The organism is Ornithinibacillus halotolerans, from assembly GCF_014637405.1.
GTDB lineage: Bacteria > Bacillota > Bacilli > Bacillales > Amphibacillaceae > Ornithinibacillus > Ornithinibacillus halotolerans.
The window spans coordinates 1-42,640 of the sequence record NZ_BMEY01000027.1 but is presented as its reverse complement, the minus strand read 5'-3'; the positions used below and the strand labels follow the sequence as shown (position 1 = coordinate 42,640).

45 protein-coding genes and 2 pseudogenes are annotated in these 42,640 nt (G+C 35.7%); 33 read left to right on the top strand and 14 right to left on the bottom strand.

Features of this window, described 5'->3' with window-relative positions; translation table 11 throughout:
* Window positions 1-202: 202 nt before the first annotated feature.
* The 3 genes from IEV35_RS18435 (at window position 203) to IEV35_RS18425 (ending at window position 3,814) form a co-directional block, all read left to right on the top strand.
* Entirely contained in the window at window positions 203-967 is a 765-nt protein-coding gene (locus IEV35_RS18435) for an ABC transporter ATP-binding protein (RefSeq protein ID WP_188386126.1), read from the top strand.
* Entirely contained in the window at window positions 957-2,894 is a 1,938-nt protein-coding gene (locus IEV35_RS18430; protein WP_188386125.1) for an FtsX-like permease family protein, read from the top strand. Before IEV35_RS18435 ends, IEV35_RS18430 begins: the two co-directional genes overlap by 11 nt.
* 86 nt (window positions 2,895-2,980) lie before the next feature.
* Window positions 2,981-3,814, top strand: a complete 834-nt coding sequence (locus IEV35_RS18425) for an aminoglycoside 6-adenylyltransferase (protein WP_188386124.1) — start codon at window positions 2,981-2,983, stop codon at window positions 3,812-3,814.
* 85 nt (window positions 3,815-3,899) lie between these two features.
* Here the strand turns inward: IEV35_RS18425 and IEV35_RS18420 are convergent, their stop codons facing one another.
* A complete protein-coding gene (locus tag IEV35_RS18420; RefSeq protein ID WP_188386123.1) occupies window positions 3,900-6,488 on the bottom strand; it encodes an FtsX-like permease family protein in 2,589 nt (862 codons plus the stop codon).
* A complete protein-coding gene (locus IEV35_RS18415; RefSeq protein WP_188386122.1) occupies window positions 6,485-7,168 on the bottom strand; it encodes an ABC transporter ATP-binding protein in 684 nt (227 codons plus the stop codon). The genes IEV35_RS18420 and IEV35_RS18415 overlap by 4 nt, the downstream gene beginning before the upstream one ends.
* 221 nt (window positions 7,169-7,389) lie before the next feature.
* Here IEV35_RS18415 and IEV35_RS18410 point away from each other — a divergent pair, with 221 nt between their 5' ends.
* From IEV35_RS18410 to IEV35_RS18345, 14 genes are all read left to right on the top strand, one after another.
* Window positions 7,390-7,869 (top strand): sigma-70 family RNA polymerase sigma factor, encoded by a 480-nt coding sequence (locus tag IEV35_RS18410; protein WP_188386121.1) that lies wholly within the window; start codon window positions 7,390-7,392, stop codon window positions 7,867-7,869.
* The gene (locus IEV35_RS18405; protein WP_188386120.1) at window positions 7,869-8,849 is read left to right on the top strand and encodes an anti-sigma factor; all 981 of its coding nucleotides are present in this window, start codon (window positions 7,869-7,871) and stop codon (window positions 8,847-8,849) included. The genes IEV35_RS18410 and IEV35_RS18405 overlap by 1 nt, the downstream gene beginning before the upstream one ends.
* Window positions 8,831-9,124 (top strand): hypothetical protein, encoded by a 294-nt coding sequence (locus IEV35_RS18400; protein WP_188386119.1) that lies wholly within the window; start codon window positions 8,831-8,833, stop codon window positions 9,122-9,124. Before IEV35_RS18405 ends, IEV35_RS18400 begins: the two co-directional genes overlap by 19 nt.
* 492 nt (window positions 9,125-9,616) lie before the next feature.
* The gene (locus IEV35_RS18395; RefSeq protein ID WP_188386118.1) at window positions 9,617-11,470 is read left to right on the top strand and encodes a heavy metal translocating P-type ATPase; all 1,854 of its coding nucleotides are present in this window, start codon (window positions 9,617-9,619) and stop codon (window positions 11,468-11,470) included.
* A 181-nt stretch (window positions 11,471-11,651) separates the two neighbouring features.
* Window positions 11,652-11,885: a heavy-metal-associated domain-containing protein gene (locus IEV35_RS18390; protein ID WP_188386117.1), complete on the top strand. Its 234-nt coding sequence runs from the start codon at window positions 11,652-11,654 to the stop codon at window positions 11,883-11,885.
* Window positions 11,886-12,162: 277 nt separating this feature from the next.
* A complete protein-coding gene (locus IEV35_RS18385; RefSeq protein ID WP_229740804.1) occupies window positions 12,163-12,870 on the top strand; it encodes a Crp/Fnr family transcriptional regulator in 708 nt (235 codons plus the stop codon).
* 242 nt (window positions 12,871-13,112) lie between these two features.
* Complete coding sequence (locus IEV35_RS18380; protein ID WP_188386115.1) at window positions 13,113-13,289, top strand: hypothetical protein; 177 nt, start codon at window positions 13,113-13,115, stop codon at window positions 13,287-13,289.
* A gap of 152 nt (window positions 13,290-13,441) precedes the next feature.
* Window positions 13,442-14,395 carry an acetyl-CoA carboxylase carboxyltransferase subunit alpha gene (locus IEV35_RS18375; protein WP_188386130.1) on the top strand — a complete coding sequence of 318 codons (954 nt, stop codon included), beginning with the start codon at window positions 13,442-13,444 and terminating at the stop codon, window positions 14,393-14,395.
* 39 nt (window positions 14,396-14,434) lie between these two features.
* A complete protein-coding gene (locus tag IEV35_RS18370; protein ID WP_188386114.1) occupies window positions 14,435-14,665 on the top strand; it encodes a hypothetical protein in 231 nt (76 codons plus the stop codon).
* Window positions 14,666-14,698: 33 nt separating this feature from the next.
* A complete protein-coding gene (locus tag IEV35_RS18365) occupies window positions 14,699-15,559 on the top strand; it encodes a DUF5700 domain-containing putative Zn-dependent protease (protein WP_188386113.1) in 861 nt (286 codons plus the stop codon).
* 76 nt (window positions 15,560-15,635) lie between these two features.
* A complete protein-coding gene (locus IEV35_RS18360) occupies window positions 15,636-15,848 on the top strand; it encodes a PF20097 family protein (RefSeq protein WP_188386112.1) in 213 nt (70 codons plus the stop codon).
* A gap of 66 nt (window positions 15,849-15,914) precedes the next feature.
* On the top strand, window positions 15,915-16,163 hold the full coding sequence (locus IEV35_RS18355) for a DUF4190 domain-containing protein (protein WP_188386111.1): 249 nt from the start codon (window positions 15,915-15,917) through the stop codon (window positions 16,161-16,163).
* A gap of 83 nt (window positions 16,164-16,246) precedes the next feature.
* Complete coding sequence (locus IEV35_RS18350) at window positions 16,247-16,969, top strand: hypothetical protein (protein WP_188386110.1); 723 nt, start codon at window positions 16,247-16,249, stop codon at window positions 16,967-16,969.
* Window positions 16,970-17,039: 70 nt separating this feature from the next.
* Entirely contained in the window at window positions 17,040-17,360 is a 321-nt protein-coding gene (locus IEV35_RS18345) for a hypothetical protein (protein WP_188386109.1), read from the top strand.
* Window positions 17,361-17,509: 149 nt separating this feature from the next.
* Here IEV35_RS18345 and IEV35_RS18340 read toward each other — a convergent pair whose 3' ends face one another.
* Window positions 17,510-18,166 carry a kinase gene (locus IEV35_RS18340; protein WP_188386108.1) on the bottom strand — a complete coding sequence of 219 codons (657 nt, stop codon included), beginning with the start codon at window positions 18,164-18,166 and terminating at the stop codon, window positions 17,510-17,512.
* Window positions 18,167-18,409: 243 nt separating this feature from the next.
* On the opposite strand from IEV35_RS18340, the gene IEV35_RS18335 reads away from it, so the two are divergent.
* From IEV35_RS18335 to IEV35_RS18320, 4 genes are all read left to right on the top strand, one after another.
* A complete protein-coding gene (locus IEV35_RS18335) occupies window positions 18,410-18,745 on the top strand; it encodes a cupin domain-containing protein (protein WP_188386107.1) in 336 nt (111 codons plus the stop codon).
* Between the two features lie 28 nt (window positions 18,746-18,773).
* Entirely contained in the window at window positions 18,774-19,238 is a 465-nt protein-coding gene (locus IEV35_RS18330) for a hypothetical protein (protein ID WP_188386106.1), read from the top strand.
* Entirely contained in the window at window positions 19,205-19,663 is a 459-nt protein-coding gene (locus IEV35_RS18325) for a S16 family serine protease (RefSeq protein ID WP_188386105.1), read from the top strand. Before IEV35_RS18330 ends, IEV35_RS18325 begins: the two co-directional genes overlap by 34 nt.
* 113 nt (window positions 19,664-19,776) lie before the next feature.
* A complete protein-coding gene (locus IEV35_RS18320) occupies window positions 19,777-20,577 on the top strand; it encodes an alpha/beta fold hydrolase (RefSeq protein ID WP_188386104.1) in 801 nt (266 codons plus the stop codon).
* 83 nt (window positions 20,578-20,660) lie between these two features.
* Here IEV35_RS18320 and IEV35_RS18315 read toward each other — a convergent pair whose 3' ends face one another.
* The 5 genes from IEV35_RS18315 to IEV35_RS18295 form a co-directional block, all read right to left on the bottom strand.
* Window positions 20,661-21,806: a Ger(x)C family spore germination protein gene (locus tag IEV35_RS18315; protein WP_188386103.1), complete on the bottom strand. Its 1,146-nt coding sequence runs from the start codon at window positions 21,804-21,806 to the stop codon at window positions 20,661-20,663.
* Between the two features lie 14 nt (window positions 21,807-21,820).
* Window positions 21,821-23,368, bottom strand: a complete 1,548-nt coding sequence (locus tag IEV35_RS18310) for a spore germination protein (RefSeq protein WP_229740803.1) — start codon at window positions 23,366-23,368, stop codon at window positions 21,821-21,823.
* 9 nt (window positions 23,369-23,377) lie between these two features.
* Window positions 23,378-24,421 carry a GerAB/ArcD/ProY family transporter gene (locus IEV35_RS18305; RefSeq protein ID WP_046128789.1) on the bottom strand — a complete coding sequence of 348 codons (1,044 nt, stop codon included), beginning with the start codon at window positions 24,419-24,421 and terminating at the stop codon, window positions 23,378-23,380.
* A 278-nt stretch (window positions 24,422-24,699) separates the two neighbouring features.
* Window positions 24,700-25,398 carry an N-acetylmuramoyl-L-alanine amidase family protein gene (locus IEV35_RS18300; protein WP_188386101.1) on the bottom strand — a complete coding sequence of 233 codons (699 nt, stop codon included), beginning with the start codon at window positions 25,396-25,398 and terminating at the stop codon, window positions 24,700-24,702.
* Between the two features lie 159 nt (window positions 25,399-25,557).
* Entirely contained in the window at window positions 25,558-25,932 is a 375-nt protein-coding gene (locus tag IEV35_RS18295; protein ID WP_229740802.1) for a site-specific integrase, read from the bottom strand.
* 130 nt (window positions 25,933-26,062) lie between these two features.
* On the opposite strand from IEV35_RS18295, the pseudogene IEV35_RS18290 reads away from it, so the two are divergent.
* The 5 genes and pseudogenes from IEV35_RS18290 to IEV35_RS20250 all read left to right on the top strand — a co-directional run.
* Window positions 26,063-26,765, top strand: a pseudogene (locus tag IEV35_RS18290) (Tn3 family transposase); the annotation flags it as partial.
* 706 nt (window positions 26,766-27,471) lie between these two features.
* Entirely contained in the window at window positions 27,472-28,281 is an 810-nt protein-coding gene (locus tag IEV35_RS18285) for a transporter substrate-binding domain-containing protein (protein ID WP_188386100.1), read from the top strand.
* Between the two features lie 57 nt (window positions 28,282-28,338).
* Window positions 28,339-28,992, top strand: a complete 654-nt coding sequence (locus IEV35_RS18280) for an amino acid ABC transporter permease (protein WP_188386099.1) — start codon at window positions 28,339-28,341, stop codon at window positions 28,990-28,992.
* 15 nt (window positions 28,993-29,007) lie between these two features.
* Window positions 29,008-29,748, top strand: a complete 741-nt coding sequence (locus tag IEV35_RS18275) for an amino acid ABC transporter ATP-binding protein (protein ID WP_308419806.1) — start codon at window positions 29,008-29,010, stop codon at window positions 29,746-29,748.
* 66 nt (window positions 29,749-29,814) lie between these two features.
* A pseudogene (locus IEV35_RS20250) lies at window positions 29,815-29,977 on the top strand (aminoglycoside phosphotransferase); the annotation flags it as partial.
* Window positions 29,978-30,061: 84 nt separating this feature from the next.
* Here the strand turns inward: IEV35_RS20250 and IEV35_RS18270 are convergent.
* Together IEV35_RS18270 and IEV35_RS18265 are read right to left on the bottom strand one after the other, a co-directional pair.
* Window positions 30,062-31,066, bottom strand: coding sequence for a sensor histidine kinase (locus tag IEV35_RS18270; protein ID WP_188386128.1), 1,005 nt, complete (start codon window positions 31,064-31,066; stop codon window positions 30,062-30,064).
* 1 nt (window position 31,067) lies between these two features.
* Entirely contained in the window at window positions 31,068-31,751 is a 684-nt protein-coding gene (locus tag IEV35_RS18265; protein ID WP_188386127.1) for a response regulator transcription factor, read from the bottom strand.
* A 178-nt stretch (window positions 31,752-31,929) separates the two neighbouring features.
* Here IEV35_RS18265 and queC point away from each other — a divergent pair, with 178 nt between their 5' ends.
* The 3 genes from queC to queF are packed head-to-tail and all read left to right on the top strand — an operon-like array spanning window position 31,930 to window position 33,629.
* Window positions 31,930-32,580, top strand: coding sequence for a 7-cyano-7-deazaguanine synthase QueC (gene queC / locus IEV35_RS18260; RefSeq protein ID WP_188386098.1), 651 nt, complete (start codon window positions 31,930-31,932; stop codon window positions 32,578-32,580).
* Entirely contained in the window at window positions 32,573-33,160 is a 588-nt protein-coding gene (locus IEV35_RS18255) for a VUT family protein (RefSeq protein WP_188386097.1), read from the top strand. The genes queC and IEV35_RS18255 overlap by 8 nt, the downstream gene beginning before the upstream one ends.
* 19 nt (window positions 33,161-33,179) lie before the next feature.
* Window positions 33,180-33,629, top strand: a complete 450-nt coding sequence (queF, locus tag IEV35_RS18250; RefSeq protein ID WP_188386096.1) for a preQ(1) synthase — start codon at window positions 33,180-33,182, stop codon at window positions 33,627-33,629.
* A gap of 97 nt (window positions 33,630-33,726) precedes the next feature.
* On the opposite strand, the gene IEV35_RS18245 is transcribed toward queF, so the two are convergent.
* A complete protein-coding gene (locus IEV35_RS18245; RefSeq protein ID WP_188386095.1) occupies window positions 33,727-34,932 on the bottom strand; it encodes an Nramp family divalent metal transporter in 1,206 nt (401 codons plus the stop codon).
* Between the two features lie 526 nt (window positions 34,933-35,458).
* On the opposite strand from IEV35_RS18245, the gene IEV35_RS18240 reads away from it, so the two are divergent.
* The 4 genes from IEV35_RS18240 to IEV35_RS18225 all read left to right on the top strand — a co-directional run bounded on the left by IEV35_RS18240 (window position 35,459) and on the right by IEV35_RS18225 (window position 40,244).
* Complete coding sequence (locus IEV35_RS18240) at window positions 35,459-36,742, top strand: DEAD/DEAH box helicase (protein ID WP_188386094.1); 1,284 nt, start codon at window positions 35,459-35,461, stop codon at window positions 36,740-36,742.
* 39 nt (window positions 36,743-36,781) lie between these two features.
* On the top strand, window positions 36,782-37,387 hold the full coding sequence (locus IEV35_RS18235; protein ID WP_188386093.1) for a branched-chain amino acid aminotransferase: 606 nt from the start codon (window positions 36,782-36,784) through the stop codon (window positions 37,385-37,387).
* Window positions 37,388-37,696: 309 nt separating this feature from the next.
* Complete coding sequence (locus IEV35_RS18230; RefSeq protein ID WP_188386092.1) at window positions 37,697-38,779, top strand: GGDEF domain-containing protein; 1,083 nt, start codon at window positions 37,697-37,699, stop codon at window positions 38,777-38,779.
* Between the two features lie 826 nt (window positions 38,780-39,605).
* The gene (locus IEV35_RS18225; RefSeq protein WP_188386091.1) at window positions 39,606-40,244 is read left to right on the top strand and encodes a hypothetical protein; all 639 of its coding nucleotides are present in this window, start codon (window positions 39,606-39,608) and stop codon (window positions 40,242-40,244) included.
* 194 nt (window positions 40,245-40,438) lie between these two features.
* Here IEV35_RS18225 and IEV35_RS18220 read toward each other — a convergent pair whose 3' ends face one another.
* The 3 genes from IEV35_RS18220 to IEV35_RS18210 form a co-directional block, all read right to left on the bottom strand.
* Window positions 40,439-40,888, bottom strand: coding sequence for a S1 domain-containing RNA-binding protein (locus tag IEV35_RS18220; RefSeq protein WP_188386090.1), 450 nt, complete (start codon window positions 40,886-40,888; stop codon window positions 40,439-40,441).
* A 434-nt stretch (window positions 40,889-41,322) separates the two neighbouring features.
* Window positions 41,323-41,742, bottom strand: a complete 420-nt coding sequence (locus tag IEV35_RS18215; RefSeq protein ID WP_188386089.1) for a hypothetical protein — start codon at window positions 41,740-41,742, stop codon at window positions 41,323-41,325.
* A gap of 196 nt (window positions 41,743-41,938) precedes the next feature.
* The gene (locus IEV35_RS18210; RefSeq protein ID WP_188386088.1) at window positions 41,939-42,436 is read right to left on the bottom strand and encodes a hypothetical protein; all 498 of its coding nucleotides are present in this window, start codon (window positions 42,434-42,436) and stop codon (window positions 41,939-41,941) included.
* Between the last annotated feature and the right edge of the window lie 204 nt (window positions 42,437-42,640).

Genomic DNA, 42,640 nt, shown 5'->3' with positions numbered 1-42,640 from the left:
AGAGTTCCATCATAAAGGTTCTGTGATAGAAGAACTTTTTAAAAATTACTTTTAAGAGTTTTACTTAAGGTCGGCCTTTTTTAGGCAAAAACGATGGTTGACTTATTTACCATTATACGCTGACACCTCCCGAATTTTGTCGACGAACGTTCGACATTTTTCGGGAGGTGTCAGGCACCTGTATTAAAAGGAGGGGGAATTCATGAATATTTTAGAAGTTAGGAACGTCGTGAAAGTTTATGGTGAACCTCATGTTGATGGGGCTACTACTGCATTAAATAACATTGAACTTTCAGTTGATGAAGGGGAGTTCATTGCTATTATGGGACCTTCTGGTAGTGGTAAAACAACATTATTAAATATATTAAGTGGAATTGATAAGCCCACCTCTGGTGAGATAGTAATAAGGGGCCAGAATCTAAATGATATGAAGGGCGATGCTTTAGGACAATTTCGTCGTACATCGTTAGGGTATATATTTCAAGACTTTAATTTGTTAGAAAGTCTAACTGTAAAGGAAAACATCATGCTTCCAATGATACTGGAAAAGAAAAAATCAGCTGAAATGGAAGAGAAGGTACAATACCTTGCAAAGTTATTTCAGATTGAATCCATTTTAAATAAATATCCATACAATGTTTCAGGTGGACAACAGCAAAGAGCAGCAGTAAGTAGAGCTTTAGTAAATGAACCACAGATAATATTTGCTGATGAACCGACAGGAAATTTAGACTCTAAATCCTCAACAGCAATCATGGAGTGTTTGGAAAGAGTAGTACAGGAACTATCAACAACCGTACTCCTGGTGACCCATGATGTTTTTGCTGCAAGCTATTGTCATCGAGTAGTCTTTATTAGAGACGGAACGGTCCATTCAAGTATTGAAAAGAAATCGGATCGAAAACAATTTTTCAATGAGATCATGGTTCACCATGCCCTTTTGGGAGGGAGTCACCATGACATTTAATCAAGTTGTTTGGAAAATGGTGAAATATCACTATAAGAAATATTTTTTTTATCTGACATACAATAGTTTGGCTGTCATGTTTTTCTTTATATTTCTAACCGTATACTTGAATGAACAACTCGTTGCCATCAAATATACAGAAGGACTTCAATCCATACTAGGAATCCCCGGTGCTGCCCTTATTATATTTACTGTATTTTTTATCACCTACGCCCATCATCTTTTTATGAAAAAAAGGCGCAGTGAGTTTGGTTTATTTATGACGCTTGGGATGACGAACCGTGATATCGTTAAATTGCTTTTGTTGGAAAATAGTGCAATTGCTGTAGTAGCAGTTTTTAAAGGACTTGGTATGGGAGCAGTATTTTCAAAGTTCTTTTTTTGGTTCCTATTAAAAAGTGTTGGTATTCAAGAAATTTCTTTTCAGTTAAATGTAAAAATGTTTATTTACACAATTGGTGCTTTTTTTCTTGTGTTTATTGTAGCTACAGGACAATCATTATATTTAACGATGAGAAAGAATATAATCCAAAACTTAAAGACGGAGAAAGAAACAGAAAATACAGCTTACAAACATCCAGCCATTGGTGGGATTGGTGTAGCTATTATTATTGGTTCGATTATTGGACTTTTCGTGACGATAACTGATGGGGGCGATTATCTATTACTTTGGGCGATAGGAACGTTTCTTGGCTTGTACATTGCATTAAATCAATTGACTTCGTTCCTAATCGCTCTTATAAAAAAGAATAAGGATTTTTATTATCGAAATATACTCTATCTAACAAACATGGATTATAAATATAGGCAGTTTACAACGATGGTGACACTAGTTACGGTAATGATTATGGTTACACTCCTTTATAGCACGATTATTTATAGTAACTATACGGAGGCGGGGAAAGAAGCAATTCAAAATAATCCATTTGATGTTAGCTATATTTCAACGGAAACGAAGAATAATTTAACGAGGGAAGAAGTATATTCTGTTTTTGAGAGACATGATAATAATGTCCAGGAACACTTCTCACTACCAATCTATTTTATCTTTCAAAGAGATTCATATGGTATTCATCAAATTACTTTTATGCCCTTAAGCAAATACAATGAATTTGCCGGAGAATCACGTGAATTGGAGACTAACGAACTGATTTATCATTTAAACGGGACGGCAAGTGATCTTGAAAATGTATTTTACGGTTATGATTTACACTTCTCAATTAATGGTAACGATGTAGTTTATAATTACGAACAAAAGATTGGAGATTTGCAGTTTAATTATTTAGGTGAATTTTTCATTATAAATGATGAGGAATTCGTTACGTTAAAGGAAAACATCGATGGTCTCGAAGCGGATTTCCACTTGCTTAACGTGGAAAATTGGGAGTTATCGGAAGAGGCAGTCGTTGAATTAGAACAAGCTTTTATAAATTATAATGCCCAAACACCTGCTTTAAATAGTTTAGGTGAGTTTCAAGAAGAACTCTTTTCAATTACTTCACGAGTAGACAGTTATGTCAATCGATTGGAAAGAGATGGTATTCATTTTTTTATAGCTATATTTTTAAATATTTTATTTTCTATTGGATCATTTCTTTTACTGTACATTCAATTATTCTCGGAAGTAGATAAAGATAGGCAAAGAATTCTCAAACTTTATCGTATTGGGATTACTAGTAAAGAAGTAAAGAAATTACTGTCTCAAGAGATTACTACTATATTTATTCTGCCAACTTTACTCGGTATTGTGATTGCTTTACTATACATCATTGCATTGGCAAAGGATATGGGAGGGGTGATTGCAAATCCAGTAATCTTGTTCCAGTTTTTCATGATTGCAGGTATATATGTAATCATTCAATTTGTTTTTCTTATCTATGCGAAGCGAAAGATGTTGGTAGAAGTTAGGAATTTTAAACAAAAATAGTTGTTGTATGTTAGGAAAGAAGGATAAAATTGGGTTTTACCGAATTATAAATATAAAGCCTTAAATAGGGAGAGTGTTTTTTATGTGTGGGATTAGTAAATAATCATAAGGAAAGAGATTTAGTATTGCCTCAAAGTCGCCAAAAACTACTAGATGCCATTCAACGTGACTTATTAGGTGATGATAAAGTTCTGGCATTTTTTTATGGTGGATCAATTGGGAATGAAAATACAGATGTTTTCTCGGATATTGACTTGAGGATTGTTGTCAAACAGGAATACATAAAGGACTTTATTACAAATAAAAATAAGCGGGCAAAGAGCTGGGGAGACGTACTTTATTTTGAAGACTTATATCCGTCATCCATTTATACGGTTGCTCACTATAGTTGTTTTGTAAAGGTTGATATCTTTTATTATACTCTAGAAAATATCAAGCCATCTACATGGTTACAGAACATAAAGATTGTCAAGGATACGAATGGAAGGTTAGCTGATACATTAGCACAGTCTATGGCTCTTACTTATAAACCGACAGTAGAAGAATTTGAGATTTGGAGAACAAAATTCTTTGCGTATTTACATGAAGCATATAGAAGAGCAATGCGAGGAGAGTATTATTATGCTTTAAATTGTATTGATAAATTGCGGCTCTCTATGTGTACTGCTTGGTATATGATTTCCGGAAAACAGCCAAATACGTTCGGTGATTGGGCCAAATATGAAGGAAGTAGAAGTGAGTTAGAGAATTGGCAGTTATCACTGCTAGATAGTTGGGAATGTAATAGAGATCCAGTTGAAATGCTAAAAGTGATGAAAAGCATCGTTCCCGAATTTAAGAAGGCCCACCATATACTTTGTGAAAAACTAGAAGTTCATGAAGATTCTGAATGGATAAACACCATCGTTAACATGGTGTAAAATGTTGGTGCCTGACACCTCCCGAATTTTGTCGACGAACGTTCGACATTTTTCGGGAGGTGTCAGGCACCTGTTTTCCTTTGTTTTAGATGTTTTCTTGTTTTAATCCATCTATTATGTTTTCTTTTTTTATTTTGGCTGTTGCGTATAGCATGGCGGAGCCGACGATTAGGAAAATCGTAAAGATAACGAAAAGAATGCTTATCCATGGTAACTGAAAACCATATTCAAACGTGTGGTTTACCGAGTAGTGGATGGCCAGCATGACGAGCACACTAATTGGTAGACCGTAAGCTAATGCTTTCACACCGTAGAAAATACTTTCATAATGAATCATTTTATTAAATCCTTTTGGCGTCATTCCAACAGAACGCAGCATAGCAAATTCTCTTTTACGCAACCCAATACTAGTCGAAATCGTGTTGAAAATATTTGCAACTGAAATTAACGAAATAAGTGTAATGAACCCATAGATGAAAATGGACATGAATAGTAGCATTTGTTCCTCTTGTTGTCTACGTTCATGGATGTTATATACATAAAGATTCAGATCATTTAATTCTTCAATAGCTGCTTGTGTTGCAATTGGGTCTGAGCTAGTTAAATAAAGATATGGTACTGTATCTACATCCAGTTCAGCCATTGTGGACTGTGGGATAATGATGTTAATTCCCCCTAGACCAACTGTATTTACACCCATTGGGACAATATTCGTCAGTGCACCAATCTGAATAGATCCGACGAATTCTGATACTGGCTCTTCCATCTCCATATCACTGTAAGAATATTCCTTGATATCTAATGTGTAGCCAAGTTCTGCTTCAATTGCTTTCGTTTCTATTAACTTACCAGTCATACCATCTTCATAAGAAATTTCTTCAATGACGATGCCAACAGGAGTGTCTTGTCCGACAAAATCATTCGGATCGACACCAATTTCTTCCGCATAAGCCTCGAAGCTAGCATCATCTAAACTTTCTAAAGTAACATAGTAGCTATACTTTCCGTCCTCTATAGCAAGTATTTCTTCTTCTAACAGTTTCTTCATTTGTGGGGAAATGTTTGCCTCATCAACTAGAGTTTCTATATGCCCTGAAGCTTCTTCAGATATCGTATAGTTGGTAACATGTTCTAATGTTGTAAACTTTGCAAGATCTTCCTTCTCTATATCACCGTTACCGTAGATCAGAATATCATACTGATAATCGTTTTGTGTCATTTCCAGTGACTTTTTAATGTTATTCGTAAAAAATATGACGGATAAAAATAACACAATGCTAATAACTAACGAGAATAACGTTGCTACATACCTTTTCTTATTTCGTTTCATATTTTTTAAACCAATTTCTGCTTCAATACCAAAAACTTTACGAACAAGCATGGATGTTTTAACTGCTTTACCAGATAACTTAATATCTTGCGTTTGGCGAATGGCATCAATCGCTGAGATTTTCGATGCCTTTCTTGCAGGCCAATATGTTGAAATGAAAATTGTCACAATCGAAATAACACAAGCTATTAAGATAGAAGCAGGTGTCACAACTAACTCTAGATCTACTGAACTACCAAGAGCCCCATCTAAATACGTATTAATATAAAGGAAGGTAACGCCAATTCCTGCTATACCAGAGAGAATCCCAATAGGAATACTAATTGCACCAATAACAGCCCCTTCAAAAAAGACAGAATTTCGTTTTTGTTTTTTCGTTGCGCCAACACTGGATAGCATTCCTAAATGTCTAGCCCGTTCAGACACACTAATGGCGAATGCATTATAAATCAACGCGACAGAACCGATAATAATAACAGCCATAATAATACCGGCTAATGAAAATAGGGTAAGGCGTAAGTTGTCATTCTTTGTGATGCCGTAATAGCGTAATAAATCACTATTAAAATTAACCGATTCTATACCATGTGTATCAGCCAGTGATGTCGCATGATCATACAGTGAACCGTTCAACTTATCTAATACTACGAATGCATCAACTGGATTTTTCTCTGTGATAGTTGTTTCGTCAACATAACCAATCACCGTGTATCCAGGTGCCCAACTCGGTTCCCATGTTGGCTGTTTAATCATTCCTACAATGGTTACCGTTTTATTGTCGTTAATGACAATCTCTTCCGCAAGACCATTCTCATCACGTCTTAACGGGTAACCTTGAGTTAAGAGATCGTTTTCAGATAGATCCACACGTTCTCCAACTTCAACGGTTAGCTCATCACCAATTTTATAATCTACTTTTGCATTCGTAATAATTTCCTTAGAAATAGCAATTTCATGTTCATTCTCTGGTAGTCTTCCATCAACTACTGTAATCGGAAATTGTTCCATTCCAGCTTCATTGTAGTATTGAAAGAATAAATAAGGTTTACTCGAATTTGCCGAGTCTTCTAAATAAGCGTAGCTATCACTAGAGAGCGCTAAGCTTTTTGTGTCGGAATCTTCTTGGATTGCTTTGATTTGTTCTTTTTGAACATCTTTATATTGGACATGCCATTCTCCATCCGTAGAAATATGTTGGCGAATCATCAGATCTAAAAAGGATGCTCCAAGCGTTGAAACCGCAGTAATCATGGCAACCGATATAATAACTCCAATAATCGTGACAAGTGTGCGACGTTTATTCTCTTTCAAATGGCGGATCGTGACTTTATTGACAATATTCATGGGCGAATGACCTCATCTTTAGCAACTTTACCATCTTCAATTGAAATAATGCGGTCAGCTTGGAGTGCGATTCGCTCATCATGTGTAATAACAATCAACGTCTGATTGTACGTTTTATTAAACATTTTCAGTAGTTCCATAATTTCTTCACTGTTTTTACTATCCAGGTTCCCAGTTGGTTCATCGGCTAGCATTATAGCAGGGTTACTAATTAATGCACGTCCAATAGATACCCGTTGTTGCTGTCCACCGGAAAGCTGGTTTGGTAAGTGGGTTAGACGTTTGTTCAATCCTAATGTTTCTGTAATATTAGTAAACTGCTTTTCATCTACTTTCTGCTCATCTAATAGCATTGGTAATTTAATATTTTCTTCCACGGATAAAATAGGGATAAGATTATAAAACTGATAGATTAAGCCAATTTGTCTTCTTCTAAAAATGGCTAGTTGTGTTTCATTTAAGTTATAAATATCCGTATCATCAATGAGCACTTTTCCACTTGATGGTCGATCAACTCCACCTAATAAATGAAGTAAAGTTGACTTTCCGGATCCAGATGGACCTATAATACAAACAAAGTCGCCTTTTTTTACGGAAAACGATACATCATCAAGTGCTTTTACCGCTGTTTCACCTTTTCCATATACTTTGGTTAGATTTTTCACTTCTAATATATTCATTAAAATACCTCCATCAATTTTGACTGTGCATTCAGTATATCCAACCAGTATGACTTTAAGGTGACTCGAAAGTGACAATTTATTCACTTAAGGGAAAGGATTAGGTTACAAGTATGCTGCTATTAGAAAACCTAACGGAATAGATTGTTAATACAAAAATTTTGATATTCCTGCAACTTTTTATTAATCTGAAACGAGGATTGGATGAAAGGTGGAGGGGGATGGATCTTGAACAAATATATGTGATGTACTTTAATGACTTATATCGCTACTTGTTTTCATTAACGCGTAACCATGCAGAAACAGAAGATCTGCTGCAAGAAACATTTATAAAGGCTCACATCGCTCTTTTAGCAAATGATATTGATGAAATTAAGCCATGGCTTTTTAAAGTAGGATATTACACGTTTATTGACCGAACTAGGAAAGAAAAACGTTACGTCATAACGGATAAGTTTACTCAAAAAGATTTTAATACACCAGAAAACATTGTTACAGAGAACAATTCCTATGAAGAGTTGCTAGGGTATTTAGATAAAATAAACCCAATGGAAAAACAGGCAATTCTACTATGTGATGTCCATGATTGTACATATGAACAAGCAGCTAATATTTTAAATATTAAATTGAATACATTAAAAAGTCATGTATCACGAGGTAGAAAAAAGCTACGAAAGATGTTAACGAAGGAGGAAGGATAATGGATGCCTATGAAAAATTGTTGAAAAAAGCAAAATCGAGTGGACAGCAAGTGAACAATGGTACAAAAAACGTCAAACGAGCAATTAACTTTTCTAAGTGGAAATTGATTCTGACAACTTTATCCATTGTATTAATGATAATCCCAACCTGTTATATATTTACTTTTATGTATTATGCGTTCGGAACAAAGTCGACAACCTTGATGGACGTTGCAAGTAAGACCCTCTATATTACGGAGCCGAACACTACTTTAGAGGAAATGGAGTTTGATATGGATTTTTCCATATTCTCTATGGGGTTGTCATTCGAGCAATATAAACAAATTGGTGTCGATTTTTACCCAGCGAAAAGCTATGATCTAACATTTGTTTTAAATGATTTAGTTAAAAGTGACACCATTTCGCATGTAGAGAAGATATACCCTAAGAATCCAACAGAAACAAATCAATGGATTGTTCATCCAAATCATACAGTTGAGTTTCCAACCGAGGTAGAATGGCGTGTGCTTAGCGGATTACCTGATGAAACGGTTGTTGAAGCTTATCTCTCTTTCGATGATCTATATAATGTTAAAGATATTGTCAAAGAAATGAATTCGGTCGATGTGACTTGGGCTGCTATTTATACAGGTACAGAAGACGACATGGTAAGTGCTGATGGGGACATTGTTTCTCCGATTGGCTACCCGGTACAACGTGATCAAACATACTGGTCGCCATTCCGAGACTCAACCTCTCATGAGGAAACATTTTTAATGATGTTAAAGGAAATCGAGCCTTATGAAGATATCGCAGTGAAAGTGTCATCACATAAAAATCTTGAATTAGAGGAACGAATCCAGTATATCGAAGCAAATGGTTTTAAAACTTATGGTGTAGTAGTTACAGGGCCTAAAGCCGAAATTGTATCATTAAGAGATTTAACTATGGTTCGTCATATGAAATTGGGAGAGGTGAAATTATGGAATTGGGAAAGGTGAAAATGACGTTTTTCCAAGGATTAGGATGGTTGAGTATTGTATTAGGACTCCTTACATTATTGTTTATTAATATTTCGCTTATATCTGGATACCAAGTACCATTAATGGATAACTTTTCCTTACTTTTATATCCTGCGATTATCAGTGGAGCGTTTTCTTCCTTTAATAAAAGAAGCAGGTCACTTGGATTATGGGGACTAGGATTATGTGCATATATAGGATTGTTTATAGTGTGCATGTTCTTTCTCGGCTGGATGGTTATACCTTTTCCATAAATAACAAATGAATCACAATACCAACTTTTCGTATATTTTTTAGAATATTATGTTAATACGGAATTGTGATTAAAAACAGGGCGGTTTTTGAAGAAAGAGAGGTTCTTTTGCGTAAAAAACTGATCATTGTGATTCTATTTAGTATGTTTTTAATTATGGTAGGTTGTAAGGAAAAAGAAGCGGAGAAAGCAGAAAAGTGGGAGGATAATAGCCCGGCGTACAATTTCTATTCCTTAGCTCGATTCAAATACTACTTGGTTTGTATGGTTTAGTGATAAAGAGAATTTGAATATGACTTTATAAATTCATAACTAAATTTAAAACGCTCAGAATTTTTTTCTGAGCGTTTTAGTTTGCTGTTCTTTTTCTTTTGGTAGTCTGCTGAAAATTAAATGAGAACTTGACTTCCATCAATTTTTATTTCTTTTAAACATCCTATACTAGAGTCAGCAACAAGGAGTTTATAAGAACATAAAGATGGAGGTGTTCGATATGCAGAGAATTATATTAAGTAAAAAGAATTTCATTACACTTGTTAGTGCCATTTTAATTGTCTTCGGATTCTTTAGTCGATTTGGATTAGATAATATCACTTTATTCCATTGGTCACTCTTCACTGCATCTATTGTTGGTGTAGCTCCGATTGCAATTCAAGCCTATCAAGCATTGAAAGTAAAAGTTATAAGTATTGATGTCTTAGTCACGATTGCTGTGATTGGGGCAATTTTAATTAAAAACTATGAGGAGTCAGCTATTGTTACCTTTTTATTCTTATTCGGTTCCTATTTAGAACAACGAACATTAAACAAAACACGTTCTGCCATTAAAGAATTAACAGAGATGGCCCCTGAAAGTGCTCTAAAGCAAATGGAAAATGGAAAATTTGTAGAAGTAGACGTTGATGTTGTGGACAAAGATGACATTCTATTAGTCAAAACCGGTGCAAAAATTCCAGTCGATGGAACAGTGTTATTTGGTGAAGGGCATATTAATGAAGCAAGTATCACCGGTGAATCAGTACCTGTTACGAAAAAGATTGATTCGGAAGTATTTGCTGGAACGATTTTGGAAAATGGAACACTTCATATTCGAGCAGATCGTATTGGAGAAGATACAACATTTGGAAGAATTATTGAATTAGTAGAAGAGGCACAGGATTCCAAATCGGAAGCAGAACGATTCATAGATAGATTTGCAAAATACTATACTCCAGCTGTTCTATTCCTTGGTTTTATTGTTTTCTTATTTACAAAAGATATGGAACTTGCTATTACAATTCTTGTATTAGGTTGTCCTGGTGCATTGGTTATTGGGGTTCCAGTATCGAATGTCGCTGGTATAGGGAACGGTGCACGTCATGGAATACTATTAAAAGGCAGTGAAGTGATCAATGATTTAAGCAGAGTGGATACGTTCGTTTTTGATAAAACTGGAACATTGACTATAGGTAACCCTGCAGTTGCCGAAAGAGAATTTTTCGGAAATAATACCGACGAAGTTCTTGCATACTTGGCAAGTGTAGAACGAGAATCGGATCACCCATTAGCAAAAGCTGTCTTACAAGATATTGGCGAGAAGCCTTCTTTTCCCGTAGAAGAAACTGAAGTCGTTAAAGGCTGCGGGATTGTAACAAAAGTAAATGGTCACCTTGTGGCTGTTGGTAATGTAGCTTTAATGGAAAGAGAAATGGTAAAGTTAAGCGAGAAGGCAATAGATGACATAGAACGATTGGAGAAAAATGGGAATTCACTAGTTTTAACCGCGGTAGACGGTGAATTAAAAGTTATAATGGGTATTCGCGATCAAATCCGTCCAGGTGTTAAAGAACAGCTTCAAAACTTAAAAATGCTAGGGGTTAAAAACCTAGTCGTTCTTTCCGGGGACAATCAAGGAACGGTAGATTTAGTAGCACGTGAACTTGGGTTAACAGAAGCATATGGTCATATGCTTCCAGAAGAAAAATCTGCATTTATCGAAAAATTACAAGCAAATGGGCAAAAAGTTGCCTTTGTTGGTGATGGAGTAAATGATAGTCCTTCATTAGCCTTGGCAGACATCGGAATTGCCATGGGAAGTGGAACAGACGTTGCGATTGAAACTTCGGATGTTGTCTTAATAAATTCAGACTTTAGTCGTTTACCACATGCTTTAGGCTTAACAAAATATACTTCTAGAAATATGAAACAGAACATCACCATTGCAGTTGGTGTCGTATTAATCCTACTTGCGAGTCTCTTATTTAGTGAATGGATGAATATGTCTATTGGGATGTTAGTTCATGAAGCAAGTATTTTAGTAGTCATCTTGAATGGTATGCGATTGCTTCGATATCGTTTGCGAGGATAATTAGAATGAGAAGAAAATTTGACAAACGATAAGTGGAAATTACTTAGGTAAGAAGCGGTAAATTCCTAACAATTTTCCTAAAACTTGATTGGCGTCAATTCCAATTCATTGAAATTGATCTATACTTAAATTGTAAAGAAGAAGTGAAAAAACAAAGCTAACATGAAAGGATGAATCAATTATGCAAAAAGCAGTAATTCAATTAGAAACATTATCTTGTCCATCTTGTATGCAAAAGATTGAAAATGCGGTAAAACGTATAAATGGTGTTGAGAAAGGTAGCTTAAAAGTATTATTCAATGCTAGTAAAGTAAAAGTGGATTTTGAATCAGAAATAGTTGCTATTCATGAGATCGAAAAGGCAATTGAAGACTTAGGATATGCTGTTGTTAAATCAAAGGTGAAACCTGCGTAGTTGAGTTATTATAATAAAGGGGCTGGGACAAAACTAAATTTCTAATTTCAAAGCCGAACAATACGATACATTAGCTCGGGAAATATACGTAGACTCCTGCGGGAGGAAAGGCATCGGTGAGACCCCACAGTGCGATAGCACGAGGAGGCTCACCAGCCGCCCGCGGAAAGCGAAGTATATTTCCCGAGCGGGTTAGTTGCTCCGAAATCGTATAATTCGGTTTTTACTATGTAGAAAAAGCTTTTGTCCCAACCTCTTTCTAAAAGGAGAGTTTATGTTGGAACAAAACCAATGTTGTCATCACCAACATGGGCATGGAGAATGTATTCGTATCGTTCCCATTTTCAACCATCTGGAAGAGGAACAAATGAATTTAATTGCAGAATCTATTAAGTCAGTTCATCTACAAAAAGGGGAAATGTTATTCCGTGCAGGGGAGAAAGATGATACTTTATACATTATTAATTCAGGTAAGGCGCGAATTTACCATTTATCGGAATCTGGAAAAGAACAACTTGTGCGCATATTAAATCCCGGTGACTTTACCGGTGAAGTGGCCATATTCCAACCAGGAAGTATTCATGAAAATTATGCAGAAGCAATTCAAAATACATCTATATGTTTAATTAAACGAGAGGATTTACAGAAGTATTTGTTGGAATATCCCCAGATTTCTATAAAAATCCTGTCAGAAGTAACGATGCGTTTGAAGAATTCAGAAAAACAAACGACACAAGTAGCGACTGAGAATGTAGAATCTCGGATTATTTCCTTTTTAGCTGAGAATGTAGAAAAGGGAAGTGGCAATAGTCCGACCGTTACTTTACCAATGTCCAAAAAGGATTTAGCCTCGTATCTTGGTACCACACCAGAAACAATCAGTCGGAAATTTACTGCTCTAGAAGAACTTGGATTGATCACACAGTTACCAAAAAGGAAAATAAAAATAATCAATTTAGATCAATTGTTACTTCATGTGGAATGATATGAAGCTAAATAGCTTCCAATCCTCTAACGGGATGAGTTAATAGTTTACAAAAGCGGCCTTAAAACTAGGTCGCTTTTTTAGTTATAATAATTTTTAGAAAATTATGTTAGTACAGGATTGTTGAGTTGTTGAAGTAGTGAGACAGGTTATTTTAACAATGAAAATCGAGATTCAAATGGTTTTTAGTCGTAAAAATAAAATTAATTTATGGGATTTCATTACATAGGAAGGAGGACGGTATGAGTAATATAATAAGATTTTTACTAATAAGTATAATGGCACTTTCCATTCTTGCGTTATTAATCGTATATTTTCAAAGCTATATCCCAGAATTCCATATGGCAAAGGCTTTACCATTAGCGATAGTAGCAGGTCTTTCTACTATAGCAGTAGCAATTTACGAGAAGAAGAAGTAAGTTATGTACAAGGTGATTCCAATGTGATCGTCTTTTTTATTTCTATATTTTAGTCCATAAGATGATCGAACTAGAAATCAAACTATTATTAGAATGTTTTTATAAAAAAATATCGAATATATAAATAAACATTTATACTGGAGGTGTATCAAATAAATATTTATTTAGAGTTTGAAAAACCATTGGTTGAACTGAGAGAAAAACTTCACGAACTGGAAAATTTATCGGAATCAAATCAAGTTGAATTATCAGTTGAAATTAACATGTTTAAACAAAGAATTGAAAAGTTAGAAGAAGAAATCTACAGTAATTTAACCCCTTGGCAGAGAGTACAAATTGCCAGACACCCTAAAAGACCAACTACCCTAGATTATATCCCATTATTATTTGATAATTTTATCGAATTACACGGAGACCGCTATTTTGGCGATGACCAAGCCATTGTTGGTGGCGTTGCCTTTTTTGAAGACATACCTGTCACGATAATTGGACAACAAAGAGGAAGAGATACAAAAGAGAATATACGAAGAAATTTCGGGATGCCCAATCCTGAAGGCTACAGAAAAGCACTAAGATTGATGAAACAGGCTGAGAAATTTAATCGCCCAGTAATTACTTTTATTGATACAAAAGGTGCTTTTCCCGGAAAAGAGGCTGAAGAAAGAGGACAATCACGTGCAATTGCAGAAAACCTTCTAGAAATGGCTGGGCTACAAGTACCTATCATTTGTATTGTTATTGGAGAAGGTGCGAGTGGAGGAGCTTTAGCTATAGGCGTTGGAAATCACATACATATGTTGGAGAATACTTGGTTCTCTGTCATTGCTCCTGAATCTGCAGCAACTATTTTATGGAAAGATAGTACAAAAGGGCAGGAAGCCGCCAATACGATGAAAATTACGGCAGATGATCTGAAAGAGTTGGAAGTAATTGATGAAATAGTACTTGAGCCTAAGGGTGGCGCACATAATGATCTCAAAAAACAAGTAGTGGAAGTACGAAATGTTATTAAAAACTCATTGCTTGAATTTTCCTCTTATACAGCTGAGGAAATAATAGAACATAGGTACAATAAATATAGAGTTATAGGGGAATATCAATCTTAGAAATATAACGGAAAAGGTTTTAACTTAGGAGGCTTAAATGTGTCTACAAATGTTACTACCATTGTAGCGATCATTTCTATTATCTTATGGATTGCCGTGTCAATTGAGCTTTCAAGAACGCCAAAAAACAAACGAAAGTTAATAACTTTAATGTCTGTAGGTTTTTTATCAACACTTATATTGACTGTATCGATTTTCAGAACTATCTTACTTTTAAATAATGTTGGGTTAATAATGGTGAAGATGGTGCAAGGATTAAAGGCAGACTAAGTGAAGGGAATAGAATTATTAGGGGGACCAAAAATGAAAATTCACAATACCGTTCCATATTTTTTGAGTAATTTCACTCCGACAGAGCATTTTATAAATCAATATCATGAGAAATACGCAACACACTTTAAGGAATACTTCTTATATCATTGTAAAAATGTAGATGAGAAGAAAAAGATAGCTATTGAAAAATATCCAGAGCAATTAAATGACATTAAATTATCCAATAGTAAAATCGAGAAAATAATCAAACAAGTACTTTTATGTTATAAACAAAAGTACGATTTTGACTTTCAGAAAGAAGTACATATTATAGTTGGCTTATATGGATCAAATGCTTATACACACCGTCAATTTATACCTGATGTTACATTTTGTTTAGAAAGGCTTTCTTCTAAGGATGAACATTTGAACGTGATTATTGCACATGAATTTGGTCATGCTTTACACAATTTTTTATCCGATCAAGCGGAGATAAATTGGTCAAAAATAAATTGGAATGATCCACTTGTTTGGCTATTACAAGAAGGGTGCGCAACCTATTTTTCGAAACAAGTAACCATTGCAGAGGAGTCTGTTTATTTTAGTTATGGCTATTTTGATCGTGAGAAAGATTGGTTGAAATTTGCCCAAGACAATCTAACAAATATTTTAACTACCTTCATCAAGGACTATAAAGGACAGTCGCCAACTGAGATTTTCCGTGAGTGGTTTTCAATTAATGGTGGTAAACATTTTGGTTACATGCGTTTAGGTTATTATATTGGTTATATTGTTGTAAATAGATTAATTGAAAAGTATGGGGTACGTAATGCTGTAACCCTTTGGAAAGAAGCAAATTTTTCTAATGTAATAGAAGAAATTCTTTTGGAATTAGTTAGTGTTGAAGTGTAGGTATTATGTATTCGGTGCGGATTATAAGATTGACAAATCGAAAATATGGAGATGTGAAAGGTTGGTGTAATTCATTATGGATGATGCTCAAAAATGTCCTGAATGCAGGAATGAGCTAAAACAGGGCTATATTTTTTCAACTCGCCGAATAAGTTGGTCAGAATCGCCTGATTCGGTATTTACTGACATTGGAGGTGAAGTATTAGTAAATAAAGCATATATTAAATTAGGTAAAATACCAGCATTAAGATGTGAGGATTGTCATGTAGTTATATTTAAATATAAATAGATTAGTCATATGTCAAATCTGTCTATATAATACGGTCAAATACATATAAAGGAAGGGGGAAGAGAAATGAGTGGAAGAGTGGATACAAACAGTAAATCTACCATTTCATTAACACTTGGTATATTTTCTATTGTTCTACCATTGATTGGATTAGTCCCTGGTATTATTGGTCTTGTATTCTCAAGAAAAACAGCAAATGAAAATGGTAGGGGTTTAGCTACAGCTGGTTTTATATTTAGTATTGTTGGGATTACGATTCAATCCTTTGGTATTCTTGCTTTTATCACTTTTAATTCGATCACCTCGTTTGGTTAAATCAATAAATAATGAAAGTCTTATTCCTATTATAAATTAGGAGATCTGTATAGGAATCTATTATCCAATTACGAGGTGATATCATGTTAAGGCTAAAAGATGTTAACGAATTCAATTGGATTAAAGAGGAGACAGTTAGAATTCATTTTGATAGTGAGGATAGTCCTAAAGTTTTAAACCTAATGCCTAATAGATATGAATACTATTGCAAAATTCTACATCCGGTCTATCTTGATAAAAACATAAAGGATGAATCGATATTTTACAGCCAAAGCGAACCCCCTTCGGAAGATAAACCGATGGATTTTAATTATGGAAAAAGAACTACGTTTAAGACATTGGCTGAAAAGTATAACTTACCATACACAAAAGAGATAAGTAGCTCTACACTTGCTTCTGCTTTAGGGGGATATCCTCGATATTTAATCTTAGGCGGCGAAGGTAGTACGGATGAAAATACGCTACGTGAATTAGTTTCTATTTTCAAGCCTTTTACAAAACATGAACAATGTTATTTTAAATATGATTATTTAAAAGTGATTAATGAATTTCATGATTTCCAAGATTTCGAAACGGGGCTATTCTATTTTGGGAAACTGGATGATGTTTTATCCATGTATCATAAGGGTGATCATATTGGTCTTGGTTCGCCAACATATTGGTGGGCAGAAGATAAAAGTTGGTGCCTGCATACGAATTATGATGCCGATTTTACCTTAGTAGGTGGAAATAAAGAGTTAATGGAGGCACTCTTTGCTAGTGAGGAATTAGAATGTGTAGAAGTTGATTTGGATACGGGAATGTAACAATAGAATTGTTCAATTCCTAAATTTCTTTTCTTGTTTTGTAGAAACGAAAGGAGGGTTACCAATTAGAATGACATCAAAATTGTTAGGTATACTCGGCGGTCTATTTACCATAATTCTTTGGATAATCCTAAACTTCTTTAATCCCTATTCAAATCAATTTGAAGCTGAGCCGATGTTAACAACATTATTTATGCTCTTACTTCCTGCCTGTTTAGCTATATTTGCTGCTCTTACAACTAGACCAATATTGTTGTTCATTGCTTTTGTTTGGGCGTTACCTGCTAGTCTGTATTTAGTTCTAACACCTGGGGTTTTTGCATTATTTGGTGTATCTTGTGTTATTTATTTAATTAGTTTTTTATTAATGAAATTTGCTAGAAGTGAATGACTAATAGAGCTGTAATTAATACTAGATAAAAGGCGTCGTATTGGATCATCAATTTGGTGGTCTTTATTTTTTTGGTATTGGCTATGTTGTTAAAGTTGAAAAAACTGAAAATCCATTTATATGGAAGTTCGATTCAATGTATTATTGCATTAAGTTAGTTTAAAGTACAATACGAAAATATTGCTAGTTTTGTTAAAAAACCATTCATATATGACATCTGCTTTTTCTAAAGGATTTTCCGTTTTCATATAGTGTTCTTCGGCTATCCAATATCTCCTTTGATATTTGTTTAATCTACTTTGATAGTCTCCAATATAAAGGTCTCGATTTAAAACCCTTTCCGTTCTTACTTTATAAGGGCAGTCAATAAAGATAACAAAGTCAAAATACGTTCTCCATTCCTGTCTTTGAATAAAAATACCTTCAATAATGATGATTGAGGTGGGGGTTATGTTTATTTGTTTAATGGATACAGTGTCTGTTGATTTATTATAATAGGGTAAATTTATTAGTTTCTTGCCATCGTATAATGCTTGGAAAAGTTCGAGTTGTAACAAATTAATATCCCATTGAAGATAGTAATATTCATACCACTCTTCATTTCCTGTATTATATCGTTTGCTAGATTCAACAATATGATCATCGATATGTATTGTTATTACATGATAACCTTTATCTTCAAGTTCTTCGCTTAGTTTCTTTATAATGGTAGTCTTCCCAGCTCCACCTAGCCCATCAATACCTACGATGAAAGGATGGTGCTTTTTGATTTGATTTTTGTAACGAGTTAATAAAGTATCTGTCATTCTGACTATGGACACAAAGCATGAACCTCACTTTCATTATGATTGCATTACTTATAGTTCGACACAAAAGGTGTGATATCCTTCTTAATTGTACTACCACTTTAAGATACTACTTATAGTTTATAAACAATTAGTCAGCCAATTTTGGGTCACCTTTTTATAAAATTTCCCATTGTTATTAGAAAAATATGGTAGTATTAAACTGATATAAAGTTAGTTTACGTGAAAGGTGATCAAGAGTACATGCAAATAGTAAATTTCGGGAAAGCGGCAGGAAACGAAATAAATAACTATGATTCAATTTTATCTACATATTCAAAAATAATGAAGACGGAAGAACCAACAAATATCGGACTAATTCATATTGAAAAAGGTGGTGTCGTTGGATACCATCAAGCACCAGTACCCCAGTTGTTTGTCGTTGTAAATGGCGAGGGATGGGTGGAAGGTGAAGATAAGAAAAAGGTTTATCTTAAAAGTGGTGAAGGGGTATTTTGGAACAAAGGGGAAGGCCACTTAAGTGGAAGTGACGAAGGATTAACCGCCTTAGTAATCCAATCGGAAGAATTAAAAGTATAGTACTAGGATGTGAGGGGGGAGAGATTATATGATAAGTCAATGGTTCAAGGATGCACTATTTGGTTTAACATTGATGGGATTATATGTCATGATGTGGATCCTTTACTATTTGGATCTCATTAATAGTTTTGTATTTATCACATTTCTCTTACTGCTATTTTTATTTTTTGTAGGATTATATTTTATATATCGTAAAGAAAAAAAGGTTGTTAGAAAGTATGTCTTTTCAATCGTTCTAGTTACCTTAATTCTCATCTATGAATATCGATTAATTTACTTTGAACCGTTTACATTTATTGTCAATAGTGTCGCTGAACCGATTGAAGCAGTGGAAGGATCTGGCATTCACATTCTGACAGTAAGAAGTTTTGAAGTTCCATATATAGAAGATGAGAATTTAATTATCGAAACGTATGAAAGACAATTTCAGCCTGTCATCAGTTTAGAAAAATCACCAATATGGATCGCTACCGTAGTAAAAATACGGAACTAATGAGTATGCTTGGTTTAAAAAAGGATGATTTTGCAATAACAGGGGAAAATGTATCGGAATATTTGGGTGGTGACACAGCAGTCATTGATGATTTTTTACAAAGAGAGGATATAGATGGAAATAGTGCAGGGTTGGGGTTGGCTCTATCTGCATTAGTTAATAAATTAGAAATAACCAATAATCTAGATTTTGGAGTCACAGGAGCAATTAATCCATCTGGTGAAGTATTAGAGGTAGGGGGTATAAAGGGAAAATTAATTAGTTCTGAAGAGAGTGAGTTTCCATATGTCATTTTACCGAGCACTAATATGGAGGAAGCGGTAGAAGTTAAAGAAGAACAGGGATTGAATATAGAGCTAATCCCAGTTATTCATATTGATGAAGCGATAAGGGTAATCAAGGACTTGAATAATAAGAAGAAATAGTCGTTATCGCTTTTTATGTTAACTATTATTAGAAACTTGGATATATTTAAAGAAGATTGTTCCATATTTTGATATAGTAAATAAAACAACTTAAGACAAATGGGGGAAATCTAATGTTATGTTATACGGTATATGGAGAAAAAGATAGTGATAAAACAATTATCGCTCTACCAGCGCTTGGTGAAAGAAAAGAGACTTATGAAATTCTATCTAAATATATGAAGGAATATAGAATGATTGCTATCGATTTACCAGGGCATAATCAAACTGAGCAAGAAGATTATTCGATAACTACATATATAAAAGACATTAGAAATTTAATGGAAGAATGGAAGATTTCAACCGCACATTTTATCGGCAATTCCATTGGAGGTTGGATCATACAGGCATTTTATTCTGCATATCCAGATTATGTCTCGTCTTTAACTTTATTAGATGGAGGTTACTATTTCCTAGGAGAACGAGAAGATTTTGATGAAGAAATTCAACTACCAATAATTGAACGATTAGAGGACCTCGAAGAAGCCGTACGTGAAACTACTAATTCGATGGAAGGGTTAACAGAAGAAGTACGGGAAAATTTTAACACGTATCTGTTGAATAATTTTGTCTTGCAGGATCATGTGTACAAACACCATAGTAATGAAGTAGCGTTAAATAGTTTATCAAAAGAAGTAACGAAGACAGACTTTTGCTTAAAACAAAAAGTGGACAAGCCTTTCTTGTTGCTAGTAGCAGAACATAGTTTAGATGATTTCAGTAATGGGAAAGTGGAAGAATTTAAAAAAGTACATTCGGATCAAGCTGTTAAAATCATTTCTAATGGACACCATTTTCTTCCGATTACTAACCCGGTTGAAGTGGCTAATATATTAAAGGGGTTCCGTCAGGAAAATGCGGATTTACAACGTTAAACTATTTTTTGGGAAACAAAAACCTTGCTTCCCCAACGCTAAGCAGAAGAAGCAAGGTGAGTTAATAATTTCACTTGCCAGAATCACGAGGTGGATTCACCATGTTCATGTAATTTATATCTTCCAGGGTAAACAATATTCACCTCAACCTTTACATGGCGCAGGGAATCTGGGTTTAAAACGAGTTGCTGTTTTCCTGTGGCAATGCTCTTCCATTGATGTGGATGTTTGCGATACAAAGATTCGCCCAAATTGTAAATATCTATACCCTCTTTAAAAGCAGTTTGATACGTTTTGCGGATTTGCTCCTCTATTTTTTCCTGAGCCATTTGTGTGAGTTCCTTTTCGGTAAGGTCCGTATGCAATTCATTGATCCCCGCCTTCACTTTTACTGAAATATCGAAATACGCCTTGTTCAATTTCACAATAGGAGTCACTTCATATTTGGGTTTTTCTGCGACAAGAATAGCCGCAAGCTTCTCTTCGGTAAACAAATCAAGAGGTACTCGGATCGTGTGAGTACTTAGCCAGGGCATTCCCGACAAATCCTTAAGATCCATTCGTCCATAATAATTGTTTAGATCATATACTTGTACGCCTGAATATCTAAGCTGCTCTTTTGGTTTATTACTTTCCTGCCATTGACCTTTGCGAAGCGATAATTCCGGTATATAACTGGTTCTAGCCTTTTCGTTTGAGTCCAGTACAAATTGTTGCAGGCGGACCGGAGCAAGGATAGAGAACTGTCTGAAACTTTGCTCGGGATTGTGAAGAATGGATGCCTTTGGCGGTAATCTAAAAAATGGAGTTGCCAGCAAGATTTCTTCAAGAGGCTCTCTTGTGCTAAACAGCCAGGCCAAGTACCTTATTTCACGATAACGATTGATCAATTCCAGCACTTCTCCGACTTTGTTTTCCTTCATCAATCTCTCGCTGAACAAAATGGCAGAGATTTGTCCCAAGTTTAAGCGTTGTTGTGATGTACTGTACAAATCATTTGCCGCCTCCGTAAACGAGGAACCTTCGCCTTTGCCCACCCAAACCGGGGGCTGCTCCGCTTTTTGCTGTCCCTCCAGCTTGGCCACTGTCGAGAAATCAAGCAATTGCACATATAAGGTGTATTGACCATCGACATAGTCTATTCCAACAGCCGTAGCATAGTTCATGTTTTGCACTTCATATCTGCTCCAGCAACCGGTAAGGGTGAGAAGAAGGAAAAGTGCAACCATACTTTTATATCTCCTCATTTATGCCTGTCCCCTTGCCTTGTAGAATCTCGTGTCTTCAACATGTCCGGTCGAGTGTTTCGCCATGGCCAAGGTAGTCGGAACAAAGCGTTGGCCAAGTCTTTAAATGGAGATGATATTGGGGCCAAGTAAGGCAAGCCGAATGAACGCAATGAGGCTAAATGGCTGAGCACAATAAATAATCCAAGAAAGAAGCCATAAATGCCAAGCATGGCAGACAGAATGAAAAGAAAAAAGCGTAAGATACTAATTGTTCCAGCCAATGATAGGCTCGATAAAGTTGAACCAAAGATCTGTGTAATTGCTCCGATGACAACAATACCAGGGGATAAGAATCCTGCACGAATGGCTGCATCCCCCAGGATAAGTCCTCCTACAACCGTTACCGTGCTGCCGACCGCAGAAGGGAGTCGGGTACCAGCTTCCCGCAGGATTTCTAAGAAGATAAGTGCAATAAACATTTCAGTTGCCACATCAAAAGGGATTCCCAACCGGTTAATCCCCAAAGTGGCAAGCAGATAATAGGGCAGCTGATCTTGATGATAGGAAAGAATGGCAACAAAAAATGCAGGAAGCAGTAGCGATACGGACAAACCAAGTAAACGAAGCGTTTGACCAAATGTAGCTGACAAAGCAGCAAAGTGGATATCTTCGGGTGCTTTCACAAGCAAAAATAAATTGGCAGGCGCAATCAACGCAGCTGGTGTACCATCCACAATCAACGCTACACGGCCATTTAGCATACAGTTAACGGTAAAGTCTGGTCTGCCTGTATACCCCATCAAAGGAAATAATGCTTTTGTCGGTTCCATTAATTCTTCTAGCTGAGTGGCGCTAAACGCTCCGTCAATGTGAAGATCATCTAATTTATTCTTTACATCTTGAACAATCTTAGGATCAACAATGTCACGCATGTATAGAATCGCAACGGTTGTTTTCGTGCGAACGCCTACTTTTTTCGTTTCATAAACCATACTGGTTGATTTGATTCGTTTCCGAATTAACGCCACATTGACTCCAAGTTCTTCCACAAATCCATCCTTTGGTCCACGTACCGAGACCTCAATACTGGATTCTTCCGGATTTCGCGCTGGTTTTTTTGAGATATCGAGGGAGAATAAGGAGCGTAGGGTCGGAATAAACAAAAGCAGTTTGCCTTCAAAAATATCCGTTTCGGCCGTTTGCTCCCACTCTTCAAGAGTAACGAACTCTAATTGTAGTTGGCTCGACTCGACCATTTCCTCCTGATGATGAAAACCATTGTTTTCATAAAATCGGGTCAAATGAGGAAGCACAGTTTCATGAATGAATGTTTGGTTGTCACTTAACCCCTCACAATAAAGCAATAGGATTCTCGATTGTTCATCATCAGGGTTTAATTTGTAAACATGGTGCTTAACATCTTGACACATTTTAAAGTGTTGGATGAGTGATTGTTCATTAAGTGGTTGCAAGACTGTTGCCTCTGTATTAGGCGATGGCCTCTTGCTTTCTGCCCCCTGATTTCCAAATAATCTTTTCATTCGTCGGAATAGTTTATTCATCCTAGCTAGTCACTCCTTTTGGCGAATTCTTGAGATGATCATTCGACCAACATACAGGATCAAGGTCCCTACTGTAAAGATACAAAATGAAGGAAAATAAAACCTTCCTAACAAGTCTAGAAAAGCCATGTCGCTCATCGGCAGCAAAATGGCAACAAGCATGGCCAATGCGCCAAATAACACAGGTAACCATCTGCGTTTTTGTAAATTCCACAATTCTCCCAAGAGATAGATAGAAAGGGACACACGAATGAATGTACCGGATAGCCACTGGTAAATCGAAAAAAAATCGACATGCTCCACATATTCTCCCAGTCTAACGCTTCTCCATTGAGCGTAAGCGGGGTATCTTTGGTTAGCCGCTTCATCAGGGCCAAATATAGCAATCGATCCCATTAATGGTCCTAACGTAAGTCCTGTAAGGATGAAGCACATCAACATCAAGCTTTTAAATCCTGTTTTTTTTGTTAATTTGTGCTGAATCAGCAACATCAAGAAAGACAACTCCAGCAATCCCCCGGCAACGTAAGGAACACCTTTCCATAATGGAGTTGTCCCGTTTTCTAACAAAGGAAAAAGCAGGGTATAATCTTTAAACTGAAAATTGGCAATCGCCACAAGATGACCTAGAATAACAACAAATGGCAACAATATTCCGCTCACAATTGCAATTGTACGGAGTCCTTGAAAAGCAGCAAAGAAGCATGCAACAAGTGTGGTTCCCGCAAGAACTAGTATCGGTGTTTGCGGCAAGTAAGATGCGATTGTCCATGTTAGAGTATCTTTTAAGGAAATAAAGCCCATGAGCCATAATAACAAACTATAAATAATCACTAAGATTGCAGATAAAAACTTTCCAAAGTGCTGATCTAGCCACTTTTTAATGTGTTGATTGTTCATGTTTTGAATGATGTAGTTCAAGCAACCAATCCAAACAGGTGAAGCGACAAAAACAAGAAGCACTACGAGCCAGGCATCTCGCTTTGATGCTTCTAGTAGTAAAGGGATAATAATAACGTGGTTCATTAATCCAACCGAAAGCATAATAATCATGTATGACTGAATAGGAGTAATCTTAGGCAAAAGCTCACCTCAAATCCAACAATTGGAAATAGAAACATCATGAGCTATAATTCCCTCAACAACTTCGTTCTATTCATCTGATATTAAGCTAGTCCTGGCTTATATCGGCCGGACCAACTTAGAGCAAGAAAAAAATGCTAAGCCCGTCACATCAAAGGCTTAGCGTATATTTTGTTCATCCAGCCTAGCTATCCATTTTGATAAAACTTTAACGTGCTTGCAGTCAAGCAACCGTTATCCCAACGAAACTACACATTTTCAATAATAATCCTTTGTGCTGTTCTCAGGTTGCGTTGTACAGTTCTCAACACATTTTCTTCTTCTGCGTAAGCCCCTACTTGCACACCGTCAACAATTACACGTTTAATAGCCATATTGCTTTTCAGATTAGTCGATTTTCTCTTCAAATTAAATGCGCGTGCTAACCCATTAACATGCCCTTGGACAACCGCTTGCCGCCAATTCGGGTCCCTTAGTTTTTGGGCATCGCTTGCATGATCAATAAATCCGTTCTCCGTTAATAAAGCGGGCATTCTGGTTTCTCGCAGTACATGGAAATCGGCCTTTTTTTTACCACGGTTATGCAAGTTATTTACTTTGACAATTTCTTCATGCATAATGTCCCGAATTAACGCTGTTCTCGATGAATCAGACAAACTGTTATGAATATAATCTTCATACCCATGAGCTGAACCGTTAAATGCATTAACGTGGATGGATAGAAAATAATCTGCACCCCAAGCATTCGCATCATCTGTACGTTCTTTCAAGCTGCGCGTAATATCTGCTGTTCTACTCATTTTAATTTGCAGGCCTTCATAATGGTTTTCCAAGAGATTTCGGATGCTATGGGAAATATTTAAGGTAATTTCTTTTTCCTGCATCCCATTGCCAATAGCTCCTGGGTCCACTCCCCCGTGACCAGGATCTAAATATAATTTAAACATTTTACACCACCTCGTACAAATACAATATGATCGAAGAGTAACGGAGGTATAGGAATTCGTCTGAGGTACATATAAAAATAGGTGATGATAGGCATTACATTTCATTGAATCAGATGATTTATTTTAGGGGTACAGCCAACATTTCGGAAATTTTGTACGCTAAGCAAATTTCAATCTAAAAAAGCCGATATCCTTGATGGATTCGACTTTTTTTATATGGATTTCTATTCTTTCTGATCGTTTAGCTAAGGTTTCTTCAAAGTAAATGACTTTTGTAGATTGATCGGGAATTCTCAGCCAACCGATGAATTGAGCCAAGATATCAAGGTTCACTTCTTGATATCTTAACCGACTTTCCTCTAGGAATTGAAAATAAAGCTTTAGATGGTAACAGTATGACTTTAGTGTATTTTCAGCTTTTCCAATGTTATCTAAATACTTTATATACTTTGCAACCGGTATGACCGGATAGCCTCTCTTATCAATTAACAGATATCTTTTCTTCTCTTGAATGAGAACTTCTTGTACTTTCAACATTCCACCCCCTAATTCGTAAGATACTATATATTCATAAATTTAATAGTACAAATAATAATTCTTTAATGAAATATAAAAGAAGTAGTTACTATCGCAAGATACGTTAATAACTACTTCTAATACTAGTACAATTAAAGCTGGTTACACAGACCAAATATTCGGACTGACCCATTTATTAGGATTTAAATTTGCTCCAAGAATACGAGATTTATCAGACTCGAAATTATTTACAATAGATAAGGCAAGTGAGTATCCAAAATTAGAAGTCATTTTACGTGGACAAATAAATACAAAGGTCATTAAAGAGAATTATGAGGATGTTTTGCGATTAGCTCATTCTATAAGGGAAGGAACAGTTTCAGCATCCCTTATTATGGGGAAATTAGGTTCTTATTCAAGACAAAACAGCTTGGCTACCGCCTTACGTGAGATGGGCCGAATAGAAAAAACGATCTTTATTTTGAATTATATTTCGGATGAATCATTAAGAAGAAAAATACAAAAAGGATTGAATAAAGGAGAAGCCATGAATGGACTGGCAAGAGCTATTTTCTTCGGAAAACAAGGCGAGCTTAGGGAACGAACCATACAGCATCAATTGCAAAGGGCCAGTGCCTTAAACATAATTATCAATGCCATCAGTATCTGGAATACTTTACATCTAACAAAGGCAGTTGAATATCAAAAACGGTCAGGTAGTTTTAATGAAGAATTATTGCACCATATGTCACCTCTAGGTTGGGAACATATTAAATTTACTTGGAGAATACCATTTTAATTCGGAGAAAATGGTCTCGTTAGATTCTTTAAGACCATTGAAACTTTCTTAACGTTGTTAAAACTGGGGGAATCGTCTTGAAAATGGGCTTAGCGTTGTAAATTCGCATTTTCCTGACGCTACCCCTTAAAGGAAAAGTTAACTGCTGAAGGGAGTGTTGTTAGTAGAATATAATCTATTGAATAAACGTTGATTTAATAGATGTGGTAATAACCCAGTTTATGGAACTGGGTTATTTTTTTGTTGTTAGGGGGGTATCGAGTTTACAATGGCAGAAGATCTTTATGAATGAAGTTGATAGGGAGGGTCGAGTTTATTTTGATAAGAATATTGTACGAAATGAAGTTGATAAGCAATCTCGAGTTTAATTTGCTAAGTATCTTGCTAGAAATGAAGTTGACAGACATGCATACAATCACCCCGGCATCTACTACAGAGCACTTTCTCCCCATAAAAAGGAATCGCCACAGCTAATTTTGTAAATGGCGAGTTAATGCTGTCACAATGCTACTTTACACCCCACACTGCACATCCCCTATAAAACTAAATCCCGAGTATGACAAAGTATATTAAAAAATATTACAGCATACGTAAGAATCGTTAAGCTATTTAAGTTTAATGGATTTCCTTCAAAAACGAAGAGTAATTATCCTTAAATTTGGAATTCGTGTCCAATTTAGATAATTGCTATAATTTTAAGGGAACCTTAGACAAGGGAATCAAAGTTTCAAAAATTAAATGAGGGGATTGTTTATGGAATGAGAAAACTGAAAATTGCACTATTTTTCGCTTTACTTATGTTTTTTCTAGCTGCTTGTGGTTCGGATTCAAGTAATAACGATGATTCGAGTAGTGGAAATAATGGTTCAGAATTTGATCTCGTGAAAGATGGTAAATTAACGTTTGCTGCATCTGGGGAATTTAAACCGTTTAGTTATATGGAAGGACAAAAGATGATTGGTTTCGATATCGCTGTTGCTGAAGCAATTGCAGAGAAGCTTGGCTTAGAGGCTGTGCAACAAAAAGCAAAGTTTTCTGGAATTGTAACAGGGGTGAAGGAAGGCCGTTATGATATTGCCGTTGCAAGTCATACGATAACGGAAGATCGCTTAAAAGAAGTTAACTTCTCTGAGCCTTATTACTATTCTGGCCCGGTAATTTATACACGACCTGATAGTGATATCCAGTCAGCGGATGACTTAAAAGGGAAGGAAATTTCCGTTTCGAGAGGTTCCACCTACATCGAAATGGCTCAAGAGTACACAGATAATATTCCGGAAGTAGATAGTGATGTCGTGGCATTACAATCATTAGCAGCCGGTCACCATGATGCTGTAATTACTGATGATATTACTGGTCAAACGGCGATTGAAAATGGATTAGAAGTAGAAAATCGCGGCCAGTTAGGTGTGAGTGAACAAGCAATAGCTGTTGCGAAAGATAACGAAGCGCTTCTAAAAGCAATTGATGAAGCATTACAAGAATTAAAAGATAGTGGAGAACTTGCAGAGTTATCGATTGAGTGGATTGGCGTAGACATTACACAAGAACCAGATGAAATGGAGTAATCTCATGGAATGTGTGTGTCTAGCACACATTCCTTTTAAATAAGGAGTTGAAATTATTTGTCGCATTTTATAGAAGTATTTATAGGTAGTTATGATTTATTTTTACATGGTTTATGGAAAACCCTCCAATTATCCGTTGCCTCCCTTATCGTTGCATTTTTCATTGGTTTATTTATTGCCATATTAAAAATCTCCAAAATAAAACCATTACAGTGGATTGCTGATGTTTATATTTGGATTGTTCGTGGTACGCCACTTATCGTACAAATCTTTGTGCTGTTCTATGGATTGGTTGAAATTATGTTAATACCAATGTTCTGGGCTGGAGTTGCCGGTCTAGCATTCCACAATGGGGCATATATTGCTGAGATTATTCGCGGCTCAATTCAATCGATTGATAAAGGACAAACAGAAGCAGGTCGATCATTAGGGATGACAGCTGGGAAGACGATGCGAAGAATTATATTACCCCAAGCATTTCGCCGAGCAGTTCCATCTCTAGGGAACCAATTTATTATCGGTGTAAAGGATTCTTCTTTAGTATCATTTATTGGTTTTCAAGAATTATTTGGTGTGGCAAGTTCAGAAGGATCAAACCACTTTGATTACTTGACTTACTTCCTAGTTGTAGCTGTCTATTACCTAGTCATCGTACTAGTCTTAACGTTAGTTGTTCGTTACATTGAGAAAAAATTAGCGAGAAGTGATTAAGAAAGGAGCGAAAAGATGAGTAAAAATCAAGAAATGATTCGAGTAGAAAACTTAAATAAGTCGTTTGGTGATTTACATGTCCTAAAAGATATTGACTTTACCGTTAAGGAAAGTGAAGTTGTCGTATTAGTAGGTGCTAGTGGTTCCGGAAAAAGTACGCTCCTACGCTGCCTTAATTTCCTTGAAATGAAGGATAGTGGGATAATCATCCTCGATGGAGAACCAATTGAAAAGAAAACCCATGACTTAAATAAGGTTCGTGAACGTGTTGGGATGGTGTTTCAACATTTTAACTTATTTCCACATAAAACAGTCATTGAAAATATTATCGAAGCACCGACACAAGTGAAAGGGATTCCTAAGTCAAAAGCAATTGAAAAAGGAAAGATGCTATTAGATAAGGTTGGTTTAGGGGATAAGTATGATGTATATCCGTCGACCTTATCCGGTGGGCAAAAGCAGCGTGTAGCAATTGCAAGAGCTTTAGCGATGGAACCGGAAGTCATGTTATTTGATGAGCCAACATCTGCCCTTGACCCGGAACTAGTTGGGGAAGTACTAGCAACGATGAAAGAATTAGCAGAGGAAGGAATGACAATGGTCGTTGTTACCCATGAAATGGGCTTTGCAAAAGAAGTTGCGGATTGGGTAGTCTACATGCATGACGGGAAAATTGTTGAGTATGGAAGTCCTGAAGAAGTATTTGACCAACCAAAAGAGGAGCGTACTCAAGCGTTTTTAAGCTCTGTATTGTAATTTTTGGAAAAGAGGTTATAAAAATAGAAGTATTCTGATAAAATAGATGGTTACGAAGATAATTAATTAGAGACGGTTTTATTACAGTTAGAAGGATTTTGTAAGTATACCGATCAATAGAGCACAAGAAGGAGATGCTGCTTTTCAAAAGATGATCGATGAAGGGCATCTAGAACATTATCGGAAGGAGATTAAATTTATTCGTGAACATGGGGCAGAGTGGGGGTAGAAATATAATAATAGGAATAGCGTCAAGATGGCTTGACGCTATTTTTTTATGCTAACAACTGATCATCTTTATTTTTATCTGCTATCAAATAACCTGCTTATAAAATTTAATATGAAACGTTGTCCCAGCTTGCAAATCACTTGTTACTTCAATTGCTCCTTTTTGACTCGTAATAATACTATGTGCCATAGCTAGGCCGATGCCGACACTATCATCACTCGCGTTTTTTCCTTTGTAGAACCGCTTGAATATGTATGGTAGTTCATCTTTTGGAATGCCTTTACCGTTATCGGCAATGATGACTTCGGTAAATAATGCATTCTCGGAAAAGGAAATAGCGATATGACCTTGTTCTGGTGTATGTTCGACACAGTTTTTAATAATATTGATGAGTGCTTCGACCGTCCAGTTGAAGTCACCGACAAATGATGTGTGCTCCTCGCCAGTTATCGAATACGTTTGCATCTTTATATCCATTGGCACTAATAACGGATCTAATGCCTTTTCAATAAGGGTGGGGACGGACACCGGTTCTTTTTTAAAGAAAATTGTACCTGCATCAATCTTGGACAGTTTTAATAAGGAAGAAACGAGCCATTCCATCCGTTCGAGCTGGACTTGAATATTGCGAGTAAATTCTCGTCGTTTTTCATCTTCTAATTTTGTTTCATACAATAAATCTGCCATCACCGCCATCGAGGTGAGGGGAGTTTTTAATTGATGGGAGATATCAGAAATCGCATCGGTTAATTTTGCTTTATCTTCATGTAATACCATTCCTTGATCGGATAACATCTTCGTTACTTTGTAAATGTTACTTTTTAACAGACTCAGTTCTCCTTCGTAATTATCCCGAACGTCTAACCGAAAATCACCGTTTGAAATTTGCTGCAAGTATCCGGATAGTTTCTCAATTTCTTTGTAACGCCATCTTGTGAAAAGATACATGCACAGGATGAGGAGTAGGGATATTCCAAGTACGAAAAGTGCTGCACTTCTAGAAAAGAGAAAACCTGCTACAAAAGTTCCGATAATTGTAATAGAAAAAAGAATGATTAATATAATTTGAATCTCGCGATTACGAAGCAACTTAGTCACCAACCTTGTAGCCCATCCCGCGAACCGTTTTGATTAAGGTCGGGTTCTGTGGATCGTCTTCTAATTTTTCCCGTAAACGTTTAATATAGACCGTCAATGTATTGTCATTGACAAAATCACCAGCTACATCCCAAATTCGGTCAAGCAGCTGTGACCTGGTAAGGACTTGTCCAATATGATTCGCGAAAATAAGGAAGAGACGGTATTCTAAGGCAGTTAGTAGTATTTCGGTTCCGTTTTTATACACTTTTCCTTCGAGCGTATTTACCTGAATTTCTTTGATATTAATAATATTTTTCGTTTGTCCTGGACGATGGTAGCGGCGCAGAACGGACTTGATTCTAGAAATAAGCTCCCGAATTCGGAAGGGCTTCGTAATATAATCATCTGCTCCCATATCCAGTCCCATCACGACATTCACTTCATCGTCATAGGCCGTTAAGAAGATAACCGGGATATCACTCTGTTTTTTTACACGTTCACACAAATCATAACCATTACCGTCTGGTAAGTTTAAGTCAAAGAGGCATAAGTCTATATCTTCTAGTTGATGTTGAATGATATCGGTTGCCGCAGCTGCATCATGACAAAGGATTGTCTCGAATTCCTCTTGTTTCAAGGAAAACTTTAACCCCGACGCAATCGTGCGGTCATCCTCGACTAATAAGATCTTCATTGTATTCACCCTAACATTCTGTTTATTCTTTTATATTATGGGAAGGGGTGTTTATCGTCAAAGATTTACGTACCCGGAACCATCTTAAAGTTTGCTAATCGAAAATAATACGGTATACTGTTAACGCAGAGGGTTCGAAACCATCCCCTCTTTAAACAAAACTAGGGAGGAATACATCATGGAAAAAGCAGTTGTAGTATTTAGTGGCGGGCAAGATTCAACGACATGTCTCCTTTGGGCTTTGGAGAAATTTGATCACGTTGAAACCGTCACTTTTTTGTATGGGCAAAGAAATAGCTCAGAACTCGATTCAGCGAAAAGAATCGCGAGAGATCTTGGGGTTAAGCATACGATTCTCGATATGAATTTGCTTAATCAACTGACCGATAATGCGATGACGCGAAAAGATATCGCCATCGACGAGTCAGGGGAAGTGCCCAACACATTTGTTCCAGGAAGAAATCATCTCTTCCTATCGTTTGCAGCCGTTGTTGCTAGAAGCATTGGTGCAAGACATATTATTACAGGAGTAAGTCAGACCGACTTTAGTGGTTATCCAGATTGTCGGGATAATTTTATTAAATCACTAAATCTGACGTTAAATCTGGCGATGGACCACAATTTTGAAATACATACGCCATTAATGTGGATAGATAAAGCAGGAGTTTGGCAAATGGCGGATGAAATGGGAAGACTAAATTATATTAGAGAGCATACAACGACCTGTTATAACGGGATCATTGGGGATGGATGTGGAGAATGTCCATCTTGTAAACTACGAAAACAAGGCCTGGATGCTTACTTAGCAGGAGGTCGTGCCCATGTATAGAATTCTCATTTACTTATTATCTATCGTTCTAGCAAATGTCATTACAGCGAAGTTCGCCCCACTGAATCTTGGTTTGTTTATTATTCCGTATGGGACATTATTTATTGGTTTGACACTTGTCATGCGTGACATGGTGCAAAATAAATATGGCCGCGGGAAAACGTATATGTGGATTGCGACAGCACTGGCGTTGTCAGCCATTACGAGTCATTTATTAGGGGATGCATTATGGGTCGTATTTGCTTCCACACTTAGCTTCATCATTTCTGAGACAGCGGATACGGAAATTTATACACGATTCAAACTACCATTTGTAAGACGTGTACTGTATTCCGGTATTGTGGCAGGATTTTTAGATTCGGCAGTGTTTGTCATTATTGGAATTGGGCCATTAGGGCTTGGATACGTGTCATGGGAGTTAGTTCCGTATGCAGTTGCTGGACAGTGGGTGGCGAAAGTGTTGATGCAATTAATTGTTGCTGGAGGAATTAGACATTTCGTTATGAAACTTGGAATCTATGAACCGAATATAACCGACTTTAAACCGACAAAAACACCAGCTGTACAGGCAGCAAAATAAGAGTAGGAGGAAAATAATAATGAAACATAGTGATACAAAAGATCTTACATTATTAGGAAATCAAAACACAAAATATGAATATGATTACGATCCGAGTGTACTAGAGACATTCGAAAACCAACATCAAGAGAATAATTACTTCGTTAAATTTAATATTCCAGAGTTTACGAGCCTATGTCCAATGACTGGTCAACCGGACTTTGCTACGATCTACATTTCTTACATTCCAGATAAGAGAATGGTAGAAAGTAAGTCATTGAAGTTATATATGTTTAGCTTCCGTAATCATGGCGCATACCATGAGGATTGTGTGAACTTGATTATGAAAGACTTAATTGAATTAATGGATCCACGATATATCGAAGTATGGGCAAAATTCACCCCACGTGGAGGAATTTCGATTGATCCATATTGCAACTATGGAAAACCAGGAACAATGTTTGAAAATATGGCTCAANATAATAGATAAATAGAAGTTGGTGGTGCCTGACACCTCCCGAAAAATGTCGAATGTTCGACATTTTTCGGGAGGTGTCAGGCACTTTTGATTTCAATTCATCTTAACTTTACAATATTCCAAATGAGTTAAGAGAGAGTAGTAGAGTAATAGCAAAGATTGTCCAGCCAGCAATGTTGATCCATTGTGGATTCGTATTTTCGCCAAGTAGGCGTTTATTGTTCATAACGAACATTAATAGTAAAACAATAACTGGAAGGATTAGTCCGTTTGCATATTGTGCGAATAAAATAAGTTGTATTGGGCTGTAACCAATTGCCGAGAAAATAACCCCGATAGCTAATATAGATACCCAAATAAAACGAAAACGACCAGATTTAAGATCTCTACTCCAGCCAAGGACACCAGCTGTAGCATAAGCCGCTGCTAATGGCGCGGTCATGGCGGATGTTACTCCGGCTGCAAATATTCCAATAGAGAAAATATATTTTGCCCATGAACCTAGTAATGGTTCTAATTGAATAGCCATTTCAGTCGGATTACTTATACCTGTCCCAGCTGGGAAAGCAACAGCAGCAGACACCATCACCGAAATGGTTATTACTATCACAATTAGGAGGGAAAAGATAATATCAAATCTACTTTCCGCCAGTCCTGATTTATCTTTCCACCGTTCTTGTACGGTAGAAGACTGTAAGAATAAGGTATATGGCACAATCGTAGTTCCAATTAATGAAACGACAAGTAATGTTGTTCCATCTGGAATAGTAGGTATAAATCCAGCTACCATTTCACTTAAATCAGGTTTCACTACGATTGCGGTTAAGAAAAAGCTCAAACTCATTGCTAATATTAAAACAACAAATGCTTTTTCGATCGTTTTATAATTTCCAAACCAAAGGAATAATCCGGCAACGAGTCCTACAACAACTCCCCAAACATTAACAGGAATATTAGTAATAGTTGCCAAACCAATTGCACCACCAGTAATATTACCTGCCTCATAAGCTGCATTTCCAATCGTTATTGCCGAGATAACTAGTGTTATAGTTATCGTTTTTAATACTCGGTTATTAAATTGCTCTCGAAAGGCTCTACCTAAATCAATACGTGATACGACACCTAGTCTAGTTGACATTTCTTGTAAAATCATCGTTGCAATTAATGAAAATACAACCGCCCAAATAAGAGTATAACCAAATTCTGCATCTGTCTGTGATGCTGTCGCAATCGTCCCTGGTCCCACAATGGCAGCTGCAACAATCGTTCCAGGACCAATATTCTTCATTTTACTTAATAAACCTTTGAAACCCATATTTACCTCCTTTTATTAACTACTCGAATAATAAAAAAATAAAACTGACTAAACCTACTAGAAAACACCATCTCCTTTATTTCCAGAAACCAATGTAGTTAGCATAAATAACAAATAATATAATGAGCTGTCTCATTTGTATTAACTATTTATCGGAAACTGCTTTGGGACTCCTGCAATGGATTTTACTGTTTTATGGGCAAAAATACTCCCCAAAAAACACATACTTCCCATACTAACATTGTGAAAAAGTTCTTGTCACTTATAAACTAGGTATAAATTTAAATTAAATAATGAAGGGAAACTGTAAAAGGATACAGAAGGATAGTTCTGATGGTTCATTTGGAGCATGAGAGTGTCTGACACCACCCGAAATTTGTCGAACATTCGACATTTTTCGGGTGGTGTCAGGCACCTTTTCAATTAATAATAATCCCATTCGCTCTGCAAATACTAAAATTATGCTATAGTAAACAAGCCTCCAGAAAAATATGGCAATAATAGAAGAAAAGAGACGTGAATAGACTTGGCTGACTTTTTACAACTTGGAATTCGAAAAGAGATTAATCATACATTAAAGTCATTAGGAATAGTAACTCCAACTCCCATCCAAGAACGGACGATTCCATCCGTACTGGAAGGGAAGGATGTTATTGCAAAAGCGCAAACAGGAACCGGAAAGACGCTGGCTTTTGTACTTCCTATCTTAGAAAAAATTGATGTACGCATGTCCGATGTTCAAGCACTTATTTTAACTCCAACTAGAGAATTAGCGCAGCAAATATCAAAAGAAATTAAGAGAATGGTTGAAAATGTAGAAGGTATCAATACGTTAGCGGTATATGGTGGTCAAGATGTGGCGCATCAATTAAAGAAGCTAAAAGGTGCTCAGCATATTGTTGTTGCCACGCCTGGTCGATTATTAGACCACATTCGCCGGGGAACTATCGATCTTTCAACAGTTCAGATGCTAGTGATAGATGAGGCTGACCAAATGTTACATATGGGTTTCCTCCCAGAGGTAGACGACATCATTTATGAGACGCTATCTACTAGACAAACAATGCTGTTCTCTGCAACTATGCCTAAAGAAATTCGCACCTTAGCTAACAAATACATGAAAGATCCAGATTTCATCGAAGTAAAGGAAAAAACTGTGACGGTTGATGAAATTATACAAGTTGTTATTGAAACAACCGATAGAAGAAAGCAAGCAACGTTATTCCATTTAATCGAAGAACATCGTCCATTTTTAGCGATTATTTTCTGTCGTACAAAAATTCGAGCTAAAAAACTTCATGATGCATTAGTTGCAAATGGTTATAATTCTGATGAGCTACATGGAGATTTATCCCAATCGAAACGTGAAAAAGCGATGAAACGTTTTCGTGAGGCGAAAACTCAAGTCTTAGTTGCGACAGATGTTGCGGCAAGAGGACTTGATGTAGAAGGGGTAACACATGTTTATAATTATGATATACCACAGGATGCGGAAAGCTATATTCACCGAATTGGACGGACTGGCCGTGCAGGTGGAGAGGGGCTTGCTATTACGTTAGTCGCTCCTAAAGATATGGAGTTCCTACGCATGATTGAAAAAGGGATTCAGAAAAAATTCGACATACAGGTAATTAAAGGAATTAGTATTCCTGATCGCGAGGATTATGAAAGAGTAAACCGTGAGAAGAGAAAAGAAGCTAAAAATTCTAAAGGTCACAGGAGAGACGGACGGAGACTAGCAACGACTTCTTCCAATAGAAAATCGAAAAATACTCGACCAAAACGCAATTCAGGAAAACGTACTCGATGAGTGCGAAAATACGAAAGGCAATTTCAGGAGGATATACCAATGTTACAAAAACGAATGAAACAATATATAACACGATTGGTTAGTGAAGAGCCACAAAAGATTGAACTTTATCAAGAAGAAATGGATTACCTGAAAAGTTATGCGTTAATACCGAATGAGCTTACATTATTAGAAAAAGATCCAAAAACACGTTTTAAAGATGCTTACTTGGAAAGATGTAATAAAGAAACAGAAGAAACACTTTCTATTGAATCATTTGCCTTTTTAGAACAGCCAATTGACTACCTGCAAAAACAGAAGAATGAATTCCTATACTTAGAATCGAATTGGTTTGAACTAATCGGTGTTGATGCGGTTTCGTTGGAAGTGAGTGATGTCTTTGGAACATACGACGTCTTGGTAGGATTAAAAATGCAGCAGAAATTTCAGTCATCTCTAAAAGAAACGTTGAGTGAAGAATTGCAAGGAGATGATGCGAGATTCGAATTGATATTCAATCAAAAGGATGGCATGTGGGATTTGAATATTGCTTTGGATTATGTAGAAGAGTTTAATGAGGAGATTACATTAGAGGAAGCTTTTCTAGTAATTTATCAGTTTCTATTTAAAGTAGTGGATAGGGTGGAAGAGAGAAGTAGAACATGAATAATTGAGAGTACTAAATAATATCGTGTCGAGATTACCACAAGATAATCTCGACGTTTTAATTTCCAACTAAGATTAACGTTCGACCCATTTTTTAGACATCCGCAACTAGAACAGTAATTAAAGTTTAAGTTAATTTTTGGATAATTTTGTCTAGCGTTAAAATCTTTATAACAATTAATCAGAGTACTATAATAGGTATAGGAGAACGAATATAAATTTTACGATCCGTTAGGAAAGACGACGTTTTCTTATTTATCGTGGTTATCACTAGCGGTTAGTTGTGTTGCTGTGACTTGGAGGAAATTTATGAATAGCAAAGAGGTTATCAATACCTATTCTTTAATCAGAGATATTTTAAATATTTTATGGATTGGTGTTGGTTTATATATCGTAGGAACAAGTACAAATCTTATTTTCACAGCATATGATAAATGGTCGTTTGTGAAGGAAATAATTGTACCTCCAACCATCCAATTGGTCGTTGTCATGGTAATATTAGAGATATTGTATAAAACGAAATTAAAACACTTAGAATATTGGTTAATGGTATTTATTACGATTATTATTGATATTATTATCATGGGATTGCAAACATTACCAATGGCTCTTTTATTGTTAGTAGTACCTGTATTAATATCTTTATATTTCTATAAGACTAAGCTGTTGTTATTTGCCTTTTATCTAGCACTTTTCTCTTTTTTATTTATTTACATTTTTTCAGATACCATCCGACCAGCTATTCTGAAATCAGAATTAATCTTTATGATTACTATGTTAATTGGTGTCACACTGTTATTATTCAAGCTGATCAAACACAGTTATCAAGTAGCGAATAAATTAATTGAGGCAGAGAAGGAAAAACAAGAGTTATTTACTAAAACTATACAGATGGAAAGTCTGACACGGATTGACCCAGTAACGGACCTATATAACCACCGCTCATTTCATGAACATCTGGAATCCATTTTTAGTTTTGATTCACCAGAAAAATTAAATGTTCATCTAGCAATTCTGGACATTGATAACTTTAAATCAATCAATGATACATACGGACATCGGGCCGGAGATTATGTCATTATAGAGGTTGCCAAATTGATAGAATCACAGATGGAAGGTGATGATTTTCCATCCCGTTATGGTGGTGAGGAATTTGCAATTATTACGATAGGCCCATCCACGAAAGAAGTTATTCAAAAGGTTGAAAAGATCAGAGAGAGGATTTCTAACCTGGCTTTTGATGATTTAAATGGTAAAGGTGTTACCGTTAGTATAGGAGTAGAGAAGCTCGTAGCTGGTATGAATAAGGAGGAACTATTTAAAGGAGCGGATTTAGCTTTATACCAGGCCAAGAATTCAGGGAAGAACAAAACCATTATTGGTGAAAGATAGTATAATGATTCATACGAATTCATAGTCTTCATATATAATAGAAGTACAAATGTAGTGCTAAATCACATAGGGTTTAGCACTACATTTTTTGTTATTAAATCAATAATTTCATGTTTAATTAACGTTAAGCATTGATGTACGATTTAGTTAGTTAATTTCTTGATGAGTTGTAAGGTAATTTAGAATTTATTAACAAATATGATATTATTTAGATAAGTGTTTGTGAAGAAATGTTCGTAAGTTAACGGGGCAGGATTGTTTAATAAGGAGGCAGTAAATTGGAACTAATCGGGATTTCTGACATAATCATTTTTATGCTAGTGTATGGTGTTATTTTTTTATATACTATGTGTGTTATTTCTTCAAAGAACAAAATTTTACTTTATATAAAATCTGCACTTCTAATATTTTTTTATGTTTCTATTTCAAGTATGGTTTGGATTTACTATAAAACAGAAGAAGATTATTTTAATAGTCATAGTGGATTAGGTCCGATAAGTTATACAGACGAAGCAGTACTATTACTAGTTGGGTTTTGCATTTATAATATAATACTGTTTTTATTAAGCGTTCAATTGAATAGAAAGTGGCCTTCCGTAAATTCATAAAATAAAATAATAAAATGCTTTATAAGTATGCTTGATAAATGCCAAAACCTTATTCAAGTAATCGGTGCAAGAGTTGAACAAGGCGGTATTAAAATTAGATCGTCTTTTTTATTTATTTGAAAATATATTGGAATATTATGTTATTGTTGAGTTATAGAGTTATTGAAGTAACGGAGAAGGTTTGTTTAAGAAGGGAATACTAAAGAGGAGTGTATTAAATGAAGAAAAGGGTATATGGTTTTATTGTTATATTACTTCTGTTCATAACTGCCCTAATAGTAGGTTGTTCTTCAAAAACCGAGAATAATCCTAATGAATCTGTTGGCAATGAAGTAGATAACAATGAAAACTCAAAAACAAATATAAATGCTAACATTGACCATACAGATTTAACTCCCTCTGTAAAGGCTTTATTTAAAAAGTATCCCTATTTGTTTAAAGCCTATAAAGAAAATCCAGTACGTGATCCAGAAAGTTTTGTTGTTCCTACATTAAGCGACATACCAATAGAAATAAAGGAAGTCAAAGTTGATAATATGTATATGGGTGATGTCATAGAAGTGATGTATTACGGGGATGATCAAAGTATAAAAGTTATTGTGTCGGGAAGATCTGAAGTTACACCAAAAATAGGAAAAGAAGAAATTAAGTTAGATAAAGGCATTACAGGTTATTTCTCTGATAAAAATGATGAAATATTTATCAATTGGGAAATTCCAATCCCGAATGATGAATATGTAATGCGGTATAGCGTTGGGCTTGTAACGTGGGACTTTGAAACAGTTGAAAAAAAAGAAAATAAATTTACAAAAGAAGATGCTATTAAAATTGCTAATTCATTGATTAATAATTTATAAAGATAGTGTGTATATCAAATTACATTAATTCAGATTCTTAATTCACTAAAGGGTGATTTAGTTAAAAAATAAACCTCAATATTATCTTTATATCTCATAGATAAAATTGAGGTTTTTATAATGGGCAAATTCTTGTAAATCCGCACCATCCTGATACTACTCCTATATGATCTTAATGACAAAACAAATTTAGGTTATCCGCGTCTACCGCCTCTACCACCGCGCTTTGATTCGGTGCTACGTTTGAGTGTTGATAAATTTTCTTCACTAGCCTTTAAGAAACTAGCCATTTTATCTTCAAAACTTTCTTTTGGTTTGAAATTTCCTTTAGAACGAAAATCTTTGGAATGGCTGTTTGGTCTTCCATGTCGCGATGGACGTTTTGAATAAGTGGAGATTTGTTCTTGGGGTTTTTCTATAGCTTTTTTGATTGATAAAGAAATTTTCCCTTCCTTCTCACTAATCACTTTTACTTCAATCTGATCGCCTACTTTGAGATGGTCATTAACGTCTTTTACATAGCTATCTGCTACTTCGCTGATATGCACAAGACCTGTTACTCCTTCTGATAATTCAACGAATGCTCCAAAATTAGTGATGCCTGTTACTTTACCTTGTACCTTACTTCCAACTTCTACAACCATATAAAAATATTCCTCCTCATTATTGTTACCAATGTTTCATTATAGCATATTGAGAAATAATATCTATTGGTTTTATTTTACTGATGTTTTTCTAAGAGAAAGCATAGTAAATCGAATCTCCACGCTAAGCAATTTGATAAAAGTCTTAGGAGACATTACGAAGTTTTATTTAAAGGTGATTTGATTATGTATCAATTGTCTTTACTCTATTGAAATGGTGAAAGAATGTACGCGAAGTAATGGGTGCAATAGTAGAATAAGAGTAATAAAGAGAAATAAAAAAATGCTTTGAATAATCCAAGCATTTTTGTTTGTTATTTATCGTGTTAATAGCGTTGTTTTTTTGGTATGAAATTTAACGTGATTCTCCAAGTTATCCGCGCTACTTACGTAAATAAAGTTCCTTTACTTATGTAACATTTTTGAAGTACCTTTTAACTGATTTTATTCTCTTCTTCTATTTCTGCAACAGTTTCTACCGCTGGTGGATTTTTAAAGCCAATAATACCGGAAACGAAAATGCCAATAGCACCAAATGTGGATAGGTATAATCCTGCTCCATGGCTGACAAATTCTCCTATTAAAGCTTCTGAAGACAGTGAAGAAACATTGAAAAATGCAATGATAGTAATAATCAAAGAAAGCCCGCCAACAACTATAGGTGTAATATTGATGACTAATGGTTTTTTTTGTCTAAAAATAAAATGAATAACTAAGCTAGCAGCTACTAATAAAACAATAATCATACCATCTCCGTCAATACCTTTTGCACTAAATAAACCTGCATCTACCCAAGGTAATAAAGTTCCTATTACAGCAACTGCTGCGCTAATAAAAAAGACTTTTGCCTGCATTGCAATGACCTCGTTTCGTTTTGTATATAAGTGAATTGTACATATTTGTAAAATAAATTACAACTAAAATTTGGAAAACATTAAAAAAAACAATTTTTCTTTATCTCCCCGTTATCGGAACTACTAATAAAAAAGCTAATCTTCTTTTTTTCTTATAATTAATTCTTTGAAATGCTCATTTTATCATTTATCCTACTCATTTCGATTTCAATTGTTGATTCGTATCGCAATATTGGCAACTAATGACTTGACCCTCCAAACCCGAAATAGGCGCTCCACAAGATTCGCATTTTTGGGAGACTTTTATTGGGGTTTTTCCTAATACATCTTTAACCGTATTAATCGTATCCTTTATAGTACTGGTAATAAATTCTGTCCCTGGTATTGTTAAATTGTCTAATCTATCTATTACTGGGTCTTGCCCCAACACAACTTGATCAATTGCTTTAATCCAATTCCTTACTACTCGCTTTGATTCAAATCCAAAAAACTCTTGTCCATTAGTGAAATAGACCTCAAGCTGTGGATATCCACTAGATCGTTCGCCTAAAATTGCTTGTGCTTTACCATTAAATACTTTAATTTGATCAACCGGAAATATGGAAGAGTGGGACTTAGGGACAGGAAATCCATCCCAGATTTTCCCATGAGGTCGGGATAAGGAACCGGTCCCCAATGTACCGGTGAGACTCAAGCTATGGGAGCAAGAGAAAAATACAGTATTTAAATAAAATGATGACGAGATCACCTGGATGTAATCTCGTCATTTTGTTTATGTCATTTGAAAACCCCTGGCTATGCCGGGGGTTCCGGAGAGCTTATAGCGTGGTATTAAAATTAAGAAAGGCCTCTCTTCGTGATAAGATATAGTTGGTTTCCCGACCACTACATCAAATAA

Bases quoted from the DNA above. Each gene is read 5' to 3' on its own strand.
- IEV35_RS18325 (WP_188386105.1), top strand. From the start codon at position 19,205: ATGGATCGCTACCGTAGTAAAAATACGGAACTAATGAGTATGCTTGGT.
- IEV35_RS18245 (WP_188386095.1), bottom strand. From the start codon at position 34,932: ATGGGTTTCAAAGGTTTATTAAGTAAAATGAAGAATATTGGTCCTGGA.
- IEV35_RS18415 (WP_188386122.1), bottom strand. From the start codon at position 7,168: ATGAATATATTAGAAGTGAAAAATCTAACCAAAGTATATGGAAAAGGT.
- IEV35_RS18365 (WP_188386113.1), top strand. From the start codon at position 14,699: ATGAAAATTCACAATACCGTTCCATATTTTTTGAGTAATTTCACTCCG.
- IEV35_RS18285 (WP_188386100.1), top strand. From the start codon at position 27,472: ATGAGAAAACTGAAAATTGCACTATTTTTCGCTTTACTTATGTTTTTT.
- IEV35_RS18335 (WP_188386107.1), top strand. From the start codon at position 18,410: ATGCAAATAGTAAATTTCGGGAAAGCGGCAGGAAACGAAATAAATAAC.
- IEV35_RS18215 (WP_188386089.1), bottom strand. From the start codon at position 41,742: ATGCAGGCAAAAGTCTTTTTTATTAGCGCAGCAGTTGCTGTAATAGGA.
- IEV35_RS18410 (WP_188386121.1), top strand. From the start codon at position 7,390: ATGGATCTTGAACAAATATATGTGATGTACTTTAATGACTTATATCGC.
- IEV35_RS18360 (WP_188386112.1), top strand. From the start codon at position 15,636: ATGGATGATGCTCAAAAATGTCCTGAATGCAGGAATGAGCTAAAACAG.
- IEV35_RS18235 (WP_188386093.1), top strand. From the start codon at position 36,782: ATGTTACAAAAACGAATGAAACAATATATAACACGATTGGTTAGTGAA.
- queC (WP_188386098.1), top strand. From the start codon at position 31,930: ATGGAAAAAGCAGTTGTAGTATTTAGTGGCGGGCAAGATTCAACGACA.
- IEV35_RS18395 (WP_188386118.1), top strand. From the start codon at position 9,617: ATGCAGAGAATTATATTAAGTAAAAAGAATTTCATTACACTTGTTAGT.
- IEV35_RS18390 (WP_188386117.1), top strand. From the start codon at position 11,652: ATGCAAAAAGCAGTAATTCAATTAGAAACATTATCTTGTCCATCTTGT.
- IEV35_RS18225 (WP_188386091.1), top strand. From the start codon at position 39,606: ATGAAGAAAAGGGTATATGGTTTTATTGTTATATTACTTCTGTTCATA.
- IEV35_RS18255 (WP_188386097.1), top strand. From the start codon at position 32,573: ATGTATAGAATTCTCATTTACTTATTATCTATCGTTCTAGCAAATGTC.
- IEV35_RS18350 (WP_188386110.1), top strand. From the start codon at position 16,247: ATGTTAAGGCTAAAAGATGTTAACGAATTCAATTGGATTAAAGAGGAG.
- IEV35_RS18355 (WP_188386111.1), top strand. From the start codon at position 15,915: ATGAGTGGAAGAGTGGATACAAACAGTAAATCTACCATTTCATTAACA.
- IEV35_RS18435 (WP_188386126.1), top strand. From the start codon at position 203: ATGAATATTTTAGAAGTTAGGAACGTCGTGAAAGTTTATGGTGAACCT.
- IEV35_RS18330 (WP_188386106.1), top strand. From the start codon at position 18,774: ATGATAAGTCAATGGTTCAAGGATGCACTATTTGGTTTAACATTGATG.
- IEV35_RS18315 (WP_188386103.1), bottom strand. From the start codon at position 21,806: ATGGTTGCACTTTTCCTTCTTCTCACCCTTACCGGTTGCTGGAGCAGA.
- IEV35_RS18345 (WP_188386109.1), top strand. From the start codon at position 17,040: ATGACATCAAAATTGTTAGGTATACTCGGCGGTCTATTTACCATAATT.
- IEV35_RS18265 (WP_188386127.1), bottom strand. From the start codon at position 31,751: ATGAAGATCTTATTAGTCGAGGATGACCGCACGATTGCGTCGGGGTTA.
- IEV35_RS18420 (WP_188386123.1), bottom strand. From the start codon at position 6,488: ATGAATATTGTCAATAAAGTCACGATCCGCCATTTGAAAGAGAATAAA.
- IEV35_RS18310 (WP_229740803.1), bottom strand. From the start codon at position 23,368: ATGAATAAACTATTCCGACGAATGAAAAGATTATTTGGAAATCAGGGG.
- IEV35_RS18220 (WP_188386090.1), bottom strand. From the start codon at position 40,888: ATGGTTGTAGAAGTTGGAAGTAAGGTACAAGGTAAAGTAACAGGCATC.
- IEV35_RS18275 (WP_308419806.1), top strand. From the start codon at position 29,008: ATGAGTAAAAATCAAGAAATGATTCGAGTAGAAAACTTAAATAAGTCG.
- IEV35_RS18430 (WP_188386125.1), top strand. From the start codon at position 957: ATGACATTTAATCAAGTTGTTTGGAAAATGGTGAAATATCACTATAAG.
- IEV35_RS18340 (WP_188386108.1), bottom strand. From the start codon at position 18,166: ATGACAGATACTTTATTAACTCGTTACAAAAATCAAATCAAAAAGCAC.
- IEV35_RS18300 (WP_188386101.1), bottom strand. From the start codon at position 25,398: ATGTTTAAATTATATTTAGATCCTGGTCACGGGGGAGTGGACCCAGGA.
- IEV35_RS18305 (WP_046128789.1), bottom strand. From the start codon at position 24,421: ATGATTATTATGCTTTCGGTTGGATTAATGAACCACGTTATTATTATC.
- IEV35_RS18400 (WP_188386119.1), top strand. From the start codon at position 8,831: ATGGAATTGGGAAAGGTGAAAATGACGTTTTTCCAAGGATTAGGATGG.
- IEV35_RS18405 (WP_188386120.1), top strand. From the start codon at position 7,869: ATGGATGCCTATGAAAAATTGTTGAAAAAAGCAAAATCGAGTGGACAG.
- IEV35_RS18230 (WP_188386092.1), top strand. From the start codon at position 37,697: ATGAATAGCAAAGAGGTTATCAATACCTATTCTTTAATCAGAGATATT.
- IEV35_RS18380 (WP_188386115.1), top strand. From the start codon at position 13,113: ATGAGTAATATAATAAGATTTTTACTAATAAGTATAATGGCACTTTCC.
- IEV35_RS18320 (WP_188386104.1), top strand. From the start codon at position 19,777: ATGTTATGTTATACGGTATATGGAGAAAAAGATAGTGATAAAACAATT.